The organism is Streptomyces sp. P6-2-1 (assembly GCF_050613165.1).
In the GTDB taxonomy this organism is placed as follows: Bacteria; Actinomycetota; Actinomycetes; order Streptomycetales; family Streptomycetaceae; genus Streptomyces.
This window is the reverse complement of sequence record NZ_CP192513.1, coordinates 2,541,082-2,598,752: the sequence shown is the minus strand read 5'-3', so window position 1 is coordinate 2,598,752 and position 57,671 is coordinate 2,541,082. Positions and strand designations below refer to the sequence as shown.

The window sequence follows — 57,671 nt, the reverse complement described above, 5'->3', positions numbered from 1 at the left end:
CTGCGGCGGCGCTCGTCCGCGTCGATGAGCCGCCCGTACTCGGCACGCGTGAAGTCGGCCGTTCCCACGTACGTGTCGACGAGCGCCCGGACCTCGTGGGCGCCGACCGCGTAGTCGAAGGAGTAGTGCAGGTCACGGGTGTAGGAGCGGGCGCCGCAGCCGAGGCCCGTCATACCGTCGGTCTGGCAGGCGTAGTCCTCGGGCCCCTCCGCCGGCGCGTCGGCGCGGCGGAAGGAACGCATCGAGCCCTGCACGTACCCGTGCGCGAGGAGGTGGTCGCGGCCCGCGCGGTAGAGCCGCAGCCGCCGCGCGTCCCACTCCGGGTCGGGATCATCGGGCGCGCGGCGCCCGAGACCGGTGAGCGGCCGTACGTACAGCGGGTACAGGTACAGCTCCTCGGGGCGCCAGGCGAGCGCCGCGTCGAGCGAACGCAGCCAACTCGCCTCCGTCTGCCCGTCGATGCCGTAGATGAGGTCGATGTTGAGGACGGGAAAACCGGCCGCGCGGGCGTGCCCGAGCGCCGCTTCGACGTCGGCGCGCCGCTGCGGCCGTACGGCGGCGCGCGCCTCGGCCTCGTCGAAGCTCTGCACGCCGATGCTGAGCCGTGTCGTGCCGCGCGCGGCGAGCACGGCGAGCCGGTCCGGGGTCGCGGTCGCGGGCGAGGTCTCGACGGAGAGCGGTATCGCGCCGAGCCGCGCGCCCATGCGGTGCTCCGCGATGTCGCACAACCGCTCCAGCTCGGCGGCCGTCAGGAACGTCGGCGTCCCGCCGCCGAACGCGGCCGTCGCGTAGCGTACGGGCCCCGCCTCGCCCAGCGCCTCGCGCACGGCCCGCGCCTGCCGCTCCAGCGCGTCGAGGTACGCGGTCGTCAGGCCGTCGGGCGCGCCGACCCGCGTGAAGAGATTGCAGAAGCCGCAGCGCACCTCGCAGAAGGGGATGTGCAGGTAGAGCGAGAGCGCGTCTTTCGGCTCGGCGGCCCACAGGCCCGCGAGCGCGGGCCGTTCGGCGAGTCTGCGGTAGGCGGTCTTGTGCGGGTAGGCGTAGACGTAACTCTCGTACGGTGTAGTGGTGTTCGTCCCCACGGGGGTGAGGGTGAGAGCGGGACCGGGGGTCATACGGCGGCTCCGGAGTCGAGGAGGAAGTGGGCGTAGGGCACGGTCCACACCGCAGGGTGGCCCAGGCGGTGGCCGGTGTAGCCGTCCTCGCCGTACGTCGTGCCGTGGTCGGAGCAGACGATCGCGAGGCAGGGGCGGCGGCTGCTCGCCGCGGCGAAGAGCCTGCCGATGTGCCGGTCGACGTACTCCAGCGCGGCTGCGTGGGATTCCCGCGTGTCCCCGTGCGCGGCCTCGGCGCCCGGGAGGTGGTGCCAGTTGGGCTGGTGGAGCGCCGAGACGTTCACGAAGAGGAAGAGTTTCCGCTCGCGCGGCAGCCGGGCGACGATCTCCTCCGCCTTCGCGACCTGCGCCTCGAAGCTCGTCGGTGAGGTGACGCCGAAATCTGGCTCCCAGTGGGCCTCGGCGAAGAGCGAGGGCAGTACGGAGCCGAGCGCGGCCCGCTGGTTGAAGAAGCCGACCCCGCCGAGACACACCGTGTGGTATCCGGCGTCCGCGAGCCCCGTGACCAGGTCGGGCGTGTCGAAGACCCACGTGCGCGGCACCGTCGTCTCGCTCCCGCCGAAGCGCGCGGCGAAGAGCCGGGGGTGCGGTCCCGGCCCCGCGGGGGTCGGCAGGAACCCGGCGAAGATCGCCTGGTGCGAGGCGTACGTGAAACTCCCCGGCGCGTGCCGCTCCTCCCACCGCCCGCCGGGCAGGTGCCGCGCGAGGTGCGGGATGCGCCCGGCGGCGGCGAGTTCGGCGGCGACATCGTGGCGGAGCGTGTCGAGCGTGACGAGGAGGAGGTCGTGCGTGCCGACGATCTCGTTCATGTCGAGGTCGGCGGACACGGGGGCGGGGAGCGGCGCCTCGGGGGTGCGGTGTTTCTCGGTGGGGCGGGGCGTGCTGGTCATGTGAGGTGCTTTCGGGTGTCTTGCGGTGCGGGGGCTGCGAGGTGTGCGGGCTGGTCGGCGTGGGGTGCGTGTGCCTGAGGGTGAGGCGGGGGCGGGGCGGGGCGCGGTACGTGTGGGTGGGGTCGCGCGGCTCAAGGATGGGGGAGGAGGTCTGGTTCGGCGTGGAAGAAGGCGGGCAGGGACGCGAGTTGGGCCCCGTACGTGTCGAGCCCTTCGGCACCGCTGCCGGGCAGTCCGGTGAGGCCGGGGAGGAGGTCGCCGAAGGCATTGACCTCGCCGACAGCGACCCGTGACCAGCCACGGGCGGGCAGCAGGTCCACTCCGACGCACAGCGTGCCGGGGAAGCAGGCCGCCGCGCGCTCGCACACCTCCAGCGCCGCCGCCCAGCCCATGCCCGCCGCGTCGAAAGCGCTCCGTGCCGCATCGAGGTCGCCGCGTCGGCCCCCGAGGTGGAGGTTGGTGAGCGGGCCACTCCCGGTCCGTACGACGGCGTGCGTGGCCCGGCCGCCGACGACGAGGACCCGAAGGTCTGCGCTGCGGCCCTCCTGCGCGGCCTTCGGCCACCACCGCTCCAGGTGCAGGCCATCGGGCGCCAGCCGGTCGACGAGCGCGGCGACCTCCGGCTCGCGCCGCAGGGTGCGGGGCCGCAGCGAGTTGTGCAGTTCGCCGCCGGGCGTGGTCTCCACGGGGGTGACGGCGCGCAGACGGCCCGGGCCCGCCGAGTCGATGGCGAGCACCCCGGAGGCCGATGAGCCGTGCGCGGGCTTCACGAAGAGCCTGCGCAGGCCGTGCCCGGCCATGAGTGCCCGTACGTCGTCCCAGCCCCGTACCGCGGTGGCCCCGCCGGAGGTCGGCGAGTACGGGACGGGCACCCCCGCCGCTTCCAGACGGGCGTGGCAGCGGCGCTTGTCGAAGAGGACCGCGAGTTCCCCCGGATCGTCGAGCCGGCGACCGCCGCGCAGGCTCGCGACGGCGTCGAGCAGTCCCGCGTACCACCGCGCCGAGCCGCCGACCCTGGTCTGCGGCCCCGGCCCACGCAGCACCGCGTCCACCTCCGCGTTCTCACCGGGCGAGTCGAGTCGTACGACCTCGTCGGGCGCGAACTCGGCGCCGCCATCGGCGAGGACGCGTTGCCAGGGCACGACGCGGGGAGCGGGCAGCCCTGCCCGGCGCGCGGCCTCGGTGAGGAGGAGCACGCGCCGGTTCTCCGGGTTGCCGACGACCGCGAGCGGCGGCCCGGTGCGTACCGGCGTCATCCGTTCCGGCGCCATCCGTACAGGCGTCATCGCGCTGGTCATTCGCCCACGGAGACGAAGCGGTGCGTGGTGTCCCCGTCGTTCCAGGTCTGCGCGTTCCCTTCGTCCAGGTCGAGTGTGACCCCGGCAGGCTCCAGCGCGGTGCGCAGCCGCTCCCGTACCTCCTCGGTCAGGTAGTTGTGGTGCAGGTCGAGGCTCCGGAGGTGTGTGAGACGTCCTGCGGCGGCGAGGAGGGCCTCGGCGCCGCGGTCGCCCAGCGTGCCGAGCGAGAGGTCGACGCTGTCGAGCCGGTCGACCACGGGAGCGGTGGCGACGGCCTCGGCGACGAGGTCCTGGTGCCGGCTGTCGCGGAGCCCGAGGTGGGTGAGGGCGGGCAGGCGCTCCCCGGTGAGCAGGGGCGCGAGGTCGGCGATGGTGCTGTCGCCGCCGTACTCGTCGGTGCCGAGCCACAGTTCGAGGTGGGTGAGCGCGGGGAAGTCGCTTGCGGCGACACCCCGTACGACGGCCGCGGGCAGCCCACCGGTCTCGATCGTGAGCGCGCGCAGCTTCTCGTGCCGCACGGGGGAGAGTGCGAGTTGCGAGCCGCCTCGTATGCCCAGTTCCTCCAGCTCCGGGAAAGCGGCGAAGAGTTCGGTCACGTCCGATTGGTTGATCCAGGAGATCTCGGATTCCTCACACGTCATGTCGCCGAGGAAGAGCGCACGCAATGCGGGCAGTTCCGCGCGGTGCTCCAGGAGTTTGGCGACGACCTCGGCGGAACTCGTGTCGTACGCCTCGCCCCAGCAGCCGACGACGAGCGCGCGCACGCCGCGCAGGTCGACGTGCGCGCGGAAGCGGTCGAAGCACTCGGTCCAGCTCTCGATGGCGTCCCAGGACTGCACGGCGAGCGACCACGCCACCGCGTCGGCCGGGGGCAGCTCCCGCAGTGCCTTCTCCGCCGGGTCGCCGGCCACCTGCCGGAGCCGAACCTGTTGGGGGGTCAGCTCCTCGACGGGGAGCGGGAGCTCGGGGAAGTGGTGCACGGGGAGACCGTGGTAGGTCGTGAGCTGGTCGTGGATCGTCATGGGGGCTGCTCCGGGATCGGGCGCGGGTGCGGACAGGGGGATGGCAAGGCCACGACCTGCTCGGACACGAGTACGAGGTCGTGAGTGCAGTTCTATCAACGCCCTCTGACACCAAGCGCCTTCAGCCGGAAATCTGTGGATAACTCCGCCACACCGAAAATTCCTCTCACTCGTGGGAGTGAGAGGAATTTCGACTTCCCCGGGGTTATCCACAGGTTTCCCGGGACGGAGGAGCGTGCGGTTTCCGGGCTGCCAGACTGGAAATGGGAAGGCCCCCCAGGGCGGGTGGGGAATGCCGTGAGGCGGGTGTGGTGCGGCGGGGCGGGCGTGGTGGGGCGGGCGTGGTGCTCCGGGTGGGGAGGGGCACGTCGGGGTCGGGACGGGTCGGGGTGGTCGGTCGGGCCGAGGCGAAGCGGGCCGAGGCGAAGCGGGCCGGGGCGAGGCGGGCGCGGCGGGGCGAGGCGCGGCGAGGCGCGGCGGGGCGAGGCGGGCGTGGCGGGGCGGGGCGTGGCGGGGCGAGGCGGGCCGGGGCGTGGCGGGGCGGGGCGTGGCGGGGCGAGGCGGGCCGGGCCGAGGCGGGCAAGGCGGGCCGGGCCGAGGCGGGCAAGGCGGGCCGGGCCGAGGCGGGCGAGGCGGGCCGGGCCGGGCCGAGGCGGGCGTGGCGTGGCGCGGTGGGCCGGGGCGAGGTGGGCCGGGCCGAGGCGGACGCGGCGGGGCGTGGCGGGGCGTGGCGTGGCGGTGCGCGGCGGGGCGTGGCGGCAGAGCAAGGCGAGCGCGCGCCGCAGGGCAGGGCAAGGCGAAGCCGGTCCGTCCGGGCGCCCTGGGCTCGGGCTGTCCGGCCCAAACCACGCTCACGCGGAGGGAGCCCCACCACCGCGTCACGCAGACCGGGGCCCTCGTAGACCGGGGCCCTCAGCCCGCGCCCACCATCGCCCCCACCATCGCGCCCCCACCATCCCCCCCCACGATCGCCCCCACTCCGCCCCCAGCCCCACCCCCTACAACCGATGCGCCACCCCCGCCGGTGTAGCCCCCCTCGTGTCCAGCAGCAGCTGTGCCTTCACCGCCAGCCCCTGCAAGTCGTACGTCCGGTGGTGCTGGAGAAGCAGCGTCAGGTCCGCCGCCGCCACCGCCTCGTACAGCGTGTCGGCGCGGGGAACGGGGTGGCCGAGGACGCGCCAGTGGGGGATGTGGGGGTCGTGGTAGCTGATGGTGGCGCCCATGCCGGTGAGGCGGGTGGCGATCTCCTCGGCCGGGGAGCCCTCCTGGTCGGCCACGTCCGGTTTGTAGGTGATGCCGAGGAGCAGCACGCGGGCGCCGCGCACCGATTTGCCGTGCTCGTTGAGGAGCGTCGCCGCGCGCTGGATGACGTACGCGGGCATCCGCTGGTTGACCTCGCGGGCGAGGCCGACGAGGCGCAGGGGGTGGCCGGGGGTGCGGTGGGGGTGGGGGAGGTGTTCGGGGTCCAGGGGGAGGCCGTGGCCGCCGACGCCCGGGCCCGGGCGGAAGGCCTGGAAGCCGTACGGCTTCGTCTCGGCGCAGCGGATGACGTCCCACAGGTCGACGCCCAGGTCATGGCAGAGCACTGCCATTTCATTGACGAGGGCGATATTGACGTGGCGGTAGCTCGTTTCCAGGAGGCGGACCGTCTCCGCCTCGCGCGGCCCCCTGGCCCGTACGACCTTGTCCGTGAGCCGTCCGTAGAAGGCCGCGGCCGACTCCGTGCAGGCCGGGGTCAGCCCGCCGATCACCTTGGGCGTCGCGTGGTAGGGGTACGCGCGGTTGCCCGGGTCCAGGCGGGCAGGGGAGTACGCGAGGTGGAAGTCGCGGCCCGCGCGCAGACCCGAGCCCTGTTCCAGGATCGGGCGGAGCAGGTCCTCGGTGGCGCCGGGGTGGACGGGGGATTCCAGGATGACGGTGGTGTGCGGGCGCAGGCGCGCGGCGAGGGTTCGGGCGGCGGTGACCACGCCGCTCAGGTCGGGGGAGCGGTCGCCCGTCAGGTGCGTCGGGACACAGATGACGGCGGTACGCACGCGGCCCAGCTCGGCGGGGTCGGCGCTCGCGCGAAAGCCGCCCGCGAGCATCCGGCGCAGTTCGGCGGCGCTCATCGCGGCCTCGCTGCCCCGCGGTGGTCTGCCGAGCGCGAGTTCGCGCACCCGTGCCTGCTCGTCGTGGCCGACGGTGGCGATGCCCGCGGCGACGGCCGCGCGGGCGAGCGGGAGGCCGAGAGGGCCGAGGCCGACCACGGCGAGGTCTGCGGGCATGGGGTGGGTCCTTCCTGGCGAGCGCACTGTCAGACTACGAGTAAATATGACCGTTATGTGGTATTGGCACGGTATTTCTCGGGCGTGTACGGAAGCCGAACGGGCCTTCGCCGACCGGGACGGAACGGCTCTCGCCAGGCACGGGCCCGGGCCCTCGCCGAGCTGACGGGGCGTGGCCTCCCCGAGCCCGGGCCCCCGCCGAGCACGTGCCTCGCCCGCCACGGCCTCTCGCCGCCCCCCGGCCCGCCCCCCCGGCCCCTCACCACCCCCGCCCGTCACGTTTCGGCCCCTCACCGTCCCGCCCCTTTCGGTCACTACCAGTGGCCGAACCGTCCCTCTCGCGTCAGACTTGACCGACCGGCCCGCTCCACCCCACCTCGTCCGGGTACACGCATTCCGACACCCGCGCACCACACGGACCACCTTCAGGAGGCGGCAGCAGTGAGGACAGCGACACTCGGCCCGGAACAGCGCGCGCAAGCGCTCGCGGACATGGCGGAACGTGAACTCGACGTGCTCGTCGTCGGAGGCGGCGTGGTCGGTGCCGGTACCGCGCTCGACGCCGTGACCCGGGGCCTCGCGACCGGCATCGTCGAGGCCCGTGACTGGGCATCGGGCACGTCGAGCCGGTCCAGCAAGCTCATCCACGGCGGCCTGCGCTACCTGGAGATGCTCGACTTCGCGCTCGTGCGCGAGGCGCTCAAGGAGCGCGGACTGCTCCTCGAACGCCTCGCCCCGCACCTCGTCAAGCCCGTCCCCTTCCTCTACCCCCTCCAGCACCGTGTCTGGGAACGCGCCTACGCGGGCACGGGCGTCGCGCTCTACGACGCGATGTCGCTCGCGCGCGGTCACGGCCGCGGCCTGCCCGGCCACCGCCACCTCGGCCGCCGCCACGCCCTGCGCGTCGCCCCCTGCCTGCGCAAGGACGCCCTCACCGGCGCCCTCCAGTACTACGACGCCCAGGTCGACGACGCGCGCTACGTCATGACCCTCGTCCGCACCGCCGTCGACTACGGCGCCAAGGCCGCCAACCGCGCCCGCGTCACCGGCTTCCTGCGCGAGGGCGAACGCGTCGTCGGCGCGAGGGTCGAGGACGTCGAGGCAGGCGGTACGTACGAGATCCGCGCCAAGCAGGTCGTCAATGCGAGCGGCGTGTGGACCGACGACACGCAGGGCCTCATCGGCGAGCGCGGCCAGTTCCACGTACGCGCCTCGAAGGGCATCCACCTCGTCGTCCCGCGCGACCGCATCAACTCCAGTACGGGCCTCATCCTCCGTACCGAGAAGAGCGTGCTCTTCGTCATCCCCTGGGGACGGCACTGGATCGTCGGCACGACCGACACCGACTGGGACCTCGACAAGGCGCACCCGGCCGCGTCCAGCGCCGACATCGACTACCTGCTCGACCACGTCAACTCGGTCCTCGCCGTCCCTCTCACGCGCGATGACGTCCAGGGGGTGTACGCGGGGCTCCGCCCCCTGCTCGCCGGGGAGTCCGACGCGACGAGCAAGCTCTCCCGCGAGCACACCGTGGCCCACCCGGTGCCGGGCCTCGTCGTCGTCGCGGGCGGCAAGTACACGACGTACCGCGTCATGGCGAAGGACGCCGTGGACGAGGCGGTGCACGGCCTCGACCAGCGCGTCGCCGAGTGCGTCACCGAGGAGACGCCGCTCCTCGGCGCCGAGGGCTATCCCGCGCTGTGGAACGCGCGCGCCCGCACCGCCGCGCGCGCGGGGCTGCACGTCGTACGCGTCGAGCACCTCCTCAACCGCTACGGGTCGCTCGCGGACGAGGTGCTCGACCTCGTCGCAGCGGACCCCGGCCTCGGCCGGCCGCTCACCGGCGCCGATGACTACCTGCGCGCCGAGGTCGTCTACGCCGCCTCGCACGAGGGCGCCCGCCACCTCGACGACGTCCTCACCCGGCGTACCCGCATCTCCATCGAGACCTTCGACCGCGGCACGCGCAGCGCCCGCGAGGCGGCCGAGCTGATGGCACCCGTGCTCGGCTGGGACGCGGCGCAGGTGGACCGCGAGGTCGAGCACTACGAGAAGCGCGTCGAGGCCGAGCGCGAGTCCCAGCGTCAGCCCGACGACCTCACCGCCGACGCGGCCCGTCTCGGCGCCCCGGACATCGTCCCGCTCGCCTGACACCCCGTCGCCCGCCCGCCCGGTCGTGGACCGCCCGGGCTCCCGGCCGAGAGCCGCCCCCGCCCACCACCCCAGGGCGCCGGGCGGTTCCGGCGTGGGTGACAATGGATGCTCTGTCAGGGCGGGTTGCAGAGGGGACGCATGTCGGAATCGGAGCAGACGCGCGCATCCCAGGGACGTCTCCTCGCGGGGCGGTACCGCCTCGCGGAGGTCCTCGGGCGCGGCGGCATGGGGACGGTGTGGCGGGCCACCGACGAGACCCTGGGACGGACCGTCGCGGTCAAGGAACTGCGTTTTCCGAACAGCATCGACGAGGACGAGAAGCGCCGGCTGATCACCCGTACGCTGCGCGAGGCCAAGGCCATCGCCCGGATTCGCAACAACGGCGCGGTCACCGTCTTCGACGTCGTCGACGAGGACGACCGCCCGTGGATCGTCATGGAGCTGATCGAGGGCAAGTCGCTCGCCGAGGTCGTGCGCGAGGACGGGCTCCTCGACCCGCGCCGCGCGGCGGAGGTCGGGCTCGCGGTGCTCGACGTGCTGCGCGACGCGCACCGCGAGGGCATCCTGCACCGCGACGTGAAGCCGTCCAACGTACTCATCGCGGGTGAGGACGGCCGCGTCGTCCTCACCGACTTCGGTATCGCGCAGGTCGAGGGCGATCCGTCCGTGACCTCGACGGGGATGCTCGTCGGCGCCCCCTCGTACATCTCGCCCGAGCGCGCCCGGGGTCACAAGCCGGGCCCCGCGGCCGACCTCTGGTCGCTCGGCGGGCTGCTCTACGCCGCCGTCGAGGGCGTCCCGCCGTATGACAAGGGCTCCGCGATCGCGACCCTGACCGCCGTCATGACCGAGCAGGTCGAGCAGCCCACGCACGCCGGTCCGCTCACGCCCGTCATCCTCGGGCTGCTCGTCAAGGACCCCGCCCAGCGCCTCGACGACGCCCGCGCCCGCGCGATGCTCCAGGAGATCATCGCCGCGCCCGAGGCCAAACCCGCCGACGCGACCCGCGTCGTCCCGCTCCCGCCCACCCCGGCCGAGGAGAAGTCGCCGGCGACCGGCTGGTCGACGCCGCGTACCGGCGGCTTCGCCCGCTCCTCGCGTACGGGGACAGCCGCGGCCGGTGCCGCGCGCACGGGCGGCGGTGCCACGGGGACTCCCGCGACAGGGTCCCCCGCGGGTGCCGTCCCCGCCCGTACCCGTGCCTCGCTCACCGACGTCGTCCCGCGGCGCACCCTCGTCGTCATCGCCGTCGTCGTCGTGCTCGCCGTCGTCGCGACCGTCGCGTTCCTCGTCGCCCGCGACAACGGCGACGACGAGAAGCAGGGCGCCAAGGCCGCGGCGACGACCTCGGCCTCCGCCGCCGGTTCCTCCGACACCCACCGCGACGGCGGCAAGGAGGAGAGCCCGGAGAACTCCCCCTCCGCCCAGCAGCCCGCCACCTCGCAGCACAGCGACGAGGGCGAGGACAAGGGTGAGGACAAGGGCAAGGAGCAGGAGGGGAAGGAGAAGGACGGCGACAAGGGGGAGGGGAAGGACGAGAACGAGGGGAAGGGCAAGGGCGGACCTCCGCTCGACGTCACGGATCATCGGGACCCCACCGGTTTCTCCATAGGACTGCCCGACGGGTGGAAGCGGGTTTCGGCCGACCGGGCCGGAGTGCGCTTCGCTGGGCCCGCCGGGCAGAAACTCCTCGTGGGCACGACCACGACGCCCAGCGACGACGCGGTCGCCGACTGGACGAAGCAGGAGCGCTACATGGTCCGCCCCCACTACCAGCGCGTGTCGATCAAGAGGGTCGACTACCGGGGCTGGGAGACCGCCGACTGGGAGTTCACCTACACCGACGGCGGCACGCGGATGCACAGCGTCGACCGCGGCACGGTCGTCAACTCCCACCGCGGCTACGGGCTCATGTTCACGACCAAGGACGCCGGCTGGAACGGCAAGCGGGCGCGGCAGACCTGGCAGACCTTCACGGAGACGTTCACACCGGCGTCCTGAGGCCGGAACCTCGGGCGCGGGGGGCGTTCTGGGACCGGGCCCCGGGCGCGGGTCGGCGTTCCGGGGCGGGGCTCCTCGCGCGTGAGCCGGCCCCGTTCCGGGGCGGGGCTCCTCGCGCGTGAGCCGGCCCCGTTCCGGGGCGGGGCTCCTCGCGCGTGAGCCGGCGTCCTGAGACGGGCCTCCGCGCGAGGCGGGCTTCCCGAGGCGTGACCTCGCGACGCGAGGCCGGTTTCGACGGCGGCGCACCCACCGTACGGCCCCCCGGGGGGCGTGACCTCGTGCGCGAGGCCGCTTCCCGGGAAAACGGGAACCCCTCCGCGAAGCCGGGCGTTGTAGGCCCCAGGGGGGCGAACCCTCGTGTAAGGGGCACCCCTAGGGGACATCCCCCACGCGCCCCCGCCCCCCACGCGCCCCCGGCCCCCACGCGCCCCCGGCCCCCGCGCTCCCACGCGCCCCCGGCCCCCACGCGCCCCCGCCCCCCGCGCTCCCCCGCGCCCTCGCGTGCCCCCCGTGCCGCTCCCCGAGGGTTGAGCGGGCCCCCGGCCGGGCACGAACGTGGGCAGGGTCCCCCGGCCGTCACCGGAGCCCCCCACGTACCGGTGGCAGGGCCCGGGGAGGAGCTGCGGCGAAGTCGCCCAACTCCCCCGGAAAACCCGGCCTCGGCACGTATCGTGAAAGAACGGGGACCGTACCGGACGGCTCGGGACCTGAAACGGACACAGGTGATCACGGTGGGGGGCGTTGTGGACGACTACGCGGGACGTGTGCTCGCCGACCGCTACCGGTTACCGCGGGATGCCTTCGCGGAGGAGAGCGAGAGCCCGGCCGCCGCGGGCCGCGCCTTCGACACGTACAGCGGCCAGGAGGTCCGCCTCCAGCGCATCCCGCTGCCCGACGTCGTGGAAGGCGAACTCCCCGGCGAGGGACCGGCGGTGGGCGGCGGCGACCCGTCCGGTGATCCGGTCGTACGGCGCGCGCTCGACGCCGCGCGTGCCGCCGCGCAGGTGCCCGACCACCCGCGCCTCGACCAGGTCTTCGACGTCTTCGCCGAGGGCGACGCGCTGTGGATCGTCAGCGAGTACGTGCCCGGGCGGACCCTCGGCAGCCTCCTCGCCGAACGCCCCCTCAACCCCTACCGCGCCGCCGAGGTCGCCGCCGACGTCCTCACCGCGCTGCGCGCCCTGCACGCGGGCGGCTGGGTCCACCGCAACATCACCGAGCACACCGTCCTCCTCGCCGAGGACGGCCGCGTCGTCCTCGCGGGCCTCGCCGCCGGGGCCGCCCAAGAGGCCCTGTGCGGCTACGACCCCGTCCCCCCGCGCTCCGCCGTCGAGGACGGCGCGGGCCCCGAGGGCCCCCGGCCCCGCGGCGCCATCGACGCCCCGCCGTACGGCGGCGGGTGGGGGAGCGGGAGCGGCACGGCCGGTTCGAGCGGCCGTACGGGCACGGGCACGAGCACAGGCACGGGCCCCGGTACGGGTACGGGCCCCGGTACGGGTACGGGGCCCGGCGGCGGGATGCCCGCGCCCCGGGCCGGGGGCGCCCCTGGCTCCGTACCGCCCGCCTTCGTGAACCGCCCGGCGACCCCGGCGCCTCCCGCGCTCGACGCCGGGTCCACCGATCCGCGTGCCGCGCGTGCCGGGGCGATCGCCGCCTACCGTGCCGGAGCCAGGGCCGCGGCGCGTGCCCAGGCCGAAGGCGGGCCCGGTGCCGCCAGGCCCGCCCCCGGGCGGCCCGCTGATGCCCCCGGCGCGAGCGCGCCCGAGCCCGAGGCCCCTGGCCGGATCAGCGACCCGTACGGCGTGCGCGAGCGGCAGAGCCCCGCCCCGCGCGAGCAGACCCCCGAGCGCCCCACCGAGCCGGAGCACCCCCAGGACTCCCGGACGCCGCGGACCTCCCCGCCGCCTCCCGCCACCTGGCACGGCGCCGCACCCCGCACCGCGTCCGCCCCCGGCCCCACCCCCGGCCCCGGCCCCGGCCCCGTCTCAGGGCTCACCCCCGGCCCCGCCCCCGAGGCCGTACCGCCGCTGCCCCTGCCGCCCGAGTACCGGCGTGGGCCCGCCGTGGGCCCGAGCGCCCCCCCGCCGCAGCGCCTCGCCCCGCAGCAGCCCCCCGTGCCGGAGCCCCGCCAGGCGCCCGCAGGACCGCCGACCGGGCTGCCCCAGGACAGCCCCCACGCCCCCGGCTTCCACGAGCCCGGCCCCCACGCACCAGGCCCCCACACCCCCGCCCGGCCGGGCGCGCCCGCCGCCACCCCCGCGTCCCCCGGCTGGGATTCCCCCGCGTCCGGGTACGGCCCCGGCTACGGGCCGGGGAACGCCGTCGCCGCCGAACGGGCGCGGCAGGTACGGATGGTGGTGGTCGGGCCCGTCACCGAGCGGTGGTCGCCCGAGCAGGCCGGGCCCGTGCGCGGCACGTGGCAGCTCGCGGCCCCCGTCGGCCCGGCGACCGACCTGTGGGCGCTCGGCGTGCTGCTCTTCCGCGCGGTGCAGGGACACGGCCCGTACCCGGAGGAGAGCACCGCCGAGCTGGTCCACATGGTGTGCGCCGAGGCGCCCGCCTTCGCCGAGGAGTGCGGCCCGCTGCGGCCCGTCGTGGAGTCGCTGCTGCGCCAGGACCCCACCGAGCGCCCCGACTTCGAGGAGCTGCGCGGCTGGTTGCGCTCTCTCGTACGGTCCGCGCCGGAGCCCGATGCGGGCGCGCACCTCGTGCCCGCGCCGCCCTTCGACCCGGCGGCGCTGCCCGTCAAGCGGCGCCGAGGCGAACTCGTACGGCGCAGGCGGCGCCCGAAGAAGGCCGACAGCAAGGCCGACAGCAAGGCCGACAGGAAGGCCGGCAAAAAGGCGGACAGGAAGGCCGACGGGAAGGCCGTGCGGAGGGCTGCCGTGCCCGTCGACGCGGCGAAGCCCAAGCCCGCGCCGCCCGTCCCGCGCAGCCACCGCAGGGAGCGCGAGCCCGGGCCCGCCGAGGAGACGACCCCGCTCTACGGCCTCGCCTCCGCGTACTCGCGGCCCGAGACGCCGGGCGGCGCCCGTACCGTGCCGCGCCCCGCCCGTACCAGGGGCGCGGCCCGTACCCGTACCGCCGCGCGGGACAACCGGCGTCCGCGTACGCCGTTCTCGCTGGGCCGGACGCTGCTCGTCGCGGTGTTCGTGCTGCTCGCGGGCACCATCGTCTACGCGATGGTCTTCATGCCGAAGGCCGATGACACCGATCAGGCACGGACGGGCGCCGAGCTGAGCCACGCGCCCGGTTCCCTGGAGAAGCCCGCACCCACCTCGGCGGCGCCCGCCTCCTCGCCCGCCGCGCGCGCCGAGGAGCGGCCCAAGGACGAGAAGCCGGCCAAGGAGGAGAAGCCCTCGGGCCCCAAGCTGCCCGCGGGCTTCGTCCTCTACAAGGACCCGGCCGGTTTCCAGCTCGCCGTGCCCCAGGGCTGGACCCGGCACGCGCGCAACCCGCAGGGGCAGGTGCGGTGGACGCACGGGAGCTACGAGCTGATCGTCGTCCCCGGGCGCGACAAGGTCACCGAGTTCGGCAACGACCTGCTGCGCTACCAGCGCGAGTCCGAGCCAGAGACGCGGCCCTTCCGGGAGTCGAGCTGGGTCACGTCGACCGGGATGCGCGAGATCGAGGAAGGTGGCAGGAGGATGGCGGAGGGGCAGTTCACCTGGCCTGGCACCGATGGTGACATCTTCGCCAGGAACATGGTCATGGCCGTCAACGGCACGTACCACGTCCTCCAGTTCCGTGGTCTCGACGCGAACCGCGACGACGTGAGCCGCTACTACGAGCAGGCTCTCGCCACGTACCAAGTGAAGTGAGCGCGGACGGTGGCGGCCGCCCCGCCTGTTCGTCAGGATGTGCGCATGACGAACGACGGGGGACGGGAACAGGACAACGGGCAGCGCCCGCCGACGAGTTACCCGCTGCCGCCACCGCGTGAGCGGGAGGGGGAGCGGGGAGAGCGCGAGCGCGGGGAGGCGGCCGGTGGTGCCGTGGCCGGCGGCGCCGTCGCCGGGGGTGGTACGGGCGGGCCGACGGCCGTCGAGCCGGAGCCCGCTCCGCTCCTCGGTGGGCGCTACCGTCTCCTCGCCCGCCTCGGCGACGGCGGTATGGGCACCGTGTGGCGGGCGCGCGACGAGGTCGTCGAACGCGAGGTCGCGGTGAAGGAGCCCCGGCTCCCCGCGCACCTCACGGCCGGGCAACTGGCCACAGCCCACGACCGGATGCGGCGCGAGGCGCGCGCCGCCGCCCGGATCGACCATCCCTCGGTCGTCACCGTCCACGACGTGGTCGAGGAGGGCGGCAGACCCTGGGTCGTCATGGAGCTGGTCCGCGGTCCCTCGCTCGCCGACCGCCTCTCCGAAGGCACGCTCGACCCGCGCGAGGCCGCCAGGATCGGCCGCGACGTCGCCGCCGCGCTCGAAGCGGCGCACCGGGGCGGCGTGCTCCACCGCGACGTGAAGCCGGCGAACATCCTTCTCGCGCCCGGCGGCCGCACGGTCCTCACCGACTTCGGCATCGCGCGCATCGAGGGCGAGGAGTCGCTCACCGAATCGGGCGCGCTCATCGGATCGCCGGAGTTCATGGCCCCGGAACGCGTACTCGGCCGCCACACGGAGGCCCCGAGCGACCTGTGGTCGCTGGGCGTCGTGCTCTACCTCGCCGTCGAGGGCGTCTCGCCGTTCCGCCGCTCCCACCACGCGGGCACGCTCCAGGCCGTCCTGTCCACCGAGCCGCCGCTGCCCGCCCGCGCGGGCGGCGGCCTCGCGCCGCTCCTCATGCGGCTGCTGCGCAAGGAGCCGGCGGCCCGGCCCACCGCGGCGGAGGTACGGGCCGAACTCGACGCCCTCGCGACGTTCGCCCCCGGCCGTCTCACCGAGCGCCGCCAGGCCCTCGCCCGCTGGCTCCCGCCCGCGCTCGCCGGGAGCCGCAGGGCCCGCTGGGGGACGGCCGGAGTGGCGCTCGCGCTGGTGGCCGCGCTCGTGCTCGCCCTGGTGAACCCGTTCGCCTCGGACGACGGGGCGCTGCCGGAGGGCTGGGAGTCGCGCCCGGAGAAGGACACGCTCGACGCGACGATCGCGGTGCCGTCCTCGTACCACCGCGTCGACCACCAGAACGGGAACGTCGTCTTCTTCGACCCCGGCAACGTCTACGAGATCCACTTCGTGGAGACGTCCGTCGAGAAGGGTTCGTCCCGGCTGACCGCCGCGGAGTGGAAGGACTGGTACGAGGACGAGACCGACGGGGCCGGGCTGAACGCCCCCTCGGTCAGCCAGCCGAGCGGCACCTACCGGGGCCGGAAGATCATCGAGAACGTCGTCGAGTACGACAACGGCACCCTCGGCAGTTCCTCCTTCGACTTCCGCGTCCGGCAGCACGAGCGGATCATCAACGACCCGGTGGACGAGCGCTTCTACTGGCGGATCTACGTCACGATGCCCGCCAGGGGCTCCGCGACCGCCGGGGGCGAACAACTCTTCCAGGACGTCATGAAGCACTTCGACGCCAGGAACTGGCCCGCGTCCTGAGCCCTTCCGCCCCTGATCAGGCCCTTTCCGCCACCAGTCACTGGCGGAATCGTGGAAGCCCCGTGGAAAGTGTTACCGGCGGGTACCCAAGACCGGCGCGAAGTCGTACGCTCACGCCCATGACGGACACGCACGCCTCGGCGGCCTCCGCGCCGCAGGCCATCGGCACCAACCCCCAGGCCCCCGTACCCGAGGGCGTCCGCACGGCGGCCGACGTGGTCACCCCCGAGGTGCTCGCGCGGCTCCTCAAGGGCGTCGGCGGCTCGGGACGCACCGCGAACCACACGCCCTTCGGCGGCGGTGTGCTCGCCGAACTGCCCGAGGCGGGCCCCGAGGACGTCGAAGCGGCCTTCGCGCGCGCCCGCGCCGCGCAGGCGCCGTGGGCGGCGACGCCCGTCCGCGAGCGCGCCGCCGTCCTGCTCCGCTTCCATGACCTCGTCCTCCAGCGCCAGGCCGAGATCCTGGACCTCGTCCAGCTGGAGACGGGCAAGGCCAGGCTGCACGCGCACGAGGAGCTGCAAGCCGTCGCGATGGCCGCGCGTCACTACGGCCGCAAGGCTCCCGCCTACCTCAGGGCCAAGCGTCACCTCGGCGCCGTGCCGACCCTCACGCGCGTCACCGAACAGCGCGTACCGCGTGGGGTCGTGGGCCAGATCGCGCCGTGGAACTACCCCTTCGAGCTGTCCGTCGGCGACGCGCTCCCCGCCTTCGTCGCGGGCAACGCCGTCGTCATGAAGCCCGACACGGAAACCGCGCTGAGCGCCCTGTGGGCACGTGAACTCCTCATCGAGGCAGGGCTTCCCGCCGATGTCTTCCAGGTCGTCCTCGGCGAAGGCCCCGCCGTGGGGCCCGAGGTCGTCTCGCGCGGCGACTACGTGTCCTTCACCGGATCGACGCGTACGGGCCGCGAGGTCGCCCGCACGGCGGCCGGGCGCCTCGTCGGTTTCTCGCTCGAACTCGGCGGCAAGAACCCGATGCTGGTGCTGCACGACGCCGATGTCGAGAAGGCGGCGGCGGGCGCGGTCCGCGCCTGCTTCGCCTCCGCCGGGCAACTCTGCATCTCCATCGAGCGGTTGTACGTGCACGAGTCCGTCGCCGACGCCTTCGCCGAGCGCTTCGTGGCGCGCGTGAAGGCCATGCGCCTCGGCACCTCGCTCGCGTACGGGGCCGACATGGGCTCCCTCGCCGGGCCCCGCCAACTCGACGCCGTCACCGCCCACGTGGACGATGCCGTGGCGAAGGGCGCCCGCGTCCTCGCGGGCGGTGTCGCGCGCCCCGACCTCGGCCCGTACTTCTACGAGCCCACCGTGCTCACGGACGTCGAGCCCGGCATGGCGGTGTGCGCGGACGAGACCTTCGGGCCCGTGGTCTCGCTCTACCGCTTCACCGACGAGGACGAGGCGATCACGCGCGCCAACTCCACGCCGTACGGCCTCAACGCGAGCGTCTGGACCAAGGACGCCAAGCGCGGTGTCGCCGTCGCCTCGCGGCTGCACGCGGGAACCGTCAACGTCAACGAGGGGTACGCGCCCGCCTACGGCAGCGTGCGCGCCCCGATGGGCGGCATGAAGGAGTCGGGGATCGGCCGCAGGCACGGCTCCGAGGGGCTCCTCAAGTACACCGAATCACGGACCATCGCCCAGCAGCGCCTCGTGCCGATGGGCCCGTCCCTCGGCATGGACGACGCCGGCTACGCGGCCTTCATGAGCCGCAGCCTGAGGGCGATGAAGGCGCTGCGGCTGCGCTGAGCACTCCGCCCACCCCTCCATCCACCCGCCCCTCCATCCATCCGCCACCCCCTTATCCATCCACCCCACCCGCCCCATCCACCCCACCCGCCCCATCCACCCCACCCGCCCCATCCACCCCACCCACACCACCGTTCCACCAGCGGCTTTCGACGAGGAGGGTCCATGTCAGGGGACAACCGTGCCCAGCAGCGGGGCACGGACGAGGAACGCGACGGCTACGACTACGACGTCCTCGTCGTCGGCTCGGGGTTCGGCGGCGCCGTCAGCGCCCTGCGGCTCACCGAGAAGGGCTACCGGGTGGGCGTCCTGGAGGCGGGCCGCCGCTTCACGCGCGAGGAACTCCCGCGCAACTCCTGGGACGTGAAGAACTACCTGTGGGCGCCCGCGCTCGGCCTCTTCGGCATCCAGCGCATCCACCTGCTCGGCAACGTCATGGTCCTCGCGGGCGCCGGCGTCGGCGGCGGCTCGCTCAACTACGCCAACACGCTCTACGTACCGCCGCGCGCCTTCTTCGACGACCCGCAGTGGAAGGACATCACCGACTGGCAGGGCGAGCTGAAGCCGTACTACGCCCAGGCCCAGCGGATGCTCGGCGTACGCCTCAACCCGACCGTCACGCCCTCGGACGTGCACCTCAAGAACGCCGCCGCAGCGATGGGCGTCGGCGACTCCTTCCATCTCGCCCCGGTCGGCGTCTACTTCGGCGACGGCGAGGACGGCGACGGCAGCCGGAGGGCCGAGCCGGGTGCCGAGGTGCCCGACCCGTACTTCGGCGGCGCGGGGCCCGCGCGGCGCGCCTGCACCGAGTGCGGCGAGTGCATGACCGGTTGCCGCCACGGAGCCAAGAACACCCTCAACGAGAACTACCTGCACCTCGCCGAGAAGAACGGCGCCGTGATCCACCCGCTCACCACCGTACGTACCCTCACCGAGGACTCGCGCGGCGGCTTCGCGGTCGGCACGCTGCCCACCGACAGGCCCCGCAAGGGCGCCCACCGCGTCTACACCGCCCGCCACGTCGTCCTCGCCGCCGGTACGTACGGCACGCAGACCCTCCTGCACCGCATGCGCGACAGCGGCCTCCTGCCCCGCACATCGGCCCGGCTCGGCACCCTCACGCGCACCAACTCCGAAGCGCTCGTCGGCGCCCAGACCACCCCGCGCCGCTACCGCTCCGCGCACGGCGCCGACCCCGACTTCACGCGCGGCGTCGCGATCACCTCCTCGATCCACCCGGACGCCAACACCCACATCGAACCGGTCCGTTACGGCCGCAAGTCGAACGCGATGGGCGGCCTCACGATCCTCCAGGTGCCCTACGCGGAGAAGCTGCCCCGGGCGCTCGGCTGGCTCCTCAACACGATCAAGCACCCCGTCCTGACCGGCCGTTCGCTCTCCAACCACCGCTGGTCCGAGCGCACCATCATCGGCCTCGTCATGCAGTCGCTCGACAACTCCCTGACGACGTACCGCCGTACGCGCGGCCCCGGCAAGGGACTGCTCACCGCGCGCCAGGGCCACGGCGCCCCGAACCCGACGCAGATCCGGGCGGCGACCGAGGCCGCCTCGCTCCTCGCCCGCGACATCAACGGCTTCGCGGGGAGCAACATCGGGGAGCTGATGGGCACCCCGCTCACCGCCCACTTCCTCGGCGGCTGCCCCATCGGCGCCGACCCCGAGCACGGCGTCATCGACCCGTACCACCGCCTCTACGGGCACCCGGGCATCTCCGTCGTGGACGGCTCGGCCGTCTCGGCGAACCTCGGGGTGAACCCCTCGCTCACGATCACCGCGCAGGCCGAACGCGCGATGTCCCTGTGGCCCAACAAGGGAGAGCCCGACCCGCGCCCCGCCCAGGGAGCGGCCTACACCCGCCTCGCCCCCGTCCCCCCGCACACCCCGGCCGTCCCCGCCGACGCCTTCGCGGCGCTGCGCCTGCCGTTCCTGGGAATGCCGAAAGTACGGGAGGGCGCCGCGGCGGGACGCGACACCGTCGCGGCGGTACGGGACGAGGCGCCCGCACGGGACGAGGCGCCGTGAGCGGGCGCGCTGTGAGCGGGGGAGGGAGAAGCCCTGTGGTGTGGTGAAGGTCACCGGGGCGGTGTGAGGTCCGCCACGCGCGGCGCGCCCCGTGCGGGGTGCCGGCCGGCGTGCGGGGAGCCGGTCCGCGTGCGGACAGCGGAAGACCCCGCGGCGGGCGGGGTGCCACGGGGTCTTCGCCTGCGGTGCCGCCAGGGCGGTGGCGGCACCGGGGGAGCGGCGCCGAGGGGGGGATACGGCGTCGCTGGTCTGGAATTGTCCGGAGGCCCGCGCGGGGCATCCGGTACCCAAGTATGCGCTGTCGGTACGGGACGGTGCCGACCGGGACGTACGAGACCTTAACGGTCTCCTCGCGGAGAGGCGTTGAGGCCCGCCGTGTGCGGCCGGTCCCGGGCGTCCCCGGAACCGGCCGCCGCGTGACCGGGCCGGCTGTCCCCTGCCGTCCGGTCACCGCACTGGAGCGAGGTCCCACGACGCACCGCACAAGGCGGACGTCTCATCGCTCCAGCGAAGCCACGCGTGGTGTTGCGGTCCCGCACCTGGCCGATGCGGTCAACGGGACAACGACGCCCACGCCCGACTGGTCACGCACCGGTGACGGCCAGTTCGCCAGTTCCCACCCGCGGCCCGCGCGGGGCGCGCCTCAGACCCGCCCGCGGCTCAGTTCGAGCAGCGTCATCGCCAGCGCGGTCCCCGGCTTGCCGAGCGCGTCGCGGTAGTGGCTCAGGACCTCCATCTCGCGCGACAGGTTCACGCGCCGCCCGCCCGCCTCCACACGCGCCTTCTGCACGACGGCCGAGACGGCGGAGCGCTCCTGGATGAGCCCGATGATGCGGTCGTCGATCGCGTCGATCCGCTCGCGCGCGTCGGTGATCATCTTCTCGTGCTCGGGGATGGAGCCCGTGGGCGCCGTGGAGGGCTTGCGCGCCCAGCCCTGGGGGGCTGCGGCGGGGCCCTGCGGGGCTGCGGACCCTTCCGGGGTGGCGGCGGGAGCGGTGTCGGGGGTCTCGGTCGTCGTCTCGGGAAGACTGGTCATGGCAGGTGGCTCCTTCGGTGCCGGGGGCGGGTGGGCCCCTCGGTGGGCGGGACGGTTCGTCCCTGTCGTCGTCTGGTCGGGGTCTGTCGGGTGAAGGGCCCCGGGGCGACCAGGTCCGGAAACGCAGAACGCCCCGGGCCTTGTCGGCCCGGGGCGCCTGGTTACGTCGCTGTGCTCAAGCAGCACGACCCTGGCAGCCGGCGGGCCGGGTGCCATAGGTAAAGAGAAAGCCGTGGTGCGTGATCACGGAGCCAGTATCCCCCCTCCTACCCGGGCCGGGAGCCCGGGGGTCGGCAGCCGCCTGATCTGCGGCGGAATGGGTGACATCCGTCCCCCGTTAGACTCAGTACGAGGCGCGGTGCCGTCCGGGTGGAGCCCCGGCAGGCCCGCCCCGGGCGCCGTCCGGGACCCGTACCCCGTGCACCGGCGCCTTGTCCCGACTCCGCATCCCGCCGGAAGGCCGCCGCAGTGCCCGTGTCCCCCGCGTCAGACGCCGCCCCCGACACCGTTCTGGTCGTCGACTTCGGCGCCCAGTACGCCCAGCTCATCGCCCGCAGGGTCCGCGAGGCCCGGGTCTTCAGCGAGATCGTCCCGAGCGACATGCCCGTCGCCGAGATGCTCGCCAAGAACCCGGCCGCGATCATCCTCTCCGGCGGCCCCTCCTCCGTCTACGCCGAGGGCGCGCCCTCGCTGGACGCCTCGCTCTTCGAGGCCGGTGTCCCGGTCTTCGGCATGTGCTACGGCTTCCAGCTCATGGCCACGGCGCTCGGCGGCACCGTCGACAACTCGGGCGCGCGCGAGTACGGCCGTACGGAGCTGAGCGTCAGCAAGCCCGCCTCGACCCTCTTCGAGGGCACCCCGGAGGAGCAGCAGGTCTGGATGTCGCACGGCGACGCCTGCTCCGCCGCCCCCGCGGGCTTCGAGGTGACGGCCTCGACCTCGGTCGTCCCCGTCGCGGCCTTCGAGAACGACGAGAAGAAGCTCTACGGCGTCCAGTACCACCCCGAGGTGCTGCACTCCACGCACGGCCAGCAGGTCCTGGAGCACTTCCTCTACCGCGGCGCCGGCATCGAGCCGAACTGGACGACGGGCAACGTCATCGACGAGCAGGTCGAGGAGATCCGCGCCCGCGTCGGCACGAAGCGCGCGATCTGCGGCCTTTCCGGCGGCGTCGACTCGGCCGTCGCCGCCGCGCTCGTGCAGCGCGCGATCGGCGCGCAGCTCACCTGCGTGTACGTCGACCACGGCCTCATGCGCAAGGGCGAGACCGAGCAGGTCGAGAAGGACTTCGTCGCCGCGACCGGCGTCCAGCTCAAGGTCGTCGACGCGTCCGAGCGCTTCCTGAACGCGCTCGCGGGCGTGAGCGACCCGGAGCAGAAGCGGAAGATCATCGGCCGCGAGTTCATCCGCGTCTTCGAGCAGGCGCAGGCCGAGATCGTCGCGGAGAACGCGGCGGACGGCGAGGACGTCGCCTTCCTCGTGCAGGGCACCCTCTACCCGGACGTCGTCGAGTCCGGCGGCGGCACCGGCACGGCGAACATCAAGTCCCACCACAACGTGGGCGGCCTCCCCGAGGACCTGGAGTTCGAGCTGATCGAGCCGCTCCGCAAGCTCTTCAAGGACGAGGTCCGCGCGGTCGGCCAGCAGCTGGGCCTGCCCGATGAGATCGTCCAGCGCCAGCCCTTCCCCGGCCCCGGTCTCGGCATCCGCATCGTCGGCGAGGTCACGCGCGAGCGCCTCGACCTGCTGCGCGAGGCCGACGCCATCGCGCGCGAGGAACTGACGGCCGCCGGTCTCGACCGCCAGATCTGGCAGTGTCCCGTCGTGCTCCTCGCGGACGTCCGCAGCGTCGGTGTCCAGGGCGACGGCCGCACGTACGGCCACCCGATCGTGCTGCGCCCGGTCTCCTCCGAGGACGCGATGACCGCCGACTGGTCCCGCCTCCCCTACGAGACACTCGCACGCATCTCGACCCGTATCACCAACGAGGTGGCCGAGGTCAACCGCGTCGTGCTCGACGTCACGAGCAAGCCGCCGGGGACGATCGAGTGGGAGTGACGCTCCCCTGAGAGGGCGGGCCGGAGACCTTCCGGCCCGCCCTTTCGCGTACCGCCCTTTCCCCTCCGTCGCCCTTTCGCCTGCTCCGGGATCGGTCAGCGCCCGAAGGCCGCCCCGAACCGCGCCCCCTCGTTCCCCGTACGTCCCAGATCCCCCGGGTTCACGGCCCGGGCGCCGTCCGCCCCGCCCTTCGGCAGCACCCACAGCGCCCCCGAGTCCTCGGCATCCGTGTCCTCGCCCGGCGCCCCCACCACGAGCGCGGCGTCGCCGCCGAGGTCCCGCAGGGACACCGCGTCCCCGAAACGGTCCCCGGCCTCCGAGACCCCGGGCACGCCCTTCGTGTCCTGTGTGACGGCCGTCGCGCCCTCGCCCGTGAGCCCCTGCCCCGAGCCCTTGAGCAGCACCACGGACCCCGCGTCCTCCAGGTTCTCGCCGCCCCGCTCCAGCGCCTCTCCCGGCACCCCGACAGCGACGTCGGCGATGCCGTCCCCGTCGACATCCCCCACCGCGAGCGAAGTGCCGAAGCCGTCGCCGTCCTCGTTGACCCCCGGCACGCCCTTCGTGTTCTGCGTGATCGTGCTCGCCGGCTTCCCCGGCCCCGTCGCGGACCCGTACAGCACCTGCACCGTCCCGTGGTCGAAGTCCAGCTCCTCGACGAGCCCGTCGGGCACGGCCCGGATCACGAGGTCGTCGACGCCGTCCCCGTCCACGTCCCCCGCCGCCATCGCGCCCGCGATCGCGAGGGGGCGCGAGGTCGTGCCGAGGCCCTTCGCGCTCCCCGTCCACAGCTGGCTCGGGTGGCCCGCCTCCTCGAAGGAGTGCTCCGTGACGACGTCCGCCCTGCCGTCCCCGTCGAAGTCCCCGGAGACGATCTCGTCGGGCGCGAACGTCTCCTGCGTGTCGAGCCTCGCGGTACGGGCCGGGGCGCCGTCCCGCGTCAGCGGCCCGTACGCGACCGCGAGCCGCACGTCGCCCGGCCCCTCCGGTCCCGCGGCGATCAGGTCCACGTGCCCGTCCCCGTCGAAGTCGCCCGCCGTGAGGCCGGAATCCAGGTCGGCCCCCGTGACGACGGTGGGCGCGGCCGCGTAGCCGGAGCCCGTGCCCCAGTACACGGCGACCCCGCCCCCGTCCTCGTCGTCCCGCTGCACCGCGAGGTCCGCCCGGCCGTCGCCGTCCAGGTCGCGCACCACGGGCCGCGCGCCCGGCAGCTCGCGGTGCCGCGCCGGGTCGCCCTTCGTCAGGACGCTCACGTAGTCGCCACCCGGAGCCGCGACAACGATGTCCCCGGGAAGCGTGGCGGCGGCCCGGGGCGCGGCGGTCGCGGCGGGGGCGAGGGCCAGCGGAGCCGTGAGCAGCGCCGCGAAGGAGGCGCAGCGCAGGGCGAAGGAGAGCCGGACGGACATGAGTTCCTCCAGGAGCGGGGGTGATCTTTCCGTGTACGTACCTTCAGATGCGCGCCGGGCGCGAGAAGTTGGGGAGGGAATGTGCCTCTTGGGTGGTGTTCGGGTGACGCCGGGGGCGCGCGGCGCGCGGAGTGCGCCGGGGAGTCGTGCCGTGCCCCCTGCCCCGGGAGCGTCCCGCTCTCCCACGTAAGGCACAATTCCCGTACATCACAGCAGAGTTCGGCGCACCCGCCAGGTGGCGGGACGGGGGGCCCGCGGCCGCGTACCGGCGGGGGCTCGCGAGAGGGACGGGGACGGGCCGGTGGCGGTACAGCAGGACACGAGCCGGGAGCGGCACGAGGGCGGCTGCACCTGCGCGGACTGCCCGGCGGGCGCCCGCAACGGGCACCGGCGCGCGGTCGCCGCGTTCGTCAGGCGGCGCGAGGAACTCGCGGACGGCAAGGGCCTCCCCGCCGCCGTCGCGCACTCCGCGGGCGCCAGCCGCCAGTGGGTCTCCGACGAACTCGCCGAGTCCGCGCGCCTCGTCGCCGAACGCGGCCGCGGCGAACGCCTCTCCTGGCTCCACCGCCTGCGCCCCGCGACCTTCCTCGCCCTCGGCGTGGTCCTCCTCGTCCTCCTTCTCGTGCAGGGCCTCACCGCGCTCGGCGCCGGGTGGACGACCGCCCGCAGCGCCGGGCTCGTGGCCGCCGCGCTCCTCGCGGCGCTCCTCGCCGTCGCCGCGCACTTCCACCGCGCACGCGGCGGCGTGCTCGCGCCGATCGTCGGCGAGGACCAGCGCCTGTCCACCTCGCGTACCGTCGCCGCCTGCTGGATCGTCTTCAGCGTGTACGCCGTCCTCGTCCTCGCGGGCGAACTCGCGGGTGCCTCCGGGCACGACCGCCGCGCGGAACTCCTCGACGGCCTCGAACTCGGGCGCGGTGTCGGGCTGCTGACCGTGGTGGCGGCGAGCTGCGCGGTAGCGGTGCTCGTGCACTACACGGTGGGCGTACGGGTACGGGGACGGCGCCTCCAGAAGGTGCGCGCCGACCGGCCGCGCGCCGCCGACCTGCTCACCGACGACTCCGGGCACGGCAGTTTCACCGACAGCCAGTACGTGCTCGTGCACGCCGCCGCGCTCGTCTTCTGCGCGGTCCGGCTCGCCCGCCGCCCCGAGCAACTCCCCGATCTGCCCTGGGCGCTCGCCGTCCTCGCCCTCGTCTCCGCCGCCACCTACCTCGCGGGCAAGGCCACCGAGGGCGGCGGCCCCGTCATCCACTCCGTCGTCCGCACCCGCGAGGCCGGTGACCTGGACGCCCCGATCCGCACGGGCGACGACATCGAGATCCGCGGCGCCGGCTTCCTCCCCGCCGGCGCCGAGACCCCGCAGGCCCTCGTCCGCATGGCGGTCCGCATCGGCCAGGTCCAGGTCCACGTCCCCCTCATCCCGGTCCCCGGCGGCTTCACCAATCCGACCGACACCCTCCTGACGGTCCCCATCCCCGCCGAGGTCGAACCGGGCCGTGTCACGGTCCAGGTCATCACGGCGGCGGGGGTGGAGAGCAACGAGGCGGGAATGGACCTCGTCGACTGACGGCGGGCCGTGCACACGCGGTCACCGGTACGGTGAGCAGCCCGCGCGGGGGCACAGCGCAAGTGGTCGCGTACGGCGGCGATTCGGACGGAACCGAACACCGCACCCGCCGACGGGAGTTACGCTCTGTGGCGTGAACGCCGACACGGACCACGCCCTCCTGGAGTGGCGGGCCAACACCAGCACGAACGCCGCGACCTTTCCCGTACGCCTGCGCGCGGCCACGAGCCCCGGCACCTGGGACGCGCGCCTCACCACCCCCGACGAGGACAGCACCGAGGTCCTCGCCTTCCTCATCGACGCCGACCCCTGGTTCACCCTGCTCCGCCCCGACGCCCCACCCACGGAGGTCCGCGTCACCTCCTTCGACGGTGTCGACCACCTGCGCCTGACAACGACGTGACGCCCCGCCGGGCCCCGCCCGCGCACGCGAGGCCCCCGGCCGGGCGCGCTGCCTGTGCGTGTGCGCGTGTGCGCGTGTGCCCGTGTGCCCGTGTGCCCGTGTGCGCGTGTGGAGGGCGCGTGTGGGGGGGTGGGGCGTGGGGCCCGGGCCAGTGGGTGTCACCCTCCGCCCGTCCACGTCCGCCCGTCCCCGCGGCCGTCCACGTCCGCCGTAATCTCCTGCCGTAACCGCTCGCGATAATGCGGCACATGACTCCCTCCTCTTCCGGTTGGGCCACTGTGGCGCGGCTCGACGCGGCACGGATGGTGGACGCGCTGCGCGTACGGACAGGGGTGCGGCTCGTGCTGGAGGGGCCCTGCCGGGGCGGTGCTGTCGGGGCGGCGTATGTGCGAGGCGAGGAGGACGGACGGCGCGGGGTGCTGAAGTGGCGGCCGCACAGTTCCGTCGCCGCGATGCGGGCCGGGGCGCTCGCCGTCGTCGACGCGCTGCGGGACGCGGGGTACCCCGCGCCCGCGACCGACCTCGTCACCCAGGTCGGCGACGCGGTGGTCACCGTCCAGGAAGTCCTGCCGGGTACGGGCATCGACCGCCTCACCCCCGCCCACCTCGATCAACTCCTCCGCCTCAACGCGGTCCAGGCGGACCGCCTCACGGGCCTCGGCGGCGTTCCCGCCGCCGCCCTCCACCTCCGCGACGACGGCCCCGGTTTCTGCCTCCATGAACCGCTGCGCCGCCACAGCCCCCGCGCCGCCGCACTCGAACGCCGGATCTCCGCCCTCGCGGACCGGTACCCGCCCCTGCTCCCCGGGGACGACGCCGTCCACTACGACTTCCACCCCGGCAACCTCCTGGCCGACGGGCAGGACATCACCGGCGTCATCGACTGGGACGGCGCCGCCCGCGGCGACCGCCGCTTCGACCTCGTCACGCTCCGTTTCGGCCTCCACGCCACACAGGCGCCCCCCGCCGTGACCGACCGCCTCGACGCCGTCCTCGCCACCTTTCCCGACCACATCCTCACCCCCGCCTGGGCCCATATGAGCCTCCGCCTGACCGACTGGGCCATCCGCCACCCCACCCCCTCAGGCCCCACCCCCTGGCTCGACCTCGCCGACCGCCACCTCCCCTGACCACCCCCCTCCCCGCCCAGCACCCCCCACCCCGTGCCCCCGCGCAGGGCAGCCTGCCCCCCCCGCGTGAGCCCCGTGCCACCGCACGAACGCCCCCGACGGCTGCCCGGTCCGTCCGCGCGGTGGTGCGGCCCGCAGGTGCCGGTGCCGGGTCCGTGGGTGTGGTGGTGCGGCCGGTGGGTGCTGGTGCCGGGTCCGTGGGTGCGGTTGTCCGGTCCGTCCGCGCTGGTGCCCGAGTTCGCGGGTGCGGTGGTCCGGCCCGCACGTGCTGGTGCCGGGTCCGTGCTGCTGCCGCCCCCATGTGCCGCTCCCCGGTCCGTCCGTGCCGCTGCCTGCCCGCGCTGCCGTCCGGCCGTTCGTTCTGCCGCCCGGTCCGCCGGTGCTGGTGCCCGGTCCGTGTCGCTGTCCGGCCCGCCCGTGCCGTTGTCCGGTCTGCCCGTGCCGCCATTGGGCCCGTCCGCACGGCTGGCCGGTCTGCCCGTGCCGTTGTCCGGTGCGTCCGCACAGCTCCCCGGTCCGCCCCTGTCGCTCTCCTGCCCGCCCCTGCCACCCAGCGGCCCGCTCCCGCTCTCGGACGCTCGCCCGCGCCGCCGCGCGGTTTCCCGGGCGCCTCCGGTGCCCGCAGGCCGCCGCTCTTCTTTGTTCCTCTCTTCTTTGTTCCTCACCTCCGCCCCGGCCGGTCAAGAGTGCCCCGGGGGTGCGTAGGGTCGAACGCGGTGGGCCCCGGGGGGTGTGGTTCCGGCGGTCGCCGCTCCGATTCCTCCCGTGTCCCCCGAAAGGCGGCGAACCGATGACCTCCGGTACTCCCCTCCTCCCGTCCGGCCCCGGTGGCGGGGTGGGCAATCCGCCGGACGGCGGCCTGCGGGCGCGGCTCGGGCGGTACTCCCTGCTCCCGCTGCGCGTGTTCCTCGGCGTCACGTTCGTCTACGCGGGCATCGACAAGCTCACTGACAGCGCCTTCCTCTCCTCATCGGGGAACGGTTCGCTCGGCGACCTCCTGCGGTCCGTGAAGGGGAGCGCCGGCGTCCCGGCCCTCGTGGATCTCGCCCTGCACAGCCCGGTCGGCTTCGGCTACGCGCTCGCCATCGGGGAACTCCTCGTCGGTCTCGGCACCCTCCTCGGGGTCTTCGGCCGCGTCGCCGCTCTCGGCGGCGCGGTGATCTCGCTCTGCCTGTGGCTCACGGTGAGCTGGTCGTCCACGCCGTACTACTACGGCAACGACCTCGTCTACCTCATGGCCTGGCTCCCGCTCCTGCTCGCCGGGGCCCCCTACCTCTCCTTCGACTCCTTCCGTTCCGGGCGCCGCCGGGCCGTCTTCCGCAACGGCGGCTTCGGCAACACCTGGAAGCGCTGAGCCCTGCCCCGCGGTCAGCCCGCCGGTGGCGGATCGTCCGCCGGGTCCGCGCGCCGTCGTCTGGCGCTCCGCACCCCGTACCCCAGCAGACCCGCGAACGCCGCGAGGACCAGCGCGCCAGCGGCGAGCGGCAGCGCCGTCCACCACGGGATGTCGGCGCCGCCCGCGAGGCCCGTGAGGTAGAGCGCCGCGGCGAGCAGGAACGAGAGGCCCAGGACAAGCCGCGCGGGGCGGAATTCAGTGCGCACGGTCCACCACCAGCTCTCCCAGCTCGACCCGGGCCCGCAGGACGAGCGTCCCCTCGGGCGGGGCGCCCTCGCGGGCCGGGAGTGTCCGGGTCCTCCGCTCGTCGAAGGCCCCGTGCATCCGGTCCTTCGCGTAGCCCGGCAGGCGCAGGCCGCCGAAGCCGATGTCGGAGCGCAACTCCACCTTCGTCCCCGCGGGCACGAGCACTTCGAGCCGGCCCGCCTTCACCTCGACCCCCGTCCGTACGGTGCTGTCCTTCTCGAAGGGCACGTCCCGCAGATCGAGCGAGGCCGTGCCCGTCCCGACGTGGTACTCGGGGCGGATCCCGGCGACCGATGTGGGCCGCCAGTCCGCCGTCTGCCAGTCCGCCGTGATGTCCTTCGGGAGTGCCGCCGACGCGGCCAGGAGCCCGCAGGTGACCAGGGCGAGCGCGACCGTGCCGCCACCGATCCTGCCCGCGAAGGCCCCCACGGCGAGCCCGATCCCGAAGACCGCGAGGGCGAGCGAGAGCCCGAGCACGAGACTCGACCTCAGCGGCTCGCTGTCCCACGTGGACCCCGCTCCCGCGACCCCCGCGATGAGCGCGGCCAGGAACGTCCAGCCCCCGATCCCGTACCGCCGCGCACGCGAGCCGTCGTCGCCGGAAGGCACCGGCGGGACGGGCCCGGCGGGGCCCGCCGGGCCCTCGCGGTCGTCCTCGCCCGTACGCCCCGTCTCCGGGCCGCTCGTCGCCGTCCCGCCGTCCTTCGTGAGCGAGATGTACACCTCGGGGGCGTACTGGGAGGGACCCCACAGGTACACCTCTGCCGCGAGCGCCTCCTCCGTCGGCGTCAGCGGCCCCTCGCGCCACCACGCGGGCGCCATCCGCATGGGTGGTGCCTGCGTCTCCGGTGGCGCGTCCGCCCCGGTCCGCTCGGCCGCGGCCGGGTGGCCGGGCCCGCTCTCGCGCCGCCGCGACCAGTACCCCGCGCCCGCTGTCAGGAGAAGCACCAGGGAGGAGAAGAAGAGGACGTCGCCGTCCCCGAGCGTCGAGAGGAAGACCCCGCAGCCGACCAGGACGGAGAGCAGCGCGGCGAGCCCGGGACCGCCGACCTGCCCCGTGAGCATCCGGCGGCCCTCGCTCTCCTCCTCGTCGTCGTAGGGCACCACGAGCCACACGAGGCCGTACACCACGAGCCCGACGCCGCCCGCGACGGCCAGGACGGAGAGGACGACACGGAAGATCACCGGGTCGACTCCGCACTGCCGGCCCAGGCCCGCGCTCACGCCGCCCAGCACTTTGTGCCGGCGGTCGCGGCGGAACCCGCTCCAGAAGGGCGTGGACCCGCCCGCCTCGGTAGGCGGGGGCGGCGGCTGAGCGCCGGTCCGGGAATCTGTCATGTGTTCATGGTGACGGCTCGGGACCTCTCCGGGCATCAGGGATCACCCTGAAAGAAACCCTGAGACAACCCTGAGAAGGCCGCCTCCACCGCGGCTCTCGTCGGGAACGCGGGAAACACGTCAACTGCCGTGTCACGGAAAGGAGATGGGTGGCGCCTCGCCGGAAGGCCGATTTTCGGCGCCTCTCAGGGAAACCTCAGGGTCGTTCTAGGGGAGAACCCTGATGTCGAGCGCGTTTTCGCATGTGAGGATCGAAGCATGTCGGAAGCCACCTCGGTACCCAGCGCACCGGACCGGCCTCCGCGCAAGCTCTATCGCAGCGGTGAGGGCCGACTGCTGGGAGGAGTGGCGCGGGGTCTCGCCGGGCACCTCGGGCTGCCCGTCTTCTGGGTGCGCGTCGCCTTCATCGGTCTGCTCCTCGTCAACGGGCTCGGTGCCCTGCTCTACGCCGCCTTCTGGTTCTTCGTCCCGCTCGGCGCCGGGGGAGTCGGGGCACCCGCCGGGTCCGGGCCACGTCCCCGGGTCCCCTGGCGTGCGCGGGTCGCGAAGAGCACCCCGCGGGACCGGGGCCAGCTCATCGCCCTGCTGCTCATGCTGATCGTCGCGCTCACCTACGCGGCGAGGACGGACATCGGGGACACCGCGCGCGGCTACCTCGTGCCGGGTCTCCTCGTCGGCGCCGGGGTCGCGCTCGTCTGGCGGCAGGCGGACAACGCCCGGCGCGCCCGCTGGGTCGAGATCGGCAGCCGCCGCCGCACCCTCAACGTGCTGCGCGCCGCTGCCGGTGTCGTCCTCGTCGGCACGGGGGTCTCCGTGATCATCGTGCTCCAGGGCTCGGCGCAGCATCTCGGCTCGGCCTTCCAGGCGGCTCTCGCCGTCCTCGTGGGGCTCGTCCTCCTCGTCGGCCCGTACCTCATCCGGATGACACAGGACCTCTCCGAGGAACGCCTCATGCGGATCAGGGCGCAGGAGCGCGCCGAGGTCGCCGCACACGTCCACGACTCCGTCCTGCACACGCTCACGCTGATCCAGCGTCACGCCGAACGACCACAGGAGGTGCGGCGGCTGGCCCGCGCCCAGGAGCGGGAGCTGCGCGAATGGCTGCGGCGCCCGGAGGGCAGCGGGCGGGAGAAGGAGGAGGAACCGACGCGGCTCGCCGACGCCGTACGGAGGACGGCCGCCGAGGTCGAGGACAAGCACGGGGTGCCGCTGGAGGTCGTCATCGTCGGGGACAGCGAACTCGACGACGCGCTCTCGGCGATGATGCAGGCCGCGCGGGAAGCGATGGTCAACGCCGCCAAGTACGGTGGCGGCGGCGAGGTGCAGGTGTACGCGGAGGTGGAGGCGGGGCAGGTATTCGTCTCCGTGCGGGACCACGGTCCCGGCTTCGACCCGGAAGCCGTGCCACCGGACCGCATGGGAGTGCGAGAGTCGGTCATCGGCCGGATGCGGCGCAACGGAGGGCGGGCGAAGATCCGTCCGGCCCCCGGTGGGGGAACAGTGGTGGAGCTGGAAATGGAAAGGGTGCGGGATGAGTGAACCGGAGGCGACGGGCGCGGGCCCGGGCCAGGAGCCGGACGCGCGGGTGGTGCGCGTCGTGCTCGTGGACGATCACCGCATGTTCCGCGCCGGGGTAAGGGCGGAGATCGACCGCCCGGCGGAGCACGGTGTCACGGTGGTCGGCGAGGCCGCGGACGCCGACGCGGCGGTGCGGGGCGTGCGTGAGCTGATGCCCGATGTGGTGCTGCTCGACGTGCATCTGCCGGGCGGCGGGGGGCTCTCGGTGCTCCAGCGGTGCGCCGACCTCGTCACGGACGCCGAGCGGCCGGTCAGGTTCCTGGCGCTCTCGGTCTCGGACGCCGCCGAGGACGTCATAGGAGTCATCCGGGCCGGCTCACGTGGCTACGTCACCAAGGCGATCAACGGCACCGAGCTTGTCGCGGCGATCCACCGCGTGCACGAGGGCGACGCCGTCTTCTCGCCGCGGCTCGCCGGTTTCGTGCTCGACGCCTTCTCGAACAACACGGTCCCGCCCGTCGACGAGGAACTCGACAAGCTCACCCAGCGCGAGCGCGATGTGCTGCGGCTGATCGCGCGCGGCCACTCGTACAAGGAGATCGCGAAGGAACTGTTCATCTCGGTGAAGACCGTCGAGTCGCACGTGAGCGCGGTGCTCCGCAAGCTCCAGCTCTCCAACCGGCACGAGCTGAGCCGCTGGGCCGCCGCCCGCCGCCTCGTCTGACCACGCGAGCCCGCGCGCCGCGCCGCGCGGGCCGACGGTCCCGGGGCCCTGTACGGCCCGGGGCCTCGTACGGCCCGGGGCCTCGTACGGCCCGGGGCCTCGTACGGCCTGGTGGTACCGCGGCTCGGCGGGGCTCGTGGGCGGCCCGTCCTACCCGCCCGCGGGTGCTCCGTGGTGCCCGCATAGGCTCGCCGTCATGGACGTCCTCATCAATGTCTTCGTGGGCCTGCACATCATCGGGATCGGCGCGTTGCTCGGCGGTTTCCTCACGCAGATGAAGGCGATGGGTGCGGGAACGGCTCGTTTCACGCCCGCGATGCTGCACGGCGCGCTCACGATGCTCGTGACCGGGGCGGTTCTCGTCGGCCTCAACCAGGCGCAGGACTACTCGCTCAACAACGTGAAGATCGGCATCAAGCTCGCCGTTCTCATCGTGGTCCTGGCCCTCGTGTACGTGAAGCGCGACGACGAGCGCGTGGCGAAGCCGCTCTTCGGCGCGGTCGGCGGGCTCACCCTCGCCAACATCTTCATCGCGGTCCTCTGGCACTGAGCCGGCGGCCGTCGTCCGTGGCGGTCCGTACGCTCCCGGCGTGACCACCGGCGACCGGATTCCCGGCCGCGAGCCGGGGGTGCCCCCGCTGTGGGGGCTACGAGGCCGCGGCGGTCCACCGGGCGCCTCACCGCCCGACGCGGTCGGATCGCCCGACGCGGCCGAGATCGCCCGACGCGGTCGGTTCGCCCGGCACGGTCGGCGCACGGTGGCCGAGGCGTGCGAGGTGACGCGCGGGAGGGACGTGGTGCCCGGCGGGCGCGAGGCGCGCGACCGGTACCGGGCGGGGCAGGGGGGTCAGGCCGGGCGGACGACTCCGTAGATCGGCATGTAGTAGATGGACTCGACGCGGACCGAAGCGCCCGGCTTGGGGGCGTGGATCATCTCGCCGTTGCCGATGTAGAGGCCGACGTGGCTGATGTCGTCGTAGAAGAAGACGAGGTCGCCGGGGACGGCGTTGTCGACGCTGACGCGCGTGCCGACCTCGACCTGGTCCCAGGTCGTGCGGGGCAGGTCGATCCCGGCGGCCTTCCAGGCGGCCTGCGTGAGCCCCGAGCAGTCGTACGAGCCGGGTCCCGTCGCGCCCCACACGTACGGCTTGCCCATCTGGGCGCGCGCGAAGGCGATCGCCTTCTCGGCCTTCGCGGTGTACGAGCCGGAGGCGGAACCGGTGCTCGTGCCCGTACTCGCGCCCGTACCCGTGCCGCTGTCCGTCGCGGCCGGGTCCTTCTTCTCGGCTGCCGCCTCCGCCGCCGCCCGTTCGGCTTCCGCCTTCTCCTTCTGCCGGGCGGCCGCCTCCTCGGCCTTCTTCTTCGCCTCCGCCTCCTTGCGGCGCTCCAGCTCCGCGAGACGCGCCTTCTCCTCGGCGGTGAGGCGGGTGAGCAGCTCGCGGGCCTCCGTGAGCTTGCCCTGCACCTCGGTCTTGCTCGTGCGCAGCTCCTGCTGCGCGGTGGTGAGCTGGTCGAGGCTCTCCTGCGCCTTGACGCGCTTGCGGGCCGTGGCTGCCTGCTGGTCGCGGAACTCCCGTACCTTCGTGTGCTGGTCGGCGGCGAGCCGGTCGAGCACGTACTTCTGGTCGAAGAAGCTCTGCGGGTTGTCGGCGAGGAGCATCGTGGCGGTTCCGGCGAAACCGCCGCTGGCGTCGCGGTACTGCGCGGCGGCGTAGCGGGCGAGATCCTCGCGGGAGTGGTTGAGGTCCTCGGTGGACGAGGCGAGCGCGTCGATCAGGGCGTTGGCCTCGGCGCGCTGCTTGTCGGTGCGCTCCTTGGCGGCGTTGTACTGCTGCGTGGCGGTGCCGGCCTCCCGGTAGAGGCGGTCGACCTTGCTCTGGACCTCTTCGACCGAGGGCCGCGAGGTGCCCGGCTCGGCGCTCGCCTGTGGGGCGAGCAGCACGACGGAGGTGAGTGCGGCGGTCGTCACGCCGAAGCCGGTACGTGCCAGGGCGGGGTTCGGGCGGCGCGGCTTGCGGTGGGCGGGGGCCCGGCGGGCGGGGACGCGGTGGCCGGTGGCACGGGGGCCGGTGGCACGTGGGGGCGCCTCGGAAATGGGGGGCACGCTCGACGTCACGCCGCACGCTCCTTTCGGTCGGGCAGGCGGTGGGGGGCCGCGCCCGGCACGTTAGCCAAGCCGAGGGGGGCGGGGGAAGGACGGTAGGCGATATGCCCGATAGATTTTCGTCCCGCGCCCGCGCTCGCGCCCGCGCTAGTCCCGCGCCGCCCGGCCCGTCCCGCGCCGCCGGTCCCGTCCCGCGTCGCCGGTCCCGTCCCGCGTCGCCGGTCCCGCGCCCGCGCCGGTCCCGCGCCGTCCCGTCCCGCGACCGTCCCGCACTCCGACCCGGCCCGCGCGGAGCCACGGCCGCCGAGCGCCCTTGACCCGCCGCGCGCCCGCGGCCCCGTTGACCGCCCCCGGCCCTGCTGAGCGCCCTGGCCGCTGAGCGCCCTGGCCGCTGAGCGTCCTGGCTGTCGAGTGCGCCGGCTGCGTCGAGTTTCGGTCCGCCGAGTGTTCCTCGTTCTGTGAGGTGGCCCGTTTCGTCGGGAGTCCTTGCCTGGCGCGGTGTGGTGTCGCCCGTGCCCCCGCTGTTGCGTCGCGTCCTTTGGCCAGCCGGGCGTTTCCCGTTCCCCGCCGTTGCGCCCGCGCCCCGTCCGGCCCGCTACGCCCGCGTCGATGACGTCCGCCCTGCCTGTGGCCGTAGCGGCCGCGCCTCGCCCCGCTCGCCTCGTTGAGGCCCGCTCCGCCAACGCCCGCTCCGCCAGCGTCGCTCGTTCTGCCAGGCGCCCCCCGTTCTGCCCGTGCCGTCCGGCGGCCGCGTGGCTGTCCAGCGCCCCGTCCGCTCAACCCCTCCGCCCGGCGCTCCCGTTTCGCCCGGCGTGGTTTCGCCCGTGGGCCCCCGGTCCGCCCGGCCCCCAGCGTCCCCGTTTCGCCCGGCCTCCCGGCCCGCAGCGCCCCCGGCGCCCCGTGCTCCAGCCCGCGCGGCCCTGGTCCCCTTCCCGCTCCGGCTCACCCCGCCCCAGTCCCAGGCCCTTCCCCGGTTCCGCCCGGCCCCCAGCGTCCCTGTTGTGCCCGGCCTCCCGGCCCGCAGCGCCCCGGCGCCCCGTGCTCCAGCCCGCGCGGCCCCCGGCCTCCAGCCCGCCCCGGCCCCCGGTCAACCCGGCCTTCGCCGGTGGTGCGGCTTAGTCCGCCTCCGTCCTGGCCTTCGCCGTGGTGCGGCTTAGTCCGCCCCTGTCTTGGCCTTCGCCGTGGTGCGGCTCAGTCCGCCCCGGCCCTCCGGTCAACCCGGCCTTCGCCCTGGTGCGGCTTAGTCCGCCCCCGTCCCGGCCCCCACCCCGCTCCGGCTCACCCCGCCTCCGTCCCCACCCCCCTTCCCGCTCCCGCTCACCCGGCCCCATATCCGCTCCCCTTCCGCCCCGGTTTCTCCCCCGGTTCCGCCCCCCTTCCGCCCCGTTCCCCGTCGCGCCTCCGGTTGTCCGTGGGGGCGCCTAGACTCGGGAGGCGATGAGCAGCCTCTTTGATGACAGCTTTCTGGCGGATATGGCCTCCTCCCCGGCATCGGGTGAGGAGGAGCCCCCTCCGCCCCCCGAGGACGGGGTCCAGGCCGAGGAGATCCCGGCCGACCTGTTCGGCGGGAAGTTCGACGCGCCTCCGCCCAGGGACGCCCACTACCGCGACGGCGCGCCACGCCCCGTGATCGACCCGGCCGCGCTGCTCACCGGGCTCAACCCGGAGCAGGCCGCCGCCGTCGTGCACAGCGGCTCGCCGCTGCTCATCGTCGCGGGCGCGGGCTCGGGCAAGACCCGCGTCCTGACCCACCGCATCGCGTACCTGCTCGGTCAGCGCGGCGTGCATCCGGGCGCGATCCTCGCGATCACCTTCACCAACAAGGCCGCGGGCGAGATGAAGGAGCGCGTCGAGCAGCTCGTCGGGCCGCGCGCGGGGGCGATGTGGGTCTCGACCTTCCACAGCGCCTGCGTCCGCATCCTGCGCCGCGAGTCGAAGAAGCTCGGCTTCACGTCCTCCTTCTCGATCTACGACGCCGCCGACTCCAAGCGGCTCATGGCGCTCGTCTGCCGTGACCTGGACCTCGACCCGAAGCGCTTCCCGCCGAAGTCCTTCACGGCGAAGATCTCGAACCTCAAGAACGAGCTGATCGACGCCGAGGCGTACGCCGACGAGGTCGCGGGCGAGGCCGCCGGAGCCTTCGAGAAGACGCTCTCGCAGGCGTACACGATGTACCAGGCGCGTCTGCGCGAGGCGAACGCGCTGGACTTCGACGACATCATCATGACCACGGTCCACCTCCTCCAGGCGTTCCCCGACGTCGCCGAGCACTACCGCCGCCGCTTCCGGCACGTCCTCGTCGACGAGTACCAGGACACGAACCACGCGCAGTACACGCTGGTCAAGGAGCTGGTCGGTACCGCGGGAGGCGAGGGGTACGAGGGCGGCCCCGCGCCCGAGCCCGCGGAGCTGTGCGTCGTGGGGGACGCGGACCAGTCCATCTACGCGTTCCGCGGGGCCACGATCCGCAACATCCTCCAGTTCGAGGAGGACTACCCGAACGCGACGACGATCCTCCTGGAGCAGAACTACCGCTCCACGCAGACGATCCTCTCCGCCGCCAACGCCGTCATCGAGCGCAACGAGAACCGCCGCCCGAAGAACCTGTGGACCGAGGCGGGCAACGGCCCGAAGATCACCGGGTACGTCGCCGACACCGAGCACGACGAGGCGCAGTTCGTCGCCGACGAGATCGACCGGCTCACCGACGCGGGCGACGCGAAGCCGGGCGACGTCGCCGTCTTCTACCGCACGAACGCGCAGTCCCGTGTCTTCGAAGAGGTCTTCATCCGCGTCGGACTGCCCTACAAGGTCGTCGGCGGCGTCCGCTTCTACGAGCGCCGCGAGGTCCGTGACGTCCTCGCCTACCTGCGCGTGCTCGCCAACCCCGAGGACAGCGTGCCCCTGCGCCGCATCCTCAACGTGCCCAAGCGCGGCATCGGCGAGCGCTCCGAGGCGATGATCGACGCGCTCTCGCAGCGCGAGCGGATCACCTTCCCGCAGGCGCTCAAGCGCGTCGACGAGGCGTACGGGATGGCGGCGCGCTCGGCGAACGCGATCAAGCGGTTCAACACGCTGATGGAGGAGCTGCGCACGATCGTCGAATCGGGCGCGGGCCCCGCCGTCGTCCTGGAGGCCGTGCTCGAACGTACGGGGTATCTCGCCGAGTTGCAGGCGTCGACCGACCCGCAGGACGAGACCCGTATCGAGAACTTGCAGGAACTCGCCTCTGTCGCCCTGGAGTTCGAGCAGGAGCGGAGCGACGAGGAGGGAGCGGGGACGCTCGCGGAGTTCCTGGAGAGGGTCGCGCTCGTCGCCGACTCGGACCAGATCCCCGACGAGGAGGACGGTGACGGTGTCATCACGCTGATGACGCTGCACACCGCGAAGGGCCTGGAATTCCCGGTCGTCTTCCTCACCGGGATGGAGGACGGCGTCTTCCCGCACATGCGGGCGCTCGGGCAGGTCAAGGAGCTGGAGGAGGAGCGGCGGCTCGCGTACGTGGGCATCACGCGCGCCCGCGAACGGCTCTACCTCACCCGTTCCACGCTGCGCAGCGCCTGGGGCCAGCCGCAGTACAACCCGCCCTCGCGCTTCCTGGAGGAGATCCCCGCCGACCACCTGGAGTGGAAGCGGACGGGCGCGGCGCCGGCGAAGGCGGCTTCGGGCCCGGCCGCGGGGATCGCCGCCTCGCTCTCCTCCTCGCGCGCCCGCCGCGGAGCGCCCGCGTTCGCGACGCGGAGGGCGGAGGAGAAGCCGGTGGTCGCGCTGGCGATCGGGGACCGGGTGACGCACGACCAGTTCGGGCTGGGGACCGTGGTGGGTGTGAAGGGGACGGGGAGCAACGCGGAGGCGACAGTGGACTTCGGCGGCGAGAAGCCGAAGCGGTTGCTGTTGCGGTACGCGCCGGTCGAGAAGCTGTAGCGCAGAGCGCGGGGGCGTGGGTGCCTAGGTGCGTGGGGCTCTGCCCCGCGCACCGCCCCTCCGGCGGCCCCTGCCTTCGGCCGGAAGGTGTCCTCTGGGCCCCGGCGCAGCCCCGGCAGCCCCGGCAGGTGCCCCCGGGAGGGGCTCTACGCCGGGTCCAGGCCGTGGCTGCGCAGCCACGGGAGCGGGTCGATCGCCGCGCCCCCGCCGGGCCGTACCTCGAAGTGCATGTGCGGGCCGGTCGAGTTGCCCGAGTTCCCTGAGTGCGCGATCACCTGACCCGCCTTCACCGCGGTCCCGCTCGGGAGCGTCGTGCTGGAGAGGTGGCAGTACCAGGTCTCCGTGCCGTCCTTCGCGGTGAGGATCGCCATGTTCCCGTACGCGCTGTTCCACTGGCTCCGCACGGTGCCGTCGGTCGCGGCCATGACGGGAGTGCCGTAGGCGACGGGGAAGTCGATGCCGGTGTGCTGCGACATCCAGTTGACGCCGGCCTGCCCGAAGTAGGCGCTCAGGCCGTGCTGCGTGACGGGGAGGACGAACTTGGGGCGCTCGCGCTCCTTGCGCGCGGCCTCGGCGAGCGCGGCCTTGTGCTCCGCCTCCTTCTTCGCCTTGAGGTCGATGCGCTCCTGCGTACGGCTCGCGCGGTCGGCGACGTCGTCGGCGGCGCGGGAGAGGTCGGCGAGCTGCGTGTCGAGCTTGTTGTTCGCGGCGGCGGCCTTGACGGGTGAGGACGGGGCGCTCGCCGTATTGGCGTTGCCGCTGTCGCCGCCGAAATCGCCGACCGAAGCGGCCGCGACCCCCGCGACACCCATGACGCACGCCGAGGGCACGGCGATGGTGAGGAGCGCGGAACGCTTGGCGGGACGGCGCCTGCCGCGCCCGCGCGCGCCGTCCGGCTGCTCGCCCGGCTCGTACGGGGGCGCGTCGGCGCCGACGACGGGGAGTTCGCCGGTGTCGCCCACGCGAGGCTCGGGCGCGTACTCGGGCGCCTCGGGCGTCCGCTCCCGTGCCTCGGGCGTGGGCTCGTGTGCCTCGGGCGTGTGCTCGCGCGCCTCGGGGGCGGGCGGGGCGGCGACCGGGGTGCCGTGCGGGGGCGTGCTCAGGTCGGGGTGGCCCGGCGCTGCCGCGTTCCACGCGGAGGCGTCGTACGTACCGGTGTCGGCGCCGGAGTGGCTCAGGCCCTCGGACGCCCCGCCCTGCCCGGGCATCGCACCCGGCTGGTGCGGCAGCGGACCGCTGTCGTAACGCCCCTCGCCCCAGGGGGAGTTGGCGTAGGTCTCGGCGGGGTAGGCGTGCCCGCCCTCGTAGGCCTGGTAGCCGTAGTCGTAGGCGGGCGGCTGCGGTACGGCGTACGGGTCGGCGGCGTACGCGTTCGCGGCCGTGCCGGTGGGGTACTGCTCGGTGGGGAATTGCTCGGTGGGGAACTGCCATTGCCCGCTGTCGTGGGCGCCGGGGGCGTAACCGCTCGTGTCGTAGGAGCCGGTCGCGTAGGTGCCGGTGGCGTACGGGTCGTAGCCGCCGTACGCGGCGAAACCGGCGCCGTCCGTGCCGCCGTCCTGTGGGTAGCCGCCATAGCCCTGGGCGGGCTGGGCCTGGGCCTGCGGCTGGGCGGTGTAATCGCCCGTGCCCTGGTAGGAGGCGTACGGGTCGTGGGCCGCCTGCGCACCCCAGCCGTACTGACCGCCGGGCGCCGACCCGTCCGCCTCGTACTCCGTGTACTCCGCGTACGCGGTGGGGGCGGAGCCGGGGGGCGAGACCGGGGAGCTGGTCCCCGAGGGGTGGCGGTCGTTCACCAACATCTCTTTCGCCTCGACGGCAGGGCAGGGAATAGAGATCCCCGGGCGGAACTGGCGGCGACTGTACCCGCCGGTTCGTGCGGCCGACAATCTTCCCGGGGTTTCGTCGCCTGGGGAAAAGGGCATTCGGCCGGGTTTTGGGGGAGAGCGGGCAGCGTGCCGGAGAATTGTTCGGGCCGTTTTCGATTTCTCCGTAGCGGCGCGTCCGGTCATGGCCCACGCCTGACGGCCCGGCACGGAACCGTGCGCCGCGCCGTCCGCGCGAAAGGCCGCTGGTGGGCGGGCGGGGCGCGGCCGGAGCGGGGTCGCGGGGTGGTGCGGGGGCTTCCGCGCGGCGCGTGCGGAGGGTGAGGGCGCCCCATGTGTGCCTCGTGCCCTCGGCGGGGCGGGCGTGTCGCGGGGCGCGGCGCGGCGACGGAAGCGCGGGAGGTGTGGGGGAAGTGTGCGGATGTCGCGGGGGCGGGCGGGGCGGCCCGCGAGGCGCCCGCGAGGGAGTTCGCGGGGCGGCCCGCGAGGCGTTCCGCGAGGCAGTTCGTGGGGCAGTTCGTGGGGCGGCCCGTACGGCAGCCGCGCCACCGTGCCGTGCGGCTGACGGCGCGGTGGCGCGGCGACCTCGGTGCGGCTCCGTTTCTCGCGGGGAGTTTTCCCCGGGCCTCGGGGCGGAAAACCGTGGGGCGAGGGGCGGGGCCGGAAAACGGCGGCTATCGGAAGGGAAATGGGGCTTTCAGGGTTCTTGGTGTTCCGCCCGGACGCGGTTGCCGTCGGCGCCGGGTCGCGCGGCGAGCGCGGCGAGCGCGGTGGTGGCCCGGGCCAGTGCGGGCTCGGGGTTCTCCGTCACGGCCGCCACGCTGGAAAGCGTCCCGCCGGTCCCGCCGGTCCCGCCGGTCCCGCCGGTCCCCCTCCCGCCGGTCCCGCCGGTCCCACCCCTCCCGCCGGTCCCGTGACGCCTGGCACGGCACCTCGCCGCACGGCCGCGTCATCCGAAGACGTCTGACGCCCAGACGCCCAGACGCCCAGACGCCCAGACGCCCAGACGTCCGTCGTCCAGACGTCCGGTGCCGTCCCGTCCATCCGGCACGAGGACGATCCGGCCGCACACCGAGACACCGCGCCGGACGCCGCGGGCTGATCCACCACGCTCGGACCAGGTACCTGCTAGGCGTTCCCCGCGGGCGGCTCCCCGTCCAGTTCGGCGCGCATCTCGGCGCGGAGGCGCAGGGTGGCGAGGAGGCGGTGGAAGACGTCGGTCCAGTAGAGGCCGGCGGCCGGTCCGGTGTCCTCGTGCTCCTCGAAGGAGCCGATGAGTTTTTCCAGGTGGGGGGCCTCCGCCGGGTCGAGGCAGCGTTCGGCCAGGCCCATGACACCGCTGAAGCTCCACGGGTAACTGCCCGCGTCCCGCGCGATGTTGAGCGCGTCCACGACCGCGCGGCCCAGCTCGGCAGGCCACGGGGTCGCGCAGCCGCTGAGCAGCTGGAAGGCCTCCGAGAGCCCGTTGGCGGCGAGGAAACCTGCCACCCAGGCGGCCCGCTCCCCCGCGGGCAGCGCGGCGAGCAGCCTGGCCCGCTCGGCGAGTGCCGTCGCCCCGTGCTCGCCTCCGGCCGGTGAACCGAGCAGCGCCCGCGACCACTCCGCGTCCCCCTGCCGCACCGCCGCCCTGCACCACGCGGCGTGCAACTCCTCGCGCCAGCCACCGGCGACGGGTCGCGCGACCAGCTCGGCGGGCGAGGCGCCGCCGAAGTGCTCCCGCCACACCGCGAGCGGCGCGGCATCCACGACCTGCCCGAACCACCAGGCGCGCTCACCACGCCCGGAGGGAGGCTTCGCGACGACGCCGTCGTGCTCCATCGCGGCATCGCAGGCCCGTGGCGCGTCGACGACTATCGCGCCCGCCGCCGCGTCCCCGTCCACCGCGGCGGTGTCCGCGGCCGCCCCGTCCTCCGCGCCCGGGCCGACGCAGGCGCGGGCTCGCTCCGCCATGCGCGCGGCGAACGCGGAGTCAGTGAGCGAGGAGAGGAGTTCGGCGGCGAGGGCGCGGACATTGCGGCTGCGGTCGTCGAGCGCCGCTTCGAGGAACGCCTCGTCGTGCGCCCCCAGTCCTGGGCGCAAGGAGTCGAGGAAGAGCAGCCGGTCCTCGGCCCGCTCCTTGGCCCAGGTCGTCCCGAGCAGCGCGAGCGCCCGCGCGGGGTCCGCGGCGCGCACCCGCGCGAGCAGCGCGACACGCTCGGCGAACAGGCCCTCGCCCCACAGCCGTTCCTCGTCCCCCCGCGTGCCGGGCGCCTCCTCCCGTACGGGCGGCGCCACGGCCGTACGGCGGACGAAGGACCACTCGCGATTCTGCTCCGCGAGCCACCGCCCGCGTACTCCGGCGAAGCCGAGCACGGCGGGGCGCAGGTCGGTACGGCCCCTGGCCGCGTCGAGCAGCGCGGGGAGGTGCTCGGGCGGCGGCGCGTAGCCGTGCGCGTGGGCGCGCTCCAGCCACTGCGGCAGCAGCTCGGCCAGGTCGGGCGCGCCGCCGCGCTGGTCCCCGCGCGCGCCGAGCAGTTGGCCGAGCCTTCGCCGCGCGGCCTCGGGGAGCGGCGGCCGCGTCTCGGGCGGTACGGGGACTGGGAGCGGAGCGGCGGCCGCGGGCACGAGGCCCGCCCGGCGCCGTACGGTGCGCAGCGCCGCTTCGTCGAGGAGCGCGCCCGGGCCGCTCGCGCCGTCCGCGCCGGTGAAGGGCCGCCGGTCGGTGCCGAGCAGGGCGGTGGTGAGCAGGTCCTCCCAGTCCGGGACGGGCGCGGGCGAAGGGCCGGAGGGGGACAGGGGCGAAGAAGGAGAGGTGTCGGTGAGGCTCATGAGGTCTCCAGATCGGGGGAGTTCAGCGCAGGGGCAGGAGCGGGGCGCCGGGCTGCCGCGGCGCCCACGCGGCCAGCGGCTGGAAGCCCCGGTGCCCGCACTCGCCGAAGACGCGCAGGGGGCGGCCGCCCGAGGTCGCCAGGAGGCGCCACAGCCCCGAGGTGCTGGTGAAGGAGCGGGGGAGCGGGAGCGCGGTGCCCGTCGCCGGCTCGGCGAGCTGCCAGCCGTCCGGGCCGCGCACGGGCACGACCTCGTCGAGCGTGACGGGCCAGGAGTCGAGCCACGGGTCGTCGGCGAGCAGCGCCCCGTACCGCCCGGCCGCCTCGGCGAGCGGGACACCGCGCGGCCGCTCCGCCACCGGCGCGGCGGGCCCGAAGCGCTCGCCCAGCGTCGCGCGCGGCCGCGCCGGGTGGGGGTGCAGCTCCGCGTCGAGGCCGAGGCCCACGGGCAGGCTCAGCTCGGGTGCCGCCCCCGCGGCCCCGTACGAGAGGAGCAGCGCCGTGCGCCCGGTCCGCGTGCCGTGGAGCCAGACGCGGCGCGTCGTCAGGGTGCCTTCCTGCGTGTCGTACTGACCGAGCACGAGCCAGCTGTCGCGCTCGCCCGCGGGCGCGTGTGCCGTCTCGGGCAGGCCGAGCCGGCGCGCGACCGTCGCGGCGAGCGGCGCGGGGAGCGCCTCGCGGTGCGCCCAGCCCCGTACGAGCAGGTGGAGCAGCGCGCACTCCTCCAGGAGCCGCACCGGCCACCCCGGTCCCGAACCCGGTATCGCGCCCAGCTCGCGCACGCGTGTGGCGAGCCCCTTGGCCTGCGCGTCGATCATCCGCGCCGCGGTCTCCTCCCCCATCCCGTACCCCGCGCGCTCGGCGGCGGCGAGCCCGCCGCGCAGCAGGTCGGCGAGGCGCTGCTCCAGCTCGCGCGCCCCCGCCGTGACCCGCTCGGCCCGCCGCTCGGCGCGCTTGCGCGCGGCCTCCGGATCGGCCTTCGCCGCGGACCCCGTACCGCTCGCGCTCTTCTCCGCCCGCGCGCGCCGCTTCTCCAGCCACTGCCCCGCCCACTCGGGCGGCTCCCCCGTCGGCACCGCGTCAGGGCCTGCCGACCAGAGCAGCAGCAGCCCGAGCACGTGCTTGCACGGGAACTTGCGGCTCGGGCACGAGCACGCGTACGCCGGGCCCGAGACATCGGCCAGCGCCTGGTACGGCTTGCTGCCGCTGCCCTTGCACAGCCCCCACACCACCCCCTCCTCGGTCGTCCCCGTCCCCGACCACGGTCCCGCCGTGCCGAGCTTGTTCCCCGCCTTGCGCGACGGCGCGTCCGGTGCGAGCGAGAGCACCTGTTCCGCCGTCCAGCGCACGCCCTGCGAAACCCCCTGCGAAGTCATGCCGCACAACGTAGGGCGCCCCACTGACAAAGCGTCATCACCGCAGGTCAGACCGATTGTCAGTGGGCTGGTGCAGGGTGGAACACGCATCCGAACCGAAGGGGGAATCGGCTCCATGACCCTGCCCGCACAGCGGAGCGCCGAAGAGCGCCAGGACACCACGCCCACCACCGCGGACACCTCCGCACCCACCACCACGACGGGCACTGCGAACGGCACTGCGAGCGGCACAGCGACCCGCACCGCGCAGGACGCGCAGGGCGCGCAGGGCGACGCGCCCGAGGCCCTGCGCCCGCACGCCGAGGACGCGTTCGCGCACGAACTCGCCGCGCTCGCCGCCCAGGACGACCGCCCGCGCCCGGCCCGCTGGCGCCTCTCGCCGTGGGCCGTCGCCACCTACCTGCTCGGCGGCACGCTCCCCGACGGCACCGTCATCACACCCAAGTACGTGGGCCCGCGCCGCATCGTCGAGGTCGCTGTGACGACCCTCGCGACCGACCGCGCCCTCCTCCTGCTCGGTGTCCCAGGGACCGCGAAGACGTGGGTCTCCGAGCACCTGGCCGCCGCCGTCAGCGGCGACTCGACCCTCCTCGTGCAGGGCACGGCGGGCACATCCGAGGAGGCGATCCGCTACGGGTGGAACTACGCCCAGCTCCTCGCGCACGGCCCCAGCCGCGACGCGCTCGTGCCGAGCCCCGTCATGCGCGCCATGTCCGAGGGCATGACCGCGCGCGTCGAGGAGCTGACGCGCATCCCTGCCGACGTGCAGGACACGCTCATCACGATCCTCTCGGAGAAGACCCTCCCCATCCCGGAGCTGGGCACCGAGACGCAGGCTGTGGGCGGGTTCAACCTCATCGCGACGGCGAACGACCGCGACCGGGGCGTCAACGACCTCTCCAGCGCGCTGCGCCGCCGCTTCAACACGGTCGTCCTGCCGCTCCCCGAGAGCGTCGAGGCCGAGGTCGACATCGTCTCGCGCCGCGTCGACCAGCTCGGCCGCTCCCTCGAACTGCCCGAAGTCCCGGCAGGAGCCGAGGAGATCCGCCGCGTCGTCACGGTCTTCCGCGAGCTGCGCGACGGGGTCACAGCGGACGGCCGCACGAAGGTCAAGACGCCCAGCGGCACGCTCTCCACGGCCGAGGCCATCTCCGTCGTCACCGGCGGCCTCGCGCTCGCCGCGCACTTCGGGGACGGCGTCCTGCGCCCCTCGGACGTCGCCGCGGGCATTCTCGGCGCGGTCGTACGCGACCCGGCGGCGGACCGCGTCGTGTGGCGCGAGTACCTGGAGGCCGTCGTCCGCGAGCGCGAGGGGTGGCAGGACTTCTACCGGGCCTGCCGCGAGGTGAGCGCATGACCCGGGCCACGCCGCTGCTCCTCGGCGTCCGGCACCACGGTCCCGGCTCCGCGCGCGCGGTGCGGGCCGCGCTCGACGCCGCCCGTCCCGCCGTCGTCCTGATCGAGGGCCCGCCCGAGGCCGACGCGCTCGCCCCGCTCGCGGGAGACCCGGGACTGCGCCCGCCCGTCGCACTCCTGGCCCACCTCGTCGACGAGCCCGCACGCTCCGCCTTCTGGCCCTTCGCCGCCTTCTCGCCCGAGTGGACGGCCCTGAGCTGGGCGGCGGCGCACGAGGTCCCCGTCCGCTTCATCGACCTCCCCGCGGCCCACAGCCTCGCGATGCGGGCCGCCGAGGAGGCGGAAGAGAAGGAGAGGGAAGGGGGCGGTGACGGGGACGCGGTACACGAGGACGGGGCGGACGGGAACGCGGACCCGGGTCCCGTGCGGATCGATCCCGTCGCCGTGCTCGCCGAGACCGCCGGGTACGACGATCCCGAGCGCTGGTGGGAGGACGTCGTCGAGCACCGGGGCGGCCCCTCCGAAGGGGAGGGCGCGGACGCGTACCCCTTCGGGGCCTTCGCCGCGCTCGCCGAGGCGATGACGGCGCTGCGCGAGCGGTACGCGGACGGCGGCCACCCGCAGGACGCGGTGCGCGAGGCGCACATGCGGCTGTGCCTGCGCGCGGCCGAGAAGGAGTTCGGGCCCGACGCGGTCGCCGTCGTCTGCGGGGCCTGGCACGTACCGGCATTGGCCACACGCGTCCCGCTCGCCACCGACCGGGCGGCGTTGCGCGGCCTGCCCAAGGCGAAGACCGCGCTGACCTGGGTGCCCTGGACGCACCGCAGGCTCGCGCGGGCGAGCGGTTACGGCGCGGGCATCGAGTCGCCCGGCTGGTACGGGCACCTCTTCGCCGCGCCCGACCGGCCCGTCGAGCGCTGGCTCACGAAGGTCGCCGGGCTCCTGCGCGCGGAGGACAAGCACATCTCCTCGGCACACGTCATCGAGGCGGTACGGCTCGCCGAGACCCTGGCCGTCATGCGCGGGCGCCCGCTCGCGGGGCTGGGCGAGACGATGGACGCGGTGCGGTCCGTCATGTGCGAGGGCTCCGACGTGCCGCTCGCGCTCGTCCACGACAGGCTCGTCGTCGGCGACGTGCTCGGCGAAGTCCCCGACGCCGCGCCGGCGATGCCCCTCCAGCGCGACCTCGCCCGGCTCCAGCGCGCCCTGCGCCTCAAGCCCGAGGCCCTGGAGCGCACCCTCGAACTCGACCTGCGCAAGGACAACGACGTCGCCCGCAGCACCCTCCTGCACCGCCTGCGCCTGCTCGGCGTCGACTGGGGCGTGCCCGCCGCCTCGCACGGCAGTACGGGGACCTTCCGCGAGACGTGGACACTGCGCTGGGACCCCGAACTCGCCGTGCGCGTCGCCGAGGCGGGGATCTGGGGCACGACGGTGCTCGGCGCCGCCGAGGCGCGGGCCGCCGCGCGCGCGGCGGAGGCGCGGCGGCTCGGCGAGATCACCGCGCTCGTCGAGGCGTGCCTGCCCGCCGCGCTGAGCGAGTCGCTGCCGCACGTGATGCGGGCGCTCGCCGATCTCGCCGCGCTCGACACGGACGTCGCCCGCCTCGCCGAGGCGCTGCCCGCCCTGGTCCGCACCCTGCGCTACGGGGACGTGCGCGGCACCGACACGGGTGCGCTCACGGAGGTCGCCGCAGGGCTCGCCGAACGCGTCTTCGTCGGTCTCCCACCCGCCTGCGCGGGCCTGGACGAGGAGGGCGCGGACGCGGTGCGCAAGCAACTGGACGCGGTGCACGGGGCGGTGGGGCTCCTCGCGGACTCGCTGGAGGCGGGGGGAGCGGCGGCGGGAGGCCCGGCGACGGAGACGGCGGGGGCCTCCGGCGAACCGGCGGCCGGAGCCTCCGCCCCGGCCGCCCCGCACGGTGACGCGCACCCCGCCCCGCACCCCGCCCCGCACCCCGCCCCGCACAGCGCCGCCCCCCTCGCCCCGCACGCCGGACTGCGGCACCGCTGGTACGGGGTGCTGCGCCGGATCGCCGCGCGGGACTCGGCGGCCGGGGTGGTGCGCGGGCGGTGCGCGCGCCTGCTGCTCGACGTGGGGGAGTGGGAGCAGGAGGAGGCGGCGCGGGTCATGGGCCTCGCGCTCTCGCCGGGGACGGTCCCTGCCGAGGCGGCCGCGTGGATCGACGGCTTCGTCGGCGGCGGTGCCCCGGGCGGTGGGCTGCTGCTCGTGCACGATGAACGGCTGCTCGGGCTCGTCGACGAGTGGCTCGTACGGGTGCCGGGGGCCGCGTTCACCGACGTACTGCCGTTGCTGCGGCGGACGTTCTCCGCGTACGAACCCGCCGTGCGCCGCTCGCTGGGCGAGCTGGTGCGGCGCGGGCCCGGCGGCGAGCGGGCCGGTGGTGGGGCGGGGGCGAGCGGGACGGTGCCCGGTTTCGGGGCCTGGCTCGACGAGGAGCGGGCCGCGGCGGTGGAGCCTGTGGTGCGGCGCTTGCTGGGGCGCGCGGCGTGAGCGGGACGCGGGCGCGGAGGAGGGAAGGGGCGTGACGGTGCGGGACACGGAGAAGGAGGCGGCAGGCATGACGGGCCATGAGGTGGGCGAGGTCCTTTCCGAGGGGGAGCGGTTGCGGCGGTGGCGGCTCGTGCTCGGCGGGGACCGGGGCGCGGAGGGCACGGGGGCCGCGCTGAGCGGGCGCGATCTCGCGATGGACAAGGCGCTCGCGGCGCTCTACGGAGGCCGGGACGGCGCGGCAGGGCAGGCGCGCGGGGCGCGGCGGCAGGGCGGGCTCGGCGGTTCGGCCCCCGACGTGGCGCGCTGGCTGGGTGACATCCGTACGTACTTCCCCACGTCCGTCGTCCAGGTGATGCAGCGGGACGCGATCGAACGGCTCGGCCTCTCCGCGCTGCTCCTCGAACCGGAGATGCTGGAGGCGGTCGAGGCGGACGTGCACCTCGTCGGCACGCTGCTCTCGCTCAACAAGGCGATGCCGGAGACGACGAAGGAGACGGCGCGGGCCGTGGTCCGCAAGGTCGTCGAACAGCTGGAGAAGAAGCTCGCGGCGAGGACCCGGCAGACCGTCACGGGCGCGCTCGACCGCGGCGCGCGCGTGAGCCGCCCCCGCCACCAGGACATCGACTGGAACCGCACGATCGCGGCGAACCTGAAGAACTACCTGCCCGAGTACCGCACCGTCGTGCCCGAGAAGCTCATCGGGTACGGGCGGGCCGCGCGCGGTGTCAAGAAGGACGTCGTGCTCTGCGTCGACCAGTCGGGCTCGATGGCGGCATCCGTCGTCTACGCCTCCGTGTTCGGCGCCGTGCTCGCCTCGATGCGCTCGCTCGCCACCCGCCTCGTCGTCTTCGACACGTCCGTCGTCGACCTCACCGAGCAGCTCGACGATCCCGTCGACGTCCTCTTCGGGACCCGGCTCGGCGGCGGTACGGACATCAACAGGGCGCTCGCCTACTGCCAGTCGAAGATCACCCGGCCGAGCGAGACGGTCGTGGTGCTCATCAGCGATCTGTACGAGGGCGGCATCAAGGACGAGATGCTCAAGCGCGTGGCCGCGATGAAGGCGGCGGGCGTGGGGTTCGTGACGCTCCTCGCGCTCTCCGACGAGGGCGCGCCCGCCTACGACCACGAGCACGCGGCGGCCCTCGCGGCCCTCGGCGCCCCCGCCTTCGCCTGTACCCCCGACCTCTTCCCCGAGATCATGGCCGCCGCCATCGAGAAGCGCCCGCTGCCCGTCCCCGACCCGGAGACGGAGCCGTCGCGAGGAGGTCGCCTTCACTGAGCGCGAGCCGCCCGGAAGGCGGCCCCGGGCCCGTCCCGGAACCTCGCCCTCCCCCTCCCCGCCCCCGGAAACCCCAGGTCAGCGGCCCTCCGTGGGCGGCACCCCGTGCCAAAGGGCAGGGCACCCTGTGACAGGTATCACCGCTGCCCCCGTACCTCGCGATTTAGAGACCACGGCGGGACGGCGATAGCCTGGCAGGCGGACATGCCGCGTACCCGGCCAACGACGTGTGCGCTTCTCTCGGTGACGAAGGCCAAGCTGTCACGCCGCCCCTCGCGGCACGCCCACGGATTGACAGACCGCACAGCGGCAAGATCACGGAGTAGGGACGGACGCGCGTGGACCTGTTCGAGTACCAGGCGAGGGACCTCTTCGCCAAGCACGGTGTACCGGTGCTGGCCGGTGAAGTCATCGACACGCCTGAGGCGGCGCGCGAGGCGACCGAGCGACTGGGCGGCAAGGCTGTCGTCAAGGCGCAGGTCAAGGTGGGTGGCCGCGGCAAGGCCGGTGGCGTGAAGCTCGCCTCCGACCCGGCCGACGCGGTCGAGAAGGCCGGTCAGATCCTCGGCATGGACATCAAGGGCCACACGGTCCACAAGGTGATGCTGGCCCAGACCGCGGACATCGCGGAGGAGTACTACGTCTCCTTCCTCCTGGACCGCACCAACCGCACCTTCCTCGCGATGGCCTCCGTCGAGGGCGGCATGGAGATCGAGGAGGTCGCCGCGACGAAGCCCGAGGCGCTCGCCAAGATCGCCGTGGACGCCAACGAGGGGGTGACCCCGGAGAAGGCGCGCGAGATCGTCGACGCCGCGAAGTTCCCCGAGGACGTCAAGGACGGCATCGCCGAGGCGCTCCAGAAGCTGTGGACCGTCTTCGTCGCGGAGGACGCCCTCCTCGTCGAGGTCAACCCGCTGATCAAGTCCGGTGACGGCAAGATCATCGCCCTCGACGGCAAGGTCTCGCTCGACGAGAACGCCGACTTCCGCCAGCCGGAGCACGAGGCGCTTGAGGACAAGGCCGCCGCGAACCCGCTGGAGGCCGCGGCCAAGGCGAAGAACCTCAACTACGTCAAGCTCGACGGCGAGGTCGGCATCATCGGCAACGGCGCGGGTCTCGTCATGAGCACCCTCGACGTCGTCGCGTACGCCGGTGAGAACCACGGTGGCGTGAAGCCCGCCAACTTCCTCGACATCGGCGGCGGCGCCTCGGCCGAGGTCATGGCGAACGGCCTGGAGATCATCCTCGGCGACCCCGACGTCAAGTCGGTCTTCGTCAACGTCTTCGGCGGCATCACCGCCTGCGACGAGGTCGCCAACGGCATCGTGCAGGCCCTCGAACTGCTCAAGTCGAAGGGCGAGAACGTCAGCAAGCCGCTGGTCGTCCGCCTCGACGGCAACAACGCGGAGCTGGGTCGCAAGATCCTGTCGGACGCCAACCACCCGCTCGTGCAGCGCGTGGACACCATGGACGGCGCGGCTGACAAGGCCGCCGAGCTCGCGGCTGCGAAGTAAGGGAACGGGTCACCACATAATGGCTATTTTCCTGACCAAGGAAAGCAAGGTCATCGTCCAGGGGATGACCGGTGCCACCGGCATGAAGCACACCCGCCTCATGCTCGGTGACGGCACCAACATCGTCGGCGGCGTGAACCCGCGCAAGGCCGGTACGAGTGTCGACTTCGACGGCACGTCCGTCCCCGTCTTCGGCTCCGTCGCCGAGGCGATCAAGGAGACCGGCGCCGACGTCAGCGTCATCTTCGTGCCGCCGGCCTTCGCGAAGGCCGCCGTGGTCGAGGCGATCGACGCCGAGATCGGCCTCGCCGTCGTCATCACCGAGGGCATCGCCGTGCACGACTCGGCCGCCTTCTGGGCGTACGCGCAGAGCAAGGGCAACAAGACCCGCATCATCGGCCCGAACTGCCCCGGCCTCATCACGCCGGGCCAGTCGAACGCCGGCATCATCCCGGGCGACATCACGAAGCCGGGCCGCATCGGCCTGGTCTCGAAGTCCGGCACGCTGACGTACCAGATGATGTACGAGCTGCGCGACATCGGCTTCACCTCCGCCGTCGGCATCGGTGGCGACCCGGTCATCGGCACCACGCACATCGACGCCCTGGCGGCCTTCGAGGCCGACCCGGAGACCGACCTCATCGTCATGATCGGTGAGATCGGCGGCGACGCCGAGGAGCGTGCGGCCGACTACATCAAGGCCAACGTCACCAAGCCGGTCGTCGGTTACGTCGCGGGCTTCACCGCCCCCGAGGGCAAGACGATGGGCCACGCCGGTGCCATCGTCTCCGGCTCCTCCGGCACCGCCCAGGCGAAGAAGGAGGCCCTGGAGGCCGCCGGTGTCAAGGTCGGCAAGACCCCGACCGAGACCGCCAAGCTCGCCCGCGCCATCCTCAACGGCTGACGCACGCGACCGGCTGACGCACCGCCACGGGCCGCTCCCGGCCCCGGTGAGCGCCCGCCTCCGCCCGCGCCCCGTCCTCGTACCGCGTTCCTCACGCGGCCGCGGGACGGGGCGCGGGCGTTTCGCGTACGAGGACCGGGCGGGGGCCGGGTCGTACGGGGGCGGGGGGGCGTCCGGGCGCGGTGCGGCGTGCCCGTCGCGTCGCCGTGATCGCTTCGCGGATACGGGACGGGCGGAGTCCATGCCCGGCGGCGCGAGCGGGGCCCCGTACCGCCGGGTGGGGCTTCACGCCAGCGCGCTCCACGCCCCCGTTCCCACCAGCACTACCGCGAGTCCGCGGCGCAGCCCGCGGCCCGGCGCCCGCCGGGGCCCGCGTCCCGTGAGCGCGGCCCAGCCGAGCAGCCACGCCGTGTGCAGAGCCGCGTGCAGGCTCGTCAGCGCCAGTACGTGCGGGATCACCCGTCCGTGGGGGTCGACGAAGCGGGGGAGCAGGACGAGGTAGAGCGAGAGCGCCTTCGGGTTCAGGACGTTGGCGAGCAGCGCCCCGAGGCCGAGGCGCCACCCCGTGCGGTCCTCGGCCCCTTCGGCCACCGCCCCGCCGCCCTCGGCGCGCCACAACCGCACTCCCAGGAGGGCGAGATACCCCGCCCCCGCGAGCCGCAGCGCGAGCAGGAGGCCGGGGCGGGTGGTGAGCAGCGTGGCGAGTCCCGCGGTGACGAGTGCCGCGTGCACGTACAGGCCGCTCACCGTGCCGAGGACGACGGGGGCCGCGCGGGTGGGGTGGCGCGTCACGAGGGCCAGGCTCGCGCCGGGCGTGACGACGAAGGGCAGGACCGCGAGGGCGAAACCCGCGAGGGTGGCAGGAGTGCTCACGCCGCGACGCGGAAGTGGGTCGTCAGGTGGCGGTCGCCGGGGGCGAGTACGTGGTAGGCGAGGCCCGGCGGCTGGGTGTCGTCCGCGTGGCCCTCGCCCTCCCAGCTCAGGCGCAGCGTGTACGTGACGGCGGGGGCCGAGCGGAGCGGGACGCCGGCGAAGCCCGTCGCCGCAGCGGTGTGCGCGTGGCCGGTCAGGAGCGCGAGGACACGGGGGTGGCGGGCGAGGAGATCGGCGAGGTCGTCGGGGCTGGTGAGGCGGAGCGCGTCGGGGAGCGGGTGGTGGAGGAGGGCCGGGGGGTGATGGAAGGCGAGGACGGCCGGTACCCCGTCGGGCAGCGCGGTCAGGCTCGTGTCGATCCAGGCCAGGGTCTCGGCGCTCAGCGCGCCCGCTCCCGCGCCGGGAATGCTGGAGTCGCACATGAGGACGGCGAGCGCGGGGGCCCCGTCCTGCCGCAGGACGCGCAGTTCGTTGACGGGCCCCTCGCCCGCCGCCCCGTCCCGCAGCACCTTGCGGTAGGCGCGGCGCTCGTCGTGGTTGCCGGGGCAGGTCAGGACCGGGAAGGGCAGCCCGGCGAGGAGCGCGGCCACCTCCTCGTACTCGCTCGCGGCACCGTGATCGGCGAGGTCCCCCGTGACCAGGAGCGCGTCCACGGCGTCGCCCGCGGCGCGGACCCGGTCGACGGCGGCGCGTGCCCGCGCGGCCGCGTACTCCGTTCCGTCGAGGTGCAGGTCACTCAGGTGTGCGAGAAGCACGGCGTCCCCCTCCGGCCCGTGGACGGCGGCACTGTGCCGGCCTCGCCCCAGGCATGTCTAACGGTTAATATTCTTTTTGACGTGAGAGAACGTAGGGGGTCTTCGGATGGCCGGTCAAGGGCACCCGCATGATGGAGACATGACCGAGCAACCGGAGGAACGCCGCTGGGCCGCGCTCGCCCTCGCGAGCACCATCCGCCACGACGGCGAGGGAGGAGTCGCGGACGACCTGGACGGCGTCGAAGGGCTCCGCGCGTGGCTCGACGAGGTCGCGACGCTCCTGCCGGGCGAGTGGGACGCGGAGGCCACGGAGGCGCTGCGCGGTGAGGTACGGGCGCTGCGCGACGCGGTACGGGCCCTGTTCGCGCGGGGAGTGCGCCCCGGGCCCGTGAGCCCGGCCGACGCCGACCGCCTCCAGCCCGCCGACGAGGCGCTGGCCCTCCTCAACGCCGTCGCCGCGCGTGTGCCGGTCCGTCCGGTGCTCGACTGGCCGGAGGGTGCGGCGCCCGCCGTACGCCTGGCACCGGCTCCGGGTACGGACACGCTCCCCGCGGCCCTCGCCCGCGCCGCGCTCGCCTTCCTCGCGGCCCCCGACTTCGCCCGCCTGCGCGCCTGCACGGCGCCCCGCTGCGTGCGGTACTTCGTGCGGCGGCACGGCAGGCAGGAGTGGTGCAAACCGTCCTGCGGCAACCGGGCCCGCGCCGCCCGCCACTACCGGAGGCACCGGGCGGCCGAGGCGACGGGGGCGTAGGCGGCGGGTGTCCAGGTGGCGTTGAGACGGGCGGGGCGGCGGGGGCGCGGTCGGCGTGCGGCGGGTGCCCGGTCCGCCGGTGCGCCCTGTCCGTCCGGCCGTACAGCGTGGATCAGCCCCGCGAGGGTCAGCCGTCCAAGGGGACCAGCCGTCCCGCGCCCGTCCCCGGCCCCCGTGTCGGCGGGCGGTCCTTCAGCGTGTCCGGGCGTGGAGGGCCCGGGGCCGGGACCGTGGTGCCGTCCACCTCGGTGGCGGGTGGCGGGGGAGGGGTGCTGTCCGTCGTGGCGAGGGCGTAGAGCGTCGTCGCGGCGAGGATGCCCGTGAGGGCGAGGGCCGCGCCGGTGCGGGCACGGCCCGCGAGACGCGCGTCGGCAAGGGCGACCTCGGGTGTGGGGGGCGTGGGGCGGCCCGGCACCTCGCCCTCCGCGAGGAAGGCCCGTAGGCGTGTCGTCAACCGCTCCGGACTGTCCACGAGTTCGGGGAGGCGGGTGGTCAGGTCCTCGCGGGCGTGGAGCAGGCGCCGGGCCGCCGCAGGGGTGCTCGCCTCCACCTCGGCCGCCGTCTCGGGCAGGTCGAGCCCCACGCCCTCGTACAGCAGCACGACCCTGCGCTGCGGCGGCCGCAGGCGCAGCAGCGCGGCGGCGAGCGCCGCCTGCCCCGCGTCCGCGGGCGCTGCCCTGCGCCCCCTGCCGCCGAAGCCGCGCCACGGCGACAGCGCCGACTCGTGCACGACCGCCCGCACCCACCCCTCCGGGTCCGGGTCGCGGGCCACCTCGGGCCACCGTTCCCACGCCTGCCGGAACCCGCTCAGCACGGCGGCGAGCGCGACCCGCGGGCGGCCCGTGAGGAGGTACGCCTGCCGCAGGAGGGTGGGCGCGGCGTGCGCGTAGAGCGCGGCGAAGGCGGCGTCGGGCGGCCCGGGGAGCGGAAGCGGCCCGGCGGCGGGCGGGGCGTGCGCGATGTCGGGGGTCGCGGGGGGCGGTTCGGCGGCCCGGGGGGCTTCGGCTGTGCGTGCCGTGTCGCCTGCGGGTGCCGCTTCCGCCCCGCGTGCCGCTTCCCCCGTGCGTGCCGCTTTCCCCGTGCGTGCCGCTTTCGTCGTGCGTGCCGCGTCCCCCGTCTCCGCCTCCGTGCGTGCCGTCCCGGTCTCCGTCGACAGTTCCGTCAGCAGCAGGGCGTACGCCTCCAGGCGGCGGCCGCGGGGTCTGGCCCGGCCCGTCTCCCAGGCCCGTACCGTCTGCGCGCTCACGCCGAGTCGTGCCGCCGCCTGAGCGCGGGTCAGCCCGGCGTGTTCGCGCAGCCGCCGTCGGTCGGGGAGGGAGGGCAGGGCCGGAGTCGCGGGGCCCGATGCCCTGTCAGAACGCCCCTCCCCGCGGCGGGCGGAGGTGCGGGGGCTCATCGCGTACCCCCGTGGCGGAAGGGCCCCTGCCGACACGGCGCGTCGCTCCGTACGTAAGATCGCATAGTCGTATATTGGGCGACACCTCCGGTACGCGCTTCTTGCACGGGTATCGACTGGGTCATTGGGAGCATGGCCCGGTGACCGAGATGACCGATCCGCCCGGGGCCGCCACGTCCCCGCCCCAGGGCACCCCCGCCGCTCCGCCCGTCGCCGCCCGCCTCGGCAGACGGCTGCCCGCCTTCATCGCCTCGCTGCTCGGCGGGGCCTTCGCCGCCGGGCTGGGACTGGGCGCGCTCGCGGTCCTGGTCATGGTGCTGTGGATCAGTTCGCCGTTCCCCGACAGCGGGCCGGGCGGCGCGCTGCGGCTCGCCGCCTCGCTGTGGTTCCTCGGGCACGGCACGACACTCACCCGCGCGAGCCTCGTCACGGGCGAGGCCGTGCCGCTCGGCCTCGTCCCGCTCCTCCTGCCCCTGCTGCCGCTGTGGCTCCTGCACCGCGCGGCGCGCGAGGCGGCCGAACCCGATGAGCAGGGCGAACTCCTGCCGGTACGGGGACGGGCGGGGGGACGGCTCGGCGGGCGCGGGGCCGCCGTGGCGGGCGTGTGCGCCGGGTACCTCATCGTCGCCGCCGCCGCGCTCCTCTACGCGCGCGGCGGTGACCCGGCGCCCGAGCCGCTCAGCGCGCTGCTCCACGTACCGCCGCTTGTCGCCCTCGCCGTCGCCTCCGGCGTGTGGGCGGCGCACGGGCGGCCCGACCCGCTGCCCGCCCTCTCGCTACGGATCGGGGCACGGCGGGAGGTCCTCACGACGGTCCTGCGGGCCGCCTCCGCCGCCGTGCTCGGGCTCGTCGCGGGCGGCGCGCTGCTCCTCGTGACGGCCCTGAGCGGCCATTCCGCGGCGGTGCGCGGCGCCTTCGACCGCATCACCGACGACTGGTCAGGGCTCGCCGCCGTCCTGCTCCTCGCCGTCGCCCTCGTGCCCAACGCCGTCCTGTGGGCGGCCTCGTACGGGCTCGGGCCCGGCTTTCTCGTGGGTACGGGGCAGCCCGTGGCGCTCTCCGGGGCCGCGCCGCTCGGCGGCCTGCCGCCCTTCCCGCTCCTCTCCGCGCTCCCCGCGCAGGGTGACCCGCCGCCGTCGACGTGGGCCGTGCTCGCGCTGCCGCCGGCCGCCGCGCTCCTCGCGGGCCTCCTGGTGGGCCGCGCCGCTGCGCCCGTACGGCCCGAGGAGACGGACGAATCGGCGGTGTGGTCGCGCGCTACGACGGCCCTGACGGCGGCCTGCGCCGCCCTCCTCGCGGGTCTCGTGGTGGGCGCCCTCGCCACGGCATCGGCGGGCCCGCTCGGTGTGGGCCCCCTCCGCGACGTCGGCCCGGTGGGCTGGCTCACGGGCGCGGCCACGTTCG

General features: G+C 74.5%; 38 protein-coding genes (2 of these 38 only partly in view). 22 read left to right on the top strand and 16 right to left on the bottom strand.

All coding sequences use genetic code 11. The features are described 5' to 3' along the window. The 5 genes from ACQYWQ_RS11135 to ACQYWQ_RS11115 form a co-directional block, all read right to left on the bottom strand. Window positions 1-1,115 carry the 5' portion of an STM4012 family radical SAM protein gene (locus ACQYWQ_RS11135; RefSeq protein ID WP_431034184.1) on the bottom strand. Its footprint begins 250 nt before the window's first position, so only the first 1,115 of its 1,365 coding nucleotides appear in the window; its start codon is at window positions 1,113-1,115; its stop codon lies beyond the left edge, outside the window. After that, on the bottom strand, window positions 1,112-1,924 hold the full coding sequence (locus ACQYWQ_RS11130; RefSeq protein WP_431039148.1) for an STM4013/SEN3800 family hydrolase: 813 nt from the start codon (window positions 1,922-1,924) through the stop codon (window positions 1,112-1,114). Before ACQYWQ_RS11130 ends, ACQYWQ_RS11135 begins: the two co-directional genes overlap by 4 nt. Before the next feature lie 212 nt (window positions 1,925-2,136). Beyond that, complete coding sequence (locus tag ACQYWQ_RS11125; RefSeq protein WP_431034182.1) at window positions 2,137-3,303, bottom strand: STM4014 family protein; 1,167 nt, start codon at window positions 3,301-3,303, stop codon at window positions 2,137-2,139. After that, window positions 3,300-4,325, bottom strand: a complete 1,026-nt coding sequence (locus ACQYWQ_RS11120; protein WP_431034181.1) for an STM4015 family protein — start codon at window positions 4,323-4,325, stop codon at window positions 3,300-3,302. Before ACQYWQ_RS11120 ends, ACQYWQ_RS11125 begins: the two co-directional genes overlap by 4 nt. Window positions 4,326-5,323: 998 nt before the next feature. Beyond that, window positions 5,324-6,589, bottom strand: a complete 1,266-nt coding sequence (locus tag ACQYWQ_RS11115; protein WP_431034180.1) for a nucleotide sugar dehydrogenase — start codon at window positions 6,587-6,589, stop codon at window positions 5,324-5,326. Window positions 6,590-7,030: 441 nt separating this feature from the next. Between ACQYWQ_RS11115 and ACQYWQ_RS11110 the strand changes: the two genes are divergently transcribed. The 6 genes from ACQYWQ_RS11110 to ACQYWQ_RS11085 all read left to right on the top strand — a co-directional run bounded on the left by ACQYWQ_RS11110 (window position 7,031) and on the right by ACQYWQ_RS11085 (window position 20,066). After that, a complete protein-coding gene (locus ACQYWQ_RS11110) occupies window positions 7,031-8,740 on the top strand; it encodes a glycerol-3-phosphate dehydrogenase/oxidase (protein WP_431034178.1) in 1,710 nt (569 codons plus the stop codon). Between the two features lie 141 nt (window positions 8,741-8,881). After that, on the top strand, window positions 8,882-10,744 hold the full coding sequence (locus tag ACQYWQ_RS11105) for a protein kinase domain-containing protein (RefSeq protein WP_431034176.1): 1,863 nt from the start codon (window positions 8,882-8,884) through the stop codon (window positions 10,742-10,744). 743 nt (window positions 10,745-11,487) lie between these two features. After that, a complete protein-coding gene (locus tag ACQYWQ_RS11100; RefSeq protein ID WP_431039147.1) occupies window positions 11,488-14,565 on the top strand; it encodes a protein kinase domain-containing protein in 3,078 nt (1,025 codons plus the stop codon). A 45-nt stretch (window positions 14,566-14,610) separates the two neighbouring features. Then, window positions 14,611-16,275, top strand: coding sequence for a serine/threonine-protein kinase (locus ACQYWQ_RS11095; protein ID WP_431034174.1), 1,665 nt, complete (start codon window positions 14,611-14,613; stop codon window positions 16,273-16,275). Window positions 16,276-16,394: 119 nt separating this feature from the next. Then, window positions 16,395-18,023, top strand: coding sequence for a succinic semialdehyde dehydrogenase (locus ACQYWQ_RS11090; protein WP_431034172.1), 1,629 nt, complete (start codon window positions 16,395-16,397; stop codon window positions 18,021-18,023). A 165-nt stretch (window positions 18,024-18,188) separates the two neighbouring features. After that, window positions 18,189-20,066: a GMC family oxidoreductase N-terminal domain-containing protein gene (locus ACQYWQ_RS11085; protein WP_431034171.1), complete on the top strand. Its 1,878-nt coding sequence runs from the start codon at window positions 18,189-18,191 to the stop codon at window positions 20,064-20,066. A 643-nt stretch (window positions 20,067-20,709) separates the two neighbouring features. Here the strand turns inward: ACQYWQ_RS11085 and ACQYWQ_RS11080 are convergent. Beyond that, a complete protein-coding gene (locus tag ACQYWQ_RS11080) occupies window positions 20,710-21,102 on the bottom strand; it encodes a chorismate mutase (protein ID WP_431034169.1) in 393 nt (130 codons plus the stop codon). 474 nt (window positions 21,103-21,576) lie between these two features. Here ACQYWQ_RS11080 and guaA point away from each other — a divergent pair, with 474 nt between their 5' ends. Then, a complete protein-coding gene (gene guaA, locus ACQYWQ_RS11075; RefSeq protein WP_431034167.1) occupies window positions 21,577-23,160 on the top strand; it encodes a glutamine-hydrolyzing GMP synthase in 1,584 nt (527 codons plus the stop codon). 95 nt (window positions 23,161-23,255) lie between these two features. Here the strand turns inward: guaA and ACQYWQ_RS11070 are convergent, their stop codons facing one another. Beyond that, entirely contained in the window at window positions 23,256-24,563 is a 1,308-nt protein-coding gene (locus ACQYWQ_RS11070) for an FG-GAP and VCBS repeat-containing protein (protein ID WP_431034165.1), read from the bottom strand. 301 nt (window positions 24,564-24,864) lie between these two features. Between ACQYWQ_RS11070 and ACQYWQ_RS11065 the strand changes: the two genes are divergently transcribed. From ACQYWQ_RS11065 to ACQYWQ_RS11050, 4 genes are all read left to right on the top strand, one after another. Beyond that, window positions 24,865-26,133, top strand: a complete 1,269-nt coding sequence (locus ACQYWQ_RS11065; RefSeq protein ID WP_431034163.1) for a hypothetical protein — start codon at window positions 24,865-24,867, stop codon at window positions 26,131-26,133. Between the two features lie 133 nt (window positions 26,134-26,266). After that, a complete protein-coding gene (locus ACQYWQ_RS11060; protein WP_431034162.1) occupies window positions 26,267-26,536 on the top strand; it encodes a hypothetical protein in 270 nt (89 codons plus the stop codon). 248 nt (window positions 26,537-26,784) lie between these two features. Then, window positions 26,785-27,666 (top strand): phosphotransferase enzyme family protein, encoded by an 882-nt coding sequence (locus tag ACQYWQ_RS11055; protein WP_431034161.1) that lies wholly within the window; start codon window positions 26,785-26,787, stop codon window positions 27,664-27,666. A gap of 790 nt (window positions 27,667-28,456) precedes the next feature. After that, window positions 28,457-29,020, top strand: coding sequence for a DoxX family membrane protein (locus tag ACQYWQ_RS11050; protein ID WP_431034159.1), 564 nt, complete (start codon window positions 28,457-28,459; stop codon window positions 29,018-29,020). A gap of 14 nt (window positions 29,021-29,034) precedes the next feature. On the opposite strand, the gene ACQYWQ_RS11045 is transcribed toward ACQYWQ_RS11050, so the two are convergent. Both ACQYWQ_RS11045 and ACQYWQ_RS11040 read right to left on the bottom strand, forming a co-directional pair. Continuing rightward, the gene (locus ACQYWQ_RS11045; RefSeq protein ID WP_431034157.1) at window positions 29,035-29,268 is read right to left on the bottom strand and encodes a hypothetical protein; all 234 of its coding nucleotides are present in this window, start codon (window positions 29,266-29,268) and stop codon (window positions 29,035-29,037) included. After that, window positions 29,258-30,646 carry a PspC domain-containing protein gene (locus tag ACQYWQ_RS11040; RefSeq protein ID WP_431034155.1) on the bottom strand — a complete coding sequence of 463 codons (1,389 nt, stop codon included), beginning with the start codon at window positions 30,644-30,646 and terminating at the stop codon, window positions 29,258-29,260. Before ACQYWQ_RS11040 ends, ACQYWQ_RS11045 begins: the two co-directional genes overlap by 11 nt. A 258-nt stretch (window positions 30,647-30,904) precedes the next feature. Here ACQYWQ_RS11040 and ACQYWQ_RS11035 point away from each other — a divergent pair, with 258 nt between their 5' ends. The 3 genes from ACQYWQ_RS11035 (at window position 30,905) to ACQYWQ_RS11025 (ending at window position 33,438) form a co-directional block, all read left to right on the top strand. After that, window positions 30,905-32,185 (top strand): ATP-binding protein, encoded by a 1,281-nt coding sequence (locus ACQYWQ_RS11035; RefSeq protein WP_431034154.1) that lies wholly within the window; start codon window positions 30,905-30,907, stop codon window positions 32,183-32,185. Next, on the top strand, window positions 32,178-32,888 hold the full coding sequence (locus ACQYWQ_RS11030; RefSeq protein ID WP_431034153.1) for a LuxR C-terminal-related transcriptional regulator: 711 nt from the start codon (window positions 32,178-32,180) through the stop codon (window positions 32,886-32,888). The genes ACQYWQ_RS11035 and ACQYWQ_RS11030 overlap by 8 nt, the downstream gene beginning before the upstream one ends. A gap of 196 nt (window positions 32,889-33,084) precedes the next feature. After that, entirely contained in the window at window positions 33,085-33,438 is a 354-nt protein-coding gene (locus ACQYWQ_RS11025) for a hypothetical protein (RefSeq protein WP_431034152.1), read from the top strand. A 297-nt stretch (window positions 33,439-33,735) separates the two neighbouring features. Here the strand turns inward: ACQYWQ_RS11025 and ACQYWQ_RS11020 are convergent, their stop codons facing one another. Then, window positions 33,736-35,004 carry an NlpC/P60 family protein gene (locus tag ACQYWQ_RS11020; protein WP_431034150.1) on the bottom strand — a complete coding sequence of 423 codons (1,269 nt, stop codon included), beginning with the start codon at window positions 35,002-35,004 and terminating at the stop codon, window positions 33,736-33,738. Between the two features lie 1,425 nt (window positions 35,005-36,429). Here ACQYWQ_RS11020 and pcrA point away from each other — a divergent pair. Then, a complete protein-coding gene (pcrA, locus tag ACQYWQ_RS11015; protein WP_431034148.1) occupies window positions 36,430-38,916 on the top strand; it encodes a DNA helicase PcrA in 2,487 nt (828 codons plus the stop codon). 146 nt (window positions 38,917-39,062) lie between these two features. On the opposite strand, the gene ACQYWQ_RS11010 is transcribed toward pcrA, so the two are convergent. From ACQYWQ_RS11010 to ACQYWQ_RS11000, 3 genes are all read right to left on the bottom strand, one after another. After that, window positions 39,063-40,715 carry a peptidoglycan DD-metalloendopeptidase family protein gene (locus tag ACQYWQ_RS11010; RefSeq protein ID WP_431034146.1) on the bottom strand — a complete coding sequence of 551 codons (1,653 nt, stop codon included), beginning with the start codon at window positions 40,713-40,715 and terminating at the stop codon, window positions 39,063-39,065. A gap of 1,152 nt (window positions 40,716-41,867) precedes the next feature. After that, window positions 41,868-43,547, bottom strand: a complete 1,680-nt coding sequence (locus tag ACQYWQ_RS11005; RefSeq protein ID WP_431034144.1) for a DUF5691 domain-containing protein — start codon at window positions 43,545-43,547, stop codon at window positions 41,868-41,870. A gap of 22 nt (window positions 43,548-43,569) precedes the next feature. Continuing rightward, window positions 43,570-44,922 (bottom strand): SWIM zinc finger family protein, encoded by a 1,353-nt coding sequence (locus ACQYWQ_RS11000; protein ID WP_431034143.1) that lies wholly within the window; start codon window positions 44,920-44,922, stop codon window positions 43,570-43,572. Between the two features lie 115 nt (window positions 44,923-45,037). Here ACQYWQ_RS11000 and ACQYWQ_RS10995 point away from each other — a divergent pair, with 115 nt between their 5' ends. From ACQYWQ_RS10995 to sucD, 5 genes are all read left to right on the top strand, one after another. After that, window positions 45,038-46,279: an ATP-binding protein gene (locus ACQYWQ_RS10995; RefSeq protein WP_431034141.1), complete on the top strand. Its 1,242-nt coding sequence runs from the start codon at window positions 45,038-45,040 to the stop codon at window positions 46,277-46,279. Continuing rightward, a complete protein-coding gene (locus ACQYWQ_RS10990; protein ID WP_431034139.1) occupies window positions 46,276-48,792 on the top strand; it encodes a DUF5682 family protein in 2,517 nt (838 codons plus the stop codon). Before ACQYWQ_RS10995 ends, ACQYWQ_RS10990 begins: the two co-directional genes overlap by 4 nt. 67 nt (window positions 48,793-48,859) lie before the next feature. After that, window positions 48,860-50,074, top strand: coding sequence for a VWA domain-containing protein (locus ACQYWQ_RS10985; protein WP_431039146.1), 1,215 nt, complete (start codon window positions 48,860-48,862; stop codon window positions 50,072-50,074). Between the two features lie 338 nt (window positions 50,075-50,412). Beyond that, window positions 50,413-51,588, top strand: a complete 1,176-nt coding sequence (sucC, locus tag ACQYWQ_RS10980) for an ADP-forming succinate--CoA ligase subunit beta (protein ID WP_431034138.1) — start codon at window positions 50,413-50,415, stop codon at window positions 51,586-51,588. A gap of 19 nt (window positions 51,589-51,607) precedes the next feature. Beyond that, the gene (sucD, locus tag ACQYWQ_RS10975; RefSeq protein WP_164291136.1) at window positions 51,608-52,492 is read left to right on the top strand and encodes a succinate--CoA ligase subunit alpha; all 885 of its coding nucleotides are present in this window, start codon (window positions 51,608-51,610) and stop codon (window positions 52,490-52,492) included. A gap of 285 nt (window positions 52,493-52,777) precedes the next feature. Here sucD and ACQYWQ_RS10970 read toward each other — a convergent pair whose 3' ends face one another. Both ACQYWQ_RS10970 and ACQYWQ_RS10965 read right to left on the bottom strand, forming a co-directional pair. Then, window positions 52,778-53,365: a LysE family translocator gene (locus tag ACQYWQ_RS10970; protein ID WP_431034135.1), complete on the bottom strand. Its 588-nt coding sequence runs from the start codon at window positions 53,363-53,365 to the stop codon at window positions 52,778-52,780. After that, the gene (locus ACQYWQ_RS10965) at window positions 53,362-54,120 is read right to left on the bottom strand and encodes a metallophosphoesterase (RefSeq protein ID WP_431034134.1); all 759 of its coding nucleotides are present in this window, start codon (window positions 54,118-54,120) and stop codon (window positions 53,362-53,364) included. The genes ACQYWQ_RS10970 and ACQYWQ_RS10965 overlap by 4 nt, the downstream gene beginning before the upstream one ends. Window positions 54,121-54,259: 139 nt before the next feature. Between ACQYWQ_RS10965 and ACQYWQ_RS10960 the strand changes: the two genes are divergently transcribed. Continuing rightward, the gene (locus tag ACQYWQ_RS10960; RefSeq protein ID WP_431034132.1) at window positions 54,260-54,871 is read left to right on the top strand and encodes an ABATE domain-containing protein; all 612 of its coding nucleotides are present in this window, start codon (window positions 54,260-54,262) and stop codon (window positions 54,869-54,871) included. A gap of 127 nt (window positions 54,872-54,998) precedes the next feature. Here ACQYWQ_RS10960 and ACQYWQ_RS10955 read toward each other — a convergent pair whose 3' ends face one another. After that, on the bottom strand, window positions 54,999-56,267 hold the full coding sequence (locus tag ACQYWQ_RS10955) for a helix-turn-helix domain-containing protein (protein ID WP_431034131.1): 1,269 nt from the start codon (window positions 56,265-56,267) through the stop codon (window positions 54,999-55,001). Window positions 56,268-56,416: 149 nt separating this feature from the next. Here ACQYWQ_RS10955 and ACQYWQ_RS10950 point away from each other — a divergent pair, with 149 nt between their 5' ends. Further along, window positions 56,417-57,671, top strand: the 5' portion of a protein-coding gene (locus ACQYWQ_RS10950) for a cell division protein PerM (protein ID WP_431039145.1). Its footprint extends 473 nt past the window's final position; 1,255 of the gene's 1,728 nt are visible here — the first part of the coding sequence; its start codon is at window positions 56,417-56,419; the stop codon falls past the right edge of the window.

What these genes read in the sequence shown, in the direction of transcription:
- ACQYWQ_RS11130 (WP_431039148.1), bottom strand. Translation starts at nt 1,924, where the DNA reads ATGAACGAGATCGTCGGCACGCACGACCTCCTCCTCGTCACGCTCGAC.
- ACQYWQ_RS11125 (WP_431034182.1), bottom strand. Translation starts at nt 3,303, where the DNA reads ATGACCAGCGCGATGACGCCTGTACGGATGGCGCCGGAACGGATGACG.
- ACQYWQ_RS11120 (WP_431034181.1), bottom strand. Translation starts at nt 4,325, where the DNA reads ATGACGATCCACGACCAGCTCACGACCTACCACGGTCTCCCCGTGCAC.
- ACQYWQ_RS11115 (WP_431034180.1), bottom strand. Translation starts at nt 6,589, where the DNA reads ATGCCCGCAGACCTCGCCGTGGTCGGCCTCGGCCCTCTCGGCCTCCCG.
- ACQYWQ_RS11105 (WP_431034176.1), top strand. Translation starts at nt 8,882, where the DNA reads ATGTCGGAATCGGAGCAGACGCGCGCATCCCAGGGACGTCTCCTCGCG.
- ACQYWQ_RS11095 (WP_431034174.1), top strand. Translation starts at nt 14,611, where the DNA reads ATGACGAACGACGGGGGACGGGAACAGGACAACGGGCAGCGCCCGCCG.
- ACQYWQ_RS11090 (WP_431034172.1), top strand. Translation starts at nt 16,395, where the DNA reads ATGACGGACACGCACGCCTCGGCGGCCTCCGCGCCGCAGGCCATCGGC.
- ACQYWQ_RS11085 (WP_431034171.1), top strand. Translation starts at nt 18,189, where the DNA reads ATGTCAGGGGACAACCGTGCCCAGCAGCGGGGCACGGACGAGGAACGC.
- ACQYWQ_RS11080 (WP_431034169.1), bottom strand. Translation starts at nt 21,102, where the DNA reads ATGACCAGTCTTCCCGAGACGACGACCGAGACCCCCGACACCGCTCCC.
- ACQYWQ_RS11070 (WP_431034165.1), bottom strand. Translation starts at nt 24,563, where the DNA reads ATGTCCGTCCGGCTCTCCTTCGCCCTGCGCTGCGCCTCCTTCGCGGCG.
- ACQYWQ_RS11055 (WP_431034161.1), top strand. Translation starts at nt 26,785, where the DNA reads ATGACTCCCTCCTCTTCCGGTTGGGCCACTGTGGCGCGGCTCGACGCG.
- ACQYWQ_RS11050 (WP_431034159.1), top strand. Translation starts at nt 28,457, where the DNA reads ATGACCTCCGGTACTCCCCTCCTCCCGTCCGGCCCCGGTGGCGGGGTG.
- ACQYWQ_RS11040 (WP_431034155.1), bottom strand. Translation starts at nt 30,646, where the DNA reads ATGACAGATTCCCGGACCGGCGCTCAGCCGCCGCCCCCGCCTACCGAG.
- ACQYWQ_RS11035 (WP_431034154.1), top strand. Translation starts at nt 30,905, where the DNA reads ATGTCGGAAGCCACCTCGGTACCCAGCGCACCGGACCGGCCTCCGCGC.
- ACQYWQ_RS11030 (WP_431034153.1), top strand. Translation starts at nt 32,178, where the DNA reads ATGAGTGAACCGGAGGCGACGGGCGCGGGCCCGGGCCAGGAGCCGGAC.
- ACQYWQ_RS11025 (WP_431034152.1), top strand. Translation starts at nt 33,085, where the DNA reads ATGGACGTCCTCATCAATGTCTTCGTGGGCCTGCACATCATCGGGATC.
- pcrA (WP_431034148.1), top strand. Translation starts at nt 36,430, where the DNA reads ATGAGCAGCCTCTTTGATGACAGCTTTCTGGCGGATATGGCCTCCTCC.
- ACQYWQ_RS11010 (WP_431034146.1), bottom strand. Translation starts at nt 40,715, where the DNA reads ATGTTGGTGAACGACCGCCACCCCTCGGGGACCAGCTCCCCGGTCTCG.
- ACQYWQ_RS11005 (WP_431034144.1), bottom strand. Translation starts at nt 43,547, where the DNA reads ATGAGCCTCACCGACACCTCTCCTTCTTCGCCCCTGTCCCCCTCCGGC.
- ACQYWQ_RS11000 (WP_431034143.1), bottom strand. Translation starts at nt 44,922, where the DNA reads ATGACTTCGCAGGGGGTTTCGCAGGGCGTGCGCTGGACGGCGGAACAG.
- ACQYWQ_RS10995 (WP_431034141.1), top strand. Translation starts at nt 45,038, where the DNA reads ATGACCCTGCCCGCACAGCGGAGCGCCGAAGAGCGCCAGGACACCACG.
- ACQYWQ_RS10990 (WP_431034139.1), top strand. Translation starts at nt 46,276, where the DNA reads ATGACCCGGGCCACGCCGCTGCTCCTCGGCGTCCGGCACCACGGTCCC.
- ACQYWQ_RS10985 (WP_431039146.1), top strand. Translation starts at nt 48,860, where the DNA reads ATGACGGGCCATGAGGTGGGCGAGGTCCTTTCCGAGGGGGAGCGGTTG.
- sucD (WP_164291136.1), top strand. Translation starts at nt 51,608, where the DNA reads ATGGCTATTTTCCTGACCAAGGAAAGCAAGGTCATCGTCCAGGGGATG.
- ACQYWQ_RS10960 (WP_431034132.1), top strand. Translation starts at nt 54,260, where the DNA reads ATGACCGAGCAACCGGAGGAACGCCGCTGGGCCGCGCTCGCCCTCGCG.
- ACQYWQ_RS10955 (WP_431034131.1), bottom strand. Translation starts at nt 56,267, where the DNA reads ATGAGCCCCCGCACCTCCGCCCGCCGCGGGGAGGGGCGTTCTGACAGG.